Genomic DNA, 57,671 nt, shown 5'->3' on the forward strand with positions numbered 1-57,671 from the left:
TCATGCTAATTATCGTTAACCGTATTCAATTTTCTTATTATAGTTCATGATTCTATTATTTAAAAGTCTCAGCTTCCTCATCGTAGTAGATCTCTTGTACATCTTCAGCGTCGAAAGGAAGCTCGCTAGTGGATAATTCAGGTATATTATAAGATTTCAACGTGATATCGTAATGTTCCGGATCCTCTTGCGGGAGAACGAAAGGTTTATAGGCTTTTCCCGTACTATCCACGTAAGAGAAATAAGGCTTTCCGTATAGTCCGTCATCCCGCTTACTGGCAAAGACAAACCAATGGCTGTTAGAGGACCAGCTATGGTAGGTATCCGATTTATCGGAGTTGACGGCAGGTAAGGTATCTATCTTCCCGGTCTGGAGGTTCATCATATGCAGGTCTGTTTCTCGGTGCCAGATCGGGAAGGTTCCATAATCGGCTACCGTGAAAAGCAGGTATTTACCGTCGGGCGATATCTTGGGATGGCAGGCGGAGCCATTATGCTTTTGGGCATCCCATACGGTCTCGATCCGTTTGCCCCATTCCTTGGTATCTTTATGGAAAGATATGCGGCATAGGGAATATTTTAGGTTATGGATACTATCGGGCAACGGCTGGATGGGAGCGGAGCAATAATAGATCCAGTTCCCATCGGGCGAGAAGGTTGGGAAGGTCTCTAACTCATCCTTCCGGCTAGTCAATGGGGAGGTGATGAGTTGTTTCTTTCTGAAATCTGCGACCATTAGGTCGGAGGTTGTGTCATAGACTTCCAACCGCTTACTCCCTAACGAATGAAAAGCAGGGATGATGATATTCGTGGAAAAAACGGCGAACTGCCCCGATGGATGGAAATCGCCATAGACAGCCCCATTCGGCAGACTGTCGTTGCTCAGTTTCAACTTCCTCAAATGTCCGTTACGGTTCAGCAGGGTGCCTCCTTGCTTTCCCCGTAAATGGAACATGGATAAACGTCCTTTCTTATTTCCGTAAATATGGCAGTTCATGCAAGAACCGTCGGTATCTTTGTTGTCGGCGATAATCCGTTCTTCAAAAGAATTAATCTCCCGCTCGCATAATTGGATCTTGTTCCATACCTCGTAGCCGGGTTCTATAAGCCGGTAGCTTATATAACTATCCAGTTTCTCCGGAACTACTTGCCAGTAGAAAGAGGGGTAACGGAGCCATTTACCCTTGATACGGGCGACTACGGTTATTTGCAGGCGGTTGCCCACTTCCTGCTCTAAAAGGCTTTCCCATAGGTTTAAAGGGAAAATAGCTTTCTTTCCGAAAGATAATTGTATCTCTTTTGATTCCCCTTTCAAAGTTACTTGCATAGCGTCCGCATCGTTTCTCAATAAGAAGTTGAGAGGGGCGATATTCGTGGGAATCATGATATCCGTATAATCGGGATACATGGGGATTGGGTCTGTGGTATCCTCTATTTGCTTCGGGGTAGGGGCACATCCTGCCAACAAGCAGATTATCCAGACGAGGTAATAGGTTATGTTCTCTTTCATGATTCTTGCTTCTTTCATGGCTTACTCTCCTTTCCGGGCTCTGTGGTCGCAAAATGATAATAGAACCAATAGGTCTTGCCGTATTTCTCTTTCAAACTCGTGTCCTTTGCCTCATAAAGCCGGGTATAATCGGCGAATTCTTTCGCTATCTCTACCGGGATTTGGTATTTTATAAGCTCTTCCGCACGGATATTACCTTGGCGGGCGAGATGGATCAGCAGGGCCTCGGCGAAAATGGGACTAGAGACCTTACCCGGTACATAATCTTCTACAAAAGAACGGAGATCTTTGGAGAGTAAATGATAGCAGAGTAAGTATTCGTAAGCACGGAGATTGCCGGCGTTCGAGGCGACTAAGTTCCGTAAGGAAGTCACGGCATCGTTACCGGAACGTAGTTGGTCTTGGGTCGGGATGTCTCTGCGTTTCTTCTCCAGCCACTCCTTTACTCGCGGGGTTTGCTGACCGGGTATTCTCTTTTCGGCCCAGCTTTTATGAAGGAGTGTCTTGTCTAATATACGTAGATATTTAAGAGCTGCCTCATCATCCCCATTGACCAGATTGATCTCAGCCAGCCGTTTGATCATACGGCTACCCGAATTGCGAGGAGAGAAGATCATACTTAGCATGGCGCAATGCTCGGCCATAGTCATATCTCCTAACGTGAACCATAACTCGTTGGCGAATAGGATAGAGAGAAAAGAAGCGGATGGGTTCACGGGAAGGATCAACCCATTCGTACCCGGTTGATTCCACGCTAGGAGGTTCCGGGAGAGAGATACGGGTGAGTTGATCTCGGACGGATGCGTGGCATTGTACAGGTTCCGGTAATAGGTCACCCAAAGGATTTGGCGGTCTGTCTCGAGATGTTTCCTCATCTTTTGTATATTTCCGAAATAATGTTCCACATCGAGGCTGAGTACATACTCCCGGTCGAGATCCGGCTTACTCCACCAAGTGGTAGCGGGATATTGGGTCGCTGGAAGAAGCAATATACCAACCGCGAGCAGGGCACTTAGCTTTTGATGGTGCGCTATGATTCCGGCGGCCAGCATAAGGGCCAGACAGAGCCATGCTCCGTACCCGAAGCACCAATAGCAAAGAAGCATGGCAGGAATGCAGGTAAGAAGACGTTGCCCCTCAGTTTGGCTCCGGCTATATAACAGGAAAACACCTTCTGCTCCGATCAAGGAGAGAGTCGCGGATAACGGATAGGCGAGTCCGCAAGACCTTCCGGCCTCCCATAATACAAGTAGTATCATAAGAGGAAGGGCGTATCTCTTGCTGACGAATTGCCGGAATGTCCGATAGGTAAGCAGGGCAAATAAAGTTAAGACAACGCTTAGGATGAACGGGCCTCCCCCGATATAATAAAAGAATTGCGTGAGGAAATCGCCGGTGAGACAAGCCAGCCACGCTTCCTCCTGAAAATATCCACGGAGAAACTCGCCGCTGTACAAGAACAGCATCATTTGCTCTTTGTGGAACAAATGATAGGGGTACATCCAGAAGAAGAAAGCGAAGATCGCTATCGCCAGTACCGCTAGCGTGATCGACAGATCCTGTTTAATGATTCGCTTCATCCAGTTCCTTTCGTTGCTCTTCGGTCAAGGAGGTTTTTATCATCTTATAGAGGAATTTCCCGACCGTTTGGTTGATATGTTCTTTCATGAACGCATAATTAAAAGCTTGCGTCTCTACTCTCAAGGAATCCCATGTCTGCTTGATGCGGATGGAATCTCCCGGCGAGCAGGTCTTAAGCGCTGTCCATAGGGCATAGGATTCGCCATCGGTCTTTTGCTTACGGTCTTTCCAATGTTGCAAGGCGTCGTTTTGCGGTGTACCGGAGGCCGAGCTGATGGAGTCTATCCGTACCGAGGTCACACCCGGTTCCGTTACGACCAGTAACTCTTGGAACTTGAGACGCAAGAGGATACGCATACGGAGGACTTTCATCTCTTCTCCCGTTCCTTGGAAAGTAAACCGTGCGTTCTCTATTCTCGTAGAATCGATATTTTTGATCGAGGCGTTTTCCATGGGTGCCAGATAAATCCATTCCCCATCCTGCTGCGCGGTGGGTAGGGTGCCTTTTATGATGTATTTGGAATCGTTAGATTGACAGGCAAATAGGCACAACAAAGTGAATATTCCTATAAATAGATATTTCATCGATCGTGTTCATTAGTAATTAGAGACTCAAAGTTTAGACTGCGTAAAGTTAGTGTTTTTTCGGAAAAAGGAATGATGTTTTTTTGACAAAGGGTGATACTTAATTTACGTAGCTGTTGGGGAGGAATGAAAAAAGGAGAACGCTGATTAAGACATCCTCCCTTTTTATGAAATAAAGAACAATTAAGCGTTTAGGACTTTCTTGAAGCGACGGATAAATTCCTTGGCCTCATCCATCGTCAAGCAAAGCGGAGGAAGCAGACGGATCGTATGGGTTCCGGCTACACCCGTGAACACTTTCTCCTCAAAGAGAAGTTTGCTACGTACTTCCTTGATAGATTCCTCGAACTCGATACCGATCATCAAACCACGGCCCCGAATTTCCTTGATACCCGGAAGTTTATGAAGCTCTTCCAATAAATAGGCACCCACTTTCGCCGCGTTATCAATCAAACGCTCGTCTTCCATTATATCAAGAACGGCGATAGCGGCCGCGCAAGCCAAATGGTTACCGCCGAAAGTAGTGCCGAGCATACCATAAACCGGCTTGAATTTCGGGCTGATCAATAACCCACCCATCGGGAAGCCATTGGCGATACCTTTCGCTACCGAGATCAAATTCGGCTTGATACCGGCATATTGATGCGCGAAGAATTTACCGCTTCTTCCATATCCGGACTGGATCTCATCCAAGATCAGACAGGCATCATAAGTCGTACACAGGTTGCGTAACTCACGCATAAAATCATCCGTCGGCAATTGGATGCCACCTACTCCTTGGATACCTTCGATGATCACGGACGATACATCCCCCTTCTTCAACTCTTCCTCTACGGCGGAAGCGTCGTTTAATGGAAGATAAGTAACCGCTAGATCCTCATTTACCGGAGCGATGATCTTCGGGTTATCTGTCACACGTACGGCGGCGGAGGTACGCCCATGAAAGGCGTGCTTGAATGCGATCACCCGCTTCTTGCCATTATGGAAAGAGGCGAGTTTTAACGCGTTCTCATTCGCCTCCGCTCCGGAGTTGATCAAGAACAACGAATAATCATCGTAGCCGGAAGCCTTCCCTAGCTTATCCGCTAATTTTTGTTGCAAGCTATTGATAACCGAGTTCGAGTAAAAGCCTAATTTATTTACCTGCTCGGTAATCGCCTTTACGTAAGTAGGGTGGCTATGACCCACCGAGATCACGGCATGGCCGCCATATAAGTCGAGGTACTCGTTTCCCTCGCTATCCCATACATGGCATCCTTTGCCTTGTACGATCTCTATATTAAATAATGGATATACGTCGAATAAATTCATCTTTGTCGTATTTTTTAAAACGCTGAGGGTTTTAAGTGTAAGCCAACCGTCTCCTCCAACCCGAACAATAAGTTCATGTTGTGGACCGCTTGGCCGCTAGCGCCCTTCAATAAGTTATCGATCATAGAGATGATAAGAAGCTTATCATCTATTTTCTGTAAGTGGATCAAGCATTTATTCGTATTTACCACTTGTTTCAAATCCGGGTTCTTATCAGTGATAAACGTGAAGCTGTGATCATCATAATATTCCTCATAAATACGTCGGATCTCTACCAAGTCGATCTTGCAATCGATGTATGTCGTGGCGAATATACCACGGGAGAAATTACCGCGTACGGGGATGAAGTTGATCCGGCTTGAATAGCTCTTCTGCAACTGGCTCAAGCTCTGGTTGATCTCGGCCAAGTGCTGATGCGTAAAAGGCTTATAGATTGATATGTTGTCGTTGCGCCAGCTAAAGTGAGAGGTGGAAGAAGGCTTCACGCCCGCTCCCGTAGAACCCGTGATGGCATTGACATGCAAGTCGGAATTCAGCATCAAGTGCTTCGCCAACGGCAATACGCCCAATTGGATGCAAGTAGCGAAACAACCGGGGTTCGCTATATGCCGGGCGTTGCAAATCCGGCGGCGGTTCAATTCCGGCAGGCCGTACACGAAATCGTGCTCCGGGCCTTCGATCCGGTAATCCATGCTCAGGTCGATAATCTTCACGTTCTCGGGAACCGTGTGGCTCTCCATGAACTTTTTCGTATCGCCATGAGCGGTACAGAAGAACAGAAGGTCGATGCTATCTAACGGCAACTCGCTGGTGAACACCAAATCCGTCTCGCCATAAAGACCGCCATGCACGTCCGTGATCTTGTTACCGGCGTTACTGCTACTGTTTATAAATGTAATCTCGGCATCAGGGTGGTTTAGGAGCAGGCGGATCAATTCACCCGCCGTGTAACCCGCTCCGCCTATAATTCCGCATTTAATCATATCTCTTCGTCTTTATGGTTCGTATAATAAACACGTAACGGAGTAGAAAGAACCTTGATAAAGCCCTTAGCGTCCTCGGCGGTCCAACCTTTCTGCATCTCTCCGTACTCACCGAATTTCGTCTTCACCAAGTCATCCTCAGATTCTACGCCAACGGTAGAGAAGGACAACGGACGAAGCTCCAGAATAGCCGTACCGTTCACGTTACGCTGAGACTCTTGCAACATCGCCTCGATATCGCGCATCACCGGTTCCAGATATTGGCTCTCGTGCAAGAACATGCCGTACCAGTTCGCTACCTGATCCTTCCAGTATTGTTGCCATTTGCTCAACGTATATTTCTCTAGGAAGCGGTGCGCCCCGATAATCAACATAGGAGCGGCAGCCTCGAAACCGACCCGTCCCTTGATACCGATGATCGTATCGCCCACGTGCATATCACGACCGATACCGTAAGCGGCCCCGATCTCCTCGATCTTCTGGATAGCGGCGATCTTATCCTCGAACACCTCACCATTCACGGCATGAACCTCACCGTTCTTGAACTCGATGCGCAATTGCTCGCTGCCGGTCTTCTCCACTTGTTTCAGATAAGCGCTCTCGGGCAGTCCTTGCGCGGAATCAAGAATCTCGCCACCGCAGATAGAGGTTCCCCAAAGACCTACGTTATAGGAATATTTCAACTTCGTGAAATCGGCCTCGAAACCGTGCTCCTTCAAGTAGTTGATCTCAAAATCACGGCTCAAGGCCATATCGCGGGTCAACGTGATAATCTCCACGTTCGGAGCCAATACCAAGAAAGTCATATCGAAACGGATCTGGTCGTTACCGGCTCCGGTAGAACCATGGGCGATAGCGTCGGCGCCAATCTCGTTCGCGTAGCGGGCGATCGCCAAGGCTTGGAAGATACGCTCGGAGCTTACGGAGATCGGATACGTACCATTACGCAGCACGTTTCCGAAAATCATGTACTTCAAGCTCTTCTCGTAATACTCTTTCGTAACGTCGATCGTCACGTATTTCGTGGCGCCTAGCTTATAGGCGTTCTCCTCGTTTTGTTTCAATTGTTCCTCGCTGAAACCACCTGTGTTAGCGCAAGCGGCGTATACCTCGTATCCTTTTTCTTTAGCCAGATACATGACCGTGAATGAGGTATCCAAACCTCCGCTGAACGCTACTACTACTTTCTTCTTCATCGTTTCTTTATTTTATGTTGTTTTTCTATCGTATTAATTTAGTCCTTTTTAGTCTGATTACGGGCCTCCCGCTCTCGTTGCGCACGATGCGGATCGGCCGGGTCGAACAGCATGGCCGTGCAGATGCAATACTTACGTTCGGTGCGTTCCAAGATATCGTGGTTCACGCAACCGTTGCAACCTCGCCAGAAAGCCTCATCGTCCGTCAAGTCGGAGAACGTAACCGGTACATATCCCAGCTCGGTATTCATCTTCATCACGGCAGCGCCGGAGGTAAGGCTGAATATCTTCGCTTTCGGCCAGCGCATGCGGGCAAGTTGGAAAGTCATGTCTTTGATGCGTTTCGCGATACCCAAGCCCCGGAAATTCGGATGTACGATCAAGCCGGAGGTAGTCACGTACTGCTTGTTTCCCCATGACTCGATATAACTAAACCCGGCGAACTCGTTTCCCGCCAAGGCGATCACCGCTTTGCCCTCTTTCATCTTCTGGGCCACATACTCGTGCGTACGTTTGGCGATACCCGTGCCCCGGACTTTAGCGGCAGACTCGATCGTATCTAGGATCGTATCCACATATACCTCGTGAGAGGCATCAGCGATCATAACATCAATTTCTATTTCTTGTTCCATTTTATTGTTTGTTCTTAGTTTTTTCCTTTTATATAAAATGTGATAAAGCGGCAATCACCTTCTCTTGGCTCACACCGTTGCGGGGGATTACCAAGATCGTATCGTCTCCGGCTATGGTGGCCAGTATCTCGCTGGGGGCCTGGGAGTCTATGTCCGAGGCGATTCCCATGGCGTAACCCGGTCGTGTCTTCACCACCGCCAAGTTTCCGGAAAACTCGATATTCGGCTTTTTCTTGCCTTCAGGCTGTGCTTGTTTGCTTATACTCTCTTCGGGAAGGCGATATACATAATCTCCGGTTCCGTCGTGTACCTTGGCTACTTTCAGTTGCTTGATGTCGCGGGAAAGCGTAGCTTGCGTAACCGAGAATCCGCTATCTTCCAGTTCTTTAAGCAGTTCTTCTTGATTACTTATCACTTTCGTCTGTATAATACCGCAAATGGCATCCAATCGTTCCTTCTTTGTACTCATGTTGTATATTTATGCAAAACAGGCTGCAAATATAAAGAGTATTGTTGAATAAATATACAATCAAGGGCTTTTTTTTCTGATATAAGTAGGGGGTAAGGGATTTTCCTGCTTAGCTTAGGTTTAATTACTGTAAGTGTTAGGCATTTCATCTATTTATATTCATCTTCTATCAGCCGTTGGATGATCATGCAACAGCTGTTAGAAGATCATATACCAATTGGTGGATGATCATGCAACGGATGGTAGATGATGAATGTCATTCAAAGAAAAGACTAATACTCCCTATAGAAAGAACGAAAGGGGGTGGTCGTTTTGAACAAAATGGTAGTATCTTTGCGTTATTAAAAAGAGAGTATCAGGTTTAATTTCAAGTAAAAGGATATGAGAAAAATAGCAAGTTTATTCGTGGCCTTGCTTTTATTGGCAGGCTGTTCCAGCGTACCGTTGACAGGACGTAAGCAAGTGCTGTTGGTTTCGGACCAAGAGGTGTTATCGTCCAGCCTTACCCAGTACAACGATTATATAAAGACGGCGAAGAAGTCGACGAACGCGAACAAGAGCGCTATGGTAACCCGGGTCGGAAAGAGGATAGCCGCCGCTACGGAGGACTATTTGCGGGCGAACGGGATGGTGGATGAGGTAAAAAACTTCTCTTGGGAGTTTAATTTGGTGAATGATCCGCAGGTGAACGCCTTCTGTATGCCGGGAGGCAAGATCGTGGTGTACGAGGGATTGCTGCCTTTAGTTTCCTCGGACGATGAATTGGCGGTGGTCATCGGGCATGAGGTCGCCCATGCCGTAGCTAAACACAGCAATGAGCGTATGAGCCAGCAACTAATGGCCCAATACGGGGCGGCTATTTTAGGTGCGGCTGTAAGCAATAAGAGCGCGGCGGTACAGCAAGCGGCCAATACAGTATATGGTGTGGGAGCGCAGTATGGCGTAATGCTTCCTTTCTCCCGTAAGCACGAGTCGGAAGCGGATTATATGGGATTGGTATTCATGACTATGGCGGGATACAATCCGGACGTGGCAGTCAACTTCTGGCAAAAGATGTCCGCCGGAAAGAGTGGCTCTACGCCGGAATTTATGAGTACGCACCCCAGTGATGCCACTCGTATAGCGGAAATCCAAAAAGTCCTACCCGCAATCAAAACCAAATACAAAAAGTAGTTGGCAGTTGACAAGTGACAGTTATTTTATCACTTGTCTCAATTTTCAATTAAACAAGATTCCCATCTTGTTCATTAAGAAACAAGCATTCATATTCTGGGCTATCCCTTCTCTTAGTTGATAAGAGAAGGATAGCTCCTCGTCTTTTATATCCGCTTCGAAGCGGTAATTCTTTATTTGTTCCGGGAACTCTTCCTCCAAAGTACCCAACACTAAATCGTGGGTGGCGATGATGCCGCAAGCCTTATAAGCGACCAACTGTTTCATAAGGGCAAGAGAGCCTTTCTGCTTGTCGATAGAATTTGTTCCCTTCAAGATCTCGTCCAAGATGATAAATAGCTTCTCCCCGTTTTGCAGCCTGTCGATAATCATTTTCAGCCGTTTCAACTCCGCGAAGAAATAAGACTCGTTGCTAGCCAAGGAATCCGAGGTACGCAAGCTGGTAACCATGTGGGCGGGATAAACCGTCAAGGAGGCGGCACAGACCGGAGCGCCTACGCAAGCCAATAAGTAATTGACACCGATCGTCCGGAGGTATGTACTTTTTCCGGCCATATTCGCTCCGGTGATAATCAGGAACCAAGGACTTTTGCGGATATCGATATCGTTCTTTACGCAGACATCCCGGTTCAAAAGAGGATGTCCCAAAGCCTTGCCTTCCATCTGGAAATACGTGTCGGCGATCTCCGGATAGATGTATTCCGGATGGTTGAAAGCGAAACCACCCAACGAGTTCAGCGCATCGAAACGAGCCAGCGCGTCGAACCAAAGCGGAAGTTTATCGGAGTAAGTCTGAATCCAGCGTTCCAAAAGGATGGCATGGCGTGTATCCCGCAAGTAGAAGAGATTGAAAATGATACCCGCCAAACTGAATCGTTGGTCTAATCCTCCGATATACGACGACAAGCGTTTGATGGCATGTGAGGCCAATTCCTTCTCATTCGCTAATTGCCCGCTGATCTCTTTCAGCTCTTCCGACTGGAAATTATCTTCTTCCACACATCGCATCAGCTTTGCGTACCGATTGAAAATAGACTCCATCTTATTGACGGTCGCGTAAAGCGCATTGATTTCCTTGGCTCGTCCGTAAGCGATCACTAACGTGATTAAGAAATAAATATTCAATAAACTCCCGCTGATCCAATCCAGCGAGTAAGCGATACCCAATACGATCCACAACACTGGGATCGCCCAGATCAATAGTTTCCACGGTAGGCTATCAACGAATTTATGCTTACGCCGAGTGAGTCGGTCCATAAAGTTGATATCGTTGTCTCTCGTATCTTGCGTGTCCTGCCGGATGATTCCCGTCACATAGAAATGCTGCCGTAAGGCGGATAAAGCCGCTAATTCCTTGACAGCCTCTTGCCGTTTGACGATCTCCTTCTTATCCGTCAAGGGATTCGAGAGCCAACCGGCCAGTCGTTCCCGCCCGAACCCGGTTACGGTACGATTGAGCGATTGAAATAAGGAGCGGTCTCCAAACACATCCAGATCCAAGCAGAAAGAGTGCTCGCCCGAGATCTTATCGGCCGCCCCGTCGAACGCGCTGAAATCATAGTCCAGTCCTTTTAGCTCATCCTCGTTTAGTTTAATCAAGGTCTCGGCGTATACTTTTCGTGCGTACATTTTATTATGGTACCACATCAGGAGCGCGAACGGGATGATATAAGCGAAGGTGATCCCCGTCAGCCATTGCCAACTCTCATCCCTGAATATCCATAAGGAGAGGATCGCTCCCACCACTAAAGCCAACCGGATACTCCCCATCAAATGGATCTTCTTTTTCAAATTACCCAAGCGCCGTGTATAAGCGTCGATATTTTCTTTGTAATAACTATAGATTTCTTCCATAGCCGCGAATATAGGAAAAATGAACTAACCTCTTGAATTTTGGTTTATATATTATATTCATAGGTGAAATGACCATTATTCATGTAATTTGGGCGATAAAGCCAACTGCCGTTTCCCCTATATTCGCGGACACATTTATAATTTAAGATCATTTATGAAAAAAACGATTATATCCTTTCTCTTCCTTCTTGTTTGCGGTATGGCACATTCGCAAGTTTTAGCGAAAGGGCCGGAAGAGAGTTATAATGCGGATAGTATTCGTGCGATTTTGGATAAGTCACCTTATTTTACCTTATTCAAGGACAATTATTTTATTGGCGGTATCCCTATCGGCAACAAGCCTACGGCGAGAAACTCCGACGTTAAATTCCAGTTGAGCATCGCCCAGCGTCTTACGAAAAGTAAACTCCCCTTCGATACCTATCTTTTCTTGCAATACACGCAAAAGGCTTTTTGGAATGTCTTTCAAGAGTCCTTGCCGATGCGCGACTTGAATTTTAATCCGGGTATCGGTTTGGGGCACCTTATCGTGCATAAGAATAAATATATCGGGAAAGGCTATTTGATGGTCGAGCACGAGTCGAACGGTAAAGATAGCATCTTCTCCCGAAGTTGGAACAAGATCACCCTAGCGGCGGCTGTCCTGTTGAATAAGAACTGGGAAGTTCAATTCAAGGGCTGGATACCGATCGTGGATGGTGGGGAAAATAAAGACATCCTTAAATATAATGGTATATTCCAAGTAGCCGCCAATTACCGGACAGACAACAGGCGCTTTAACTGCGGGGTTATCTTGACCAAACGAAAGACTTGGTTCAGCTTTAACACTCAGATCGAGTTGAGCTATAAGTTTAATAATAACGAGAACCAATATTTCTTCCTGCAATATTATAATGGTTACGGTGAGAACCTTTTGGAATACAATCAATACAAAAGCATGCTGCGGATCGGTTTCGTGATCAAGCCGCAAGATTTCAGTATTTACTAAAAAATATCCTTCTTGATAGATCTCATTGATCGGGCGATAGATGTAATATATGATACATTTCGTTTCTTTAGGAAACAATACATTTACAGACTTTGTTTTCTAATATATTGAACGTTTCCCGGATAATTAAAGAGATACGCCATGAAGGAAAAAATTGAACAATTAAAAGCTCTCAACCACAAAGCTGAGTTAGGGGGCGGAGAAGACCGCATCGCGAAGCAACATGCGGCAGGTAAACTAACCGCTAGAGAAAGAATCGAACTACTATTGGAAAAAGGTAGTTTCGTGGAAATCGACAAGTTCGTGACACATACGTGCCATGAGTTCGGTTTAGAAAAACAGCGTCCATTAGGGGATGGCGTGGTCACCGGTTACGGAATGATCGGGCAACGCACGGTATTTGTTTTCGCTCAGGACTTCACGGTATTCGGTGGAGCCTTGTCCGAGACGTATGCCCGTAAGATCTGTAAGATCATGGACATGGCAACGGAACTAGGCGCTCCGGTGATCGGGTTGAACGATTCGGGAGGCGCACGTATTCAAGAAGGAGTTCGTTCCTTGGCGGGATACGCCGAGATATTCCTCCGGAACTCGTTGGCTTCGGGCGTGATCCCGCAGATTAGCGCCATTATGGGCCCGTGTGCGGGTGGAGCGGTTTACTCGCCGGCGTTGACGGACTTTATCTTTATGGTAAAACAAACGAGCTATATGTTTATCACCGGCCCGGAGGTCGTGAAAAGCGTGACGCAAGAAGAGGTTACGATGGAGAATCTGGGAGGCTCGGAAGTGCATAGCACCCGTTCCGGAGTGGCTCATTGCACGGCGGATAACGATATGGATTGTATCTTGAAGATACGTGAGTTGATGTCGTTCTTGCCGAATAATAATATGGAAGAGCCGCCATTCGTTCCTACTACCGATAGCCCGAACCGCATCGATCCGCAATTGGATCTGCTGGTTCCTACTAATCCCAACCAGCCGTACGACATGAAGGAACTGATCCTTTCCGTGGCTGATGATCAAAACTTCTTCGAGATACAAGAGGAATATGCCAAGAACATCATTATCGGTTATATTCGTTTGAATGGAAAGACGATCGGTGTCGTGGCGAATCAACCTGCCGCGTTGGCCGGTACGCTGGATATCAACGCGTCCGTAAAGGCCGCCCGTTTCGTCCGTTTCTGCGATGCGTTTAATATACCGTTGTTGACGCTGGTGGATGTACCGGGTTTCTTGCCGGGCGTGAACCAAGAGTACGAGGGAATTATCCGTCATGGCGCTAAGTTATTGTATGCGTATTGCGAGGCTACCGTGCCGAAAGTGACCGTCATTACCCGAAAGGCTTATGGCGGCGCTTACGACGTGATGAGCTCCAAGCATATCCGGGGCGATATCAACTTCGCTTATCCAACCGCCGAGATCGCTGTCATGGGACCGGATGGTGCCGTGAATATCTTGTTCCGTAAGGATTTGAAGACCGCGGAAGATCCCGAAGGCAAACGGAAGGAATTGCAAGCCGATTACCGGGAGAAGTTCGCTAACCCGTACCGGGCCGCTGAGTTAGGCTATGTAGACGAGATCATCGAGCCGTCTATCACACGCAGCCGCTTGATCCGTAGTTTTGAGTTGCTGGCCAACAAACGGCAATCCAATCCTCCGAAGAAGCATTCCAATATTCCTCTTTAAAAACGAATCCTTATGATAAAGAAAGTATTAGTAGCCAATCGTGGCGAGATAGCGATGCGGATATTCCGCACCTGCCGGGTGATGAACATCCCGACCGTAGCGATCTATACGCATGTGGATCGCGGAGCATTACATGTACGTTATGCGGAGGAAGCCTACTGCATCTCGGAAGATGAAGCGGATACCTCTTACTTGAAGCCGGACTTGATCCTTGAGATCGCCAAGAAGACAGGAGCCGCCATTCATCCGGGTTACGGCTTTTTGTCGGAGAACGCCGACTTCGCTCGTCGTTGCGAGGAGGAGGGCGTGATCTTTATCGGCCCGAGCGCCGACGTGATTGCGAAGATGGGTATCAAGACCGAGGCCCGTAAGATCATGAAAGAAGCCGGTGTGCCGGTTGTACCCGGAACGGAAAAACCGGTGACGGACATAGAGGATGCCAAGAAGGTTGCCGCCGAGGTGGGTTATCCGATTATGCTAAAGGCGCTTGCCGGAGGCGGTGGAAAGGGTATGCGTTTGGTACATAGCGAGGATGAGATGGAAGCGGCTTTCCGTATGTCTCGTTCCGAGGCGGCCAACTCGTTCGGGAACGATGCCATCTATATCGAGAAGTATATCGAGAACCCCCATCATATCGAGGTGCAGGTACTCGGGGATAAATATGGGAACGTGATCCATCTGTATGAGCGTGAGTGCTCTATCCAGCGCCGTAACCAGAAGGTGATCGAGGAAGCGCCCTCTCCATTCGTGAAGGAGGCCGCTCGCCAGAAGATGTTGGCCGTAGCGGTGGAGGCTTGCAAGAAAATCGGTTACTACAGTGCCGGGACGTTGGAGTTCATGATGGATAAGGACCAGAACTTCTATTTCCTCGAGATGAATACCCGCCTTCAAGTGGAGCATCTGGTGACGGAGGAGACAACGGGCGTGGACTTGGTTCGCGATATGATCTTGGTGGCCGCAGGAAATCGTCTGCCTTATAAGCAGGAAGATGTGGCCTGCCGGGGGCATGCCTTGGAATGCCGCATCTACGCGGAGGACCCGGAAAATAACTTTATGCCCTCTCCGGGCGTGATCAAGGTGCGTGAGGCTCCCGAGGGACGTAACGTACGTCTGGATAGCGCCGCTTACGCCGGTTTCGAGGTGTCCTTGCATTACGATCCGATGATCGCCAAGCTTTGCACATGGGGCCGGACCCGTGAGTCCGCCATCTCGAATATGATACGTGCCTTGCGGGAATACAAGATCTTGGGAATCAAGACAACGATTCCGTTCCACCTGCGTGTGTTGCATAACGTGACCTTCTTGAAGGGGAATTACGATACGACCTTTATCGACACCAAGTTCGATAAGGAAGACTTGAAACGTCGCCAGAACAGCGACCCGACCGTAGCCGTGATCGCCGCCGCCTTGAAGCATTACGAGGAGGAGAAAGAGGCGGCCGCCCGTGCGACGACCGTTCCGCTGGTAGGGGAGTCCCTGTGGAAACACTACGGGAAGTTACAAATGTTGGCCAATAACTTTTAATGAGAGGAGGAATGATTATGTCAAAGGCTTTAGCGACTTATTTTGCCACGGTTAACGATATTCCCGACACAGAGTTCAAGGTAGAGATTCTGGAAGACGGGCCTATCAAGAAAGTATCCGTAAACGGTACCGTTTATGATGTAGATTACAATCTGGGCGGAGATACGATCCACTCGATCATCATGAACCATAAATCTCATGGCGTACAAATATCCAGTGTTGGAGATTCCACCTATGAGGTAAAGAATAAAGGTGATTATTTCCAAGTACAGGTGATTGACGAGTTGAAGAAATTACGCCTGTCGAGAACCAGTTCCAAGACGGTCGGCCGTCAGGTCATACAGGCCCAGATGCCGGGCGTGATCCAGAAGGTATATGTCAAGGTAGGCGATGAGGTCAAGGCGGGAGACCCGCTTTGCGTATTGGTTGCCATGAAGATGGAGAACGAGATCCGTACGCCGATCGATGGAGTGGTGAAAGAGGTGTATATCAATGAGACAGACAAGGTCTCCGTGGGTGATAAGATGTTGGTTGTAGAGTGAATTGTCTCGGGGTTATAGTTTTCCCTCGAGAGAATAGGAAAGGAATCGGAGTAGTCCGGTTCCTTTCGCATGTTTGGTAAAATTATCTTAAAAAAACATTCCGTTTTTCTATCGTGTTACAGAGTTATTATTTCTACATTTGTAGCGTTTAAACCTAAATCATGAAGTTATGTTGACAGCAATGGTCATTGTGTTCCTTGTCGGTTATTTGATGATCGCATTGGAACATCCTCTAAAGATAAACAAGGCGGGAACGGCTTTGCTTATTGGTACTATCTTATGGGTTATGTACACGTACGCGGCCCCGTTTTTCATCCCAAGGGCCTCGGCAGAGGAATTCAGCTTGTTCTTGGAATCATTCCCCTCTTTGGGTTCTTTAACGTTTAAGGAACAATGTACCCGGTTCGTCGTGGAGCATCAGGTTCTGGATAGTATCGGAGAGATCGCCGAGACGCTTATATTCCTGATCGGGGCGATGATAACCGTGGAGCTGATCGATGCCCATGGCGGTTTCATGTTTATCACGAATCATATTACCACGAAGAAAAAGAAGAAACTGCTGGCGTTGATCGCCGTGATCACGTTCTTTATGTCGGCCGTATTGGACAACCTTACGACCTCAATTGTCATGATCATGCTGATCCGTAAGTTGCTCGGGAATTATAAAGAGCGGTGGGTGTTCGGCAGTATCATTATTATAGCGGCGAATAGCGGTGGCGCTTGGTCACCGATCGGCGACGTGACTACGATCATGCTTTGGGTAAGAGGAAATATCTCCACCTCATCCACGATCCCCCATTTGATCCTGCCGAGTATCGTATCGGCGTTGATCCCGGTCTTGATCGCCATGCGTTTCTTGCATGGCAACGTGACGCCCCCTAACGCATTCTCGCAAATGGAGGCGGACAATGAGTTGCTGAAGAAATTGAAGGATAAGGAGAAGTTATCGATCTTGATCATCGGTGTGTTGTGTTTATTGTTCGTGCCTGTATTCAAGACGGTTACTCATCTTCCCCCGTTTATGGGTATCTTGATGGGAGTGGGTATTCTTTGGTTTTATACGGAGATGTTATACGCTCGTAAACCGATCGATGAGGACTTGAAATTGCGCTTGTCCAAGGTGGTTCACCGTATAGACGGGGCGACCTTGTTATTCTTCCTCGGAATCCTTTTGGCGGTGGATGCCTTGCGTTGCAGCGGCGTATTGTCGGATTTCGCTTTCTGGCTGGACGATACGGTAGGCAATGTGTATGCGGTGAACCTGATTATCGGCGCCTTATCGTCTATCGTGGATAATGTTCCGTTGGTAGCGGGGGCTATCGGTATGTACCCGGTGGCTACGGACGCTATGGTGGCTGCGGCGACTGATCCGGCTTATCTGGCGAACTTCGTGCAAGACGGCGTGTTCTGGCAGTTCTTGGCTTATTGCGCAGGAGTAGGTGGAAGTATGTTGATCATCGGTTCCGCCGCCGGAGTCGTCGTGATGGGCTTGGAACGGATCAATTTTATTTGGTACTTGAAGAATATCTCTCTGTTGGCCTTGGCGGGATATTTGTCCGGCGCGGTGGTATATATTCTCCAGAATTTGATATTATAATAAGTATATGATATTAATTGCGGATAGCGGATCTACAAAGACGGAGTGGTGCCTGGCGGATCAAGGCAGACCGGTGCGTACGGTCGTGACAGCGGGTACCAATCCTTATTTCCAGACACGGGAGGAGATTGCCGGAGAAATCCGGGGTGCCTTATTGCCCGCGTTGAAGGGTGAGCGGATCGATGCCATTTACTTCTATGGTGCCGGTTGCGCCTTCCCGGAGAAGAACCGGATCGTGGAAGAGGCGATTACGCCTTATATCCCGGCTCCCATAGAGGTGTATAGCGACTTGATGGCGGCTGCTCGTGCCTTATGCGGGAGCCGTCCGGGAATCGCCTGTATATTGGGGACGGGATCGAATTCTTGTCTGTATGACGGGACGGAGATAACGGAGCATATCTCTCCCTTGGGATTCATTCTGGGGGATGAGGGTAGTGGCGCCGTGCTCGGGAAGTTATTGGTAGGGGATTGCTTGAAGCGTCAGTTGCCGGCGCCTTTGGTTCGGAAGTTTATGGATCAATATGAGTTGACGCCCGCCTTATTGTTGGAGCGGGTATATAAACAACCTTTCCCGAATCGTTTCTTGGCTACCTTATCCCGTTTCTTGTTGGAGAATATCACCGAGCAACCGATTTATAATTTGGTCTATACGAGTTTCCGTAGCTTTTTCCTCCGTAACGTGGCGTTATATCCGGGAGCTGATACGTACCCGATTCATTTCGTAGGCTCTATCGCCTATTATTATCAGGAGGTATTGAAAGCTGCGGCCTTATCCTTAGGCTTGAAGGTCGGTACGGTCGTACAGGCTCCCATGAACGGATTGATCCGGTATCATTTTACGAACGAAGAAAAAAATGAATGAGTTATGGCATTTCAAAAGATAACCGAGTCGGAATCGTTGTACGATAATCTGGATCAGATGTCTGTCCGGGAGTTGCTGGAAGGCATCAATAACGAGGACCGGAAAGTGGCGATCGCCGTTGGCCGGGAGATCCCGAAGATCGAGAAGCTGGTAACCCGTATCGTAGAGCGAATGCGGAGAGGCGGTAGGCTCTTCTATATCGGGGCGGGTACGAGTGGTCGCTTGGGCGTCTTGGACGCTTCCGAGATCCCTCCCACGTATGGTATGCCGAATACCTTGGTGATCGGTTTGATCGCCGGCGGCGACCGGGCGCTCCGGAATCCCGTGGAGTCGGCGGAAGACGATCTGGATAAGGCTTGGGAGGAACTTCAACAATATCATATCAATACGAACGACACCTTGGTGGGGATAGCCGCCTCGGGTACGACTCCCTACGTGATCGGCGCCCTGCGTAAGGCACGCTCCGAGGGAATCCTGACGGCCTCTATCTCCTGCAACCCGGACTCTCCGATGGCGGCGGAGGCGGAGATCGCCATCGAGCCGGTAGTAGGTCCGGAGTTCGTCACCGGAAGTACGCGGATGAAGAGCGGTACGGCCCAGAAGATGGTGCTGAATATGATCACGACCTCCACGATGATCAAGCTTGGCCGGGTGAAAGGGAACCGGATGGTGAACATGCAACTGACCAACCAAAAATTGGTGGACCGTGGCACCCGTATGATCATGGAAGAGCTTCGTCTGGATTACGAGCAGAGCAAGAACCTCCTGCTCCTACATGGCTCCGTCCGGGAGGCGATCGATTCTTATCACCGTGAATGGCGGCTGAATCAATAAATAATTCCTATCTTTCGGGGTAAAACCTAAAAGATTGTTGATTATGATGTGGGATTTCATACTAAGACTTTTCGTGGCAGGTATTCTGGGCGCCGTTGTCGGGCTAGACCGTGAGTACCGTGCGAAGGAGGCGGGTTACCGGACTCACTTCCTTGTTTCGTTGGGTAGCGCGTTGATCATGGTTGTCTCCCAATATGGCTTCCAAGATGTCATCCTAGAGAATAGCGTAAGTCTCGATCCGAGCCGTGTGGCCGCCCAAGTGGTGAGTGGCATCGGTTTCATCGGGGCGGGTACGATCATCATCCAGAAACAATTCGTGCGGGGATTGACTACCGCCGCCGGCATCTGGGCGACCGCCGGTATCGGTCTGGCCGTCGGCTCAGGCATGTACGGGCTCGGTATCGCCGCCACTTTGTTGACGCTCGCCGGGCTGGAGCTGTTGAGCGTTATTTTTAAAAGCATCGGGATGCGAAGTTCCTTGGTGGTATTCTCTACCTCCGACAAGGAGGCGATCAACCGGATCGCCCGTGTTATCTACGAGAAAGGTTTCCTGCTGGTAAGCTATGACATGAAAAGACTGGGGCATCAGGAGAAGGACGAGTACGTCGTCAGCATCGTGTTGAAGGCCCGTAAAAACACGGAGGAAAGTCCACTGTTGCTATTGATGGAGCAATTTCCGGAGGTTACGGTGGAGAGAATTGAATAGTTATTCTGCATTGGCGGTAAGTTTTCGTATATTCGCGGCTCGAAACTATTTAATAATCGTACGATGAATTTTATTTCTAAGCTATTCAAGAAGAACGTATCTGAGGCGGAAGAGGCCGGCAAAGGTTCCGTGGAGGAGTTCGTATCTTTAATCCGTGTATATTATCAAGCCGTTATGGCCGTGAACTTGGGTATCACCAACTTGAACATGCTCGCCGATATGGCTTTGTTCAAACGCATGTTGAAGATACCGACCCAGAATAACAAATTGGGTGTCGCCGAGAAATCCCGTGTGCGCAAGGTGTTGATGGAGGATTACGGCCTAAGCGAGGCTTTCTTCAAGGAGATCGATAGCTCGGTGAAGAAGAACTGCAAGAACCAGAACGATATCAAGACGTATTTCTTCATGTTCCAAGGTTTCTGCAATGACTTGTTCAACTTGCTTGGTAATCTGATGCAGTGGAAGTTCCGCTTCTCCATGCTGGTGAAGAAGTTGCTGTATAATATGACGACGAAGACGGTTCACGATATCTTGACCAAGTCCGAGTGGAAGGATATCAGCGTGCAGAAGGCCGCGTGGAGCGTGCGTAAGTATGCCGAGAAACTAGGCTACTCCGAGCAATGGATCACGGACTTCGTGTATAACGTCGTGCTTCTGGCGAAAGAGGACCAGAAGAAGGAACTCAAAAAGAACAAGGAAGCATGACCACCGAGTTGCATCCGCTAGGTTTCTTCCTCCCGGAGAATACGAGATTGCTGATGCTGGGAAGTTTCCCGCCTCCAAGAGCTCGTTGGAGCATGGATTTTTATTACCCGAATATCCAGAATGATATGTGGCGCATCCTTGGCTTGATTTTCTATGGGAACAAGGATGCGTTCCTGCGAGACAAGAAGGCGTTCAGCGAGGAGAAGGCGAAGGCTTTCTGCCGGGAGAAGGGGATCGGGATCGGTGATACCGCCATGGAGGTGATCCGCTTGAAAGCGAACGCCTCCGATAAGTTCCTTGAGGTGGTACGGCCGATCGATCCGGAGAAGGTCTTGTCCCAGATACCGGAATGCGTGGCGATCGTGGTAACCGGGCAGAAAGCGATGGATACTCTCCTCTCCGTATTGCCCGGCACGGAGGAGCCGAAAGTGGGCTTCTCGTCGGAATTTTTTTGTATGGGAAGGACGATGAGGCTGTTCCGTATGCCCTCATCCTCCCGTGCCTATCCGAAACCGTTGGAGGAGAAGGCCGCTATTTACCGGAGGATGTTCGAGACGTTGGGGATGGTGTGAGGCAAGTCTGCCATACAGCATTCCTTGTTTACGCTCCACCTCTTCAATCCGATTATGGAGTTTAATGCACGAACTTATTTTCAGTAAGGTACAGTTGTAGCATCTTATCGCCGTAAGATGTATGATCTTACTGTTGTAGGATGTATGATATTACCGTTGTAAGATGTATCATCTTTCACGGATACTTGACATCTCCTTGTCTTGCGTCTTTTAGCAAAGTGACAGTTTGTAAATTTAAGTCCCGGAGAATCGATTCTTTCGGGCAAAGGTGCGGTATGCTCCCGAAAACGAAAGAAAAAAGCGACAATCGATTGGTTGATAGGGCAATGCTGGAAAACGGCCTTTTATTCTAGCGGGATTTATTCATCGTATTTCATGTTTTGAGGGCAGGAAGGGAAGAAAAACGGTGCTACAATAGGGTTATAACAGGGTAAGAATGCCCATTTGCGACGACTCATAACCCTATTCTTGACTACTTACGATGCCCAACGGCAGTATTGGCGTTGCCTAATACGACTAGTTATGCAGGCTTCCGGCACCTATTGTGTGTGGAAAACGCTGTATTTTAACAAAAAGGGGTGCTTATTGCTACTGCTTTCTCGCTATTTCGCTAGGTTTGGAAAATAGGTGTGTCAAGGTAAATGCTCTATGGAAATCAAAAAGATGGCCGGAGAGCGGTTTGGTTGACGGAAGGATATTTGCAGGGCGAGTACCGTGTAAGATAAAAAGAGAGGAGACGGAACGATAAACGCTCCGCCCCTCTTATATAACAAGAATGAATGAATTATTGGGATAATCTCATCATAAAATATTGCTAGTGAGATACATCTTCTTCATTTATCCGATCAGAGATACTCAATGTCACGGAGAACATTGAGTATCGTGATATTCATTTTTAGATCAATTATTTACGTAAAATCCAATATGCCCAGTTGCGCCGCTAAAAGTTATGACAGATCCTACTTGAACTGTAGATCCATTACAAGAGACTCTATATCCCTTATCTATGGAAACAACTTTATACTTTCCATGTTCAACAAAGTAAACCCATGGACCTCCACTATAAAAACCACTGGTGATAGTATATTCCATGAAATTTTGATCTTCAATAACCATTGATATATGGGCGTCCTGATTTTGAGCTGTAACGTACATTTTTGAATACCCTTCTCTTTCTGCGGCATAGGAAGGTGATGGACCATTTACGTCAGCATTGATATTAATAACAGTTGTTGTTAATAGTGCAAATAGAATGAATAATACTTTCTTCATGATATATTTTCTTTATTTTCTTGTTTTAAAATTCCAGAACCAAGCCTCTCCCCAATCACCTGCGCCGGGTTTCGGAGCCGCTAGTTTAAGATGCTCACCATCCGCTTCCAAGATGTGATATTCATATTGAGGAGCGAAGGTATCATCAGTGTCTCCCATTTTCACCAGTCCTAATAAAGGAATGGTTCCGGTGAACGTTAATGTACCTTGATCCCAACCTTCTTTGGCTACAGCGGATAAGTCCCATGCGATTGTTCCGGATTGACCGCGGCTGGTTTCTACTTTCTTGCCAGCCAAGGTAAAAGTCATCCAACCTTCTAACCCATCTTTGGCATATCCTTTCTCAGTACATTGTTGGTCGATGTCTGTGGCTTGAACTTGCCACCATTCCGGACCTGTGCTTTCCATATAAGCACCATTTCCCCAAAGGCCGTTGCTGGCATCTGTATCCCAAACCCAAGTTACAGAATTATACTCCGGTCCGAATAATCCTTCATAAATAGAAGGCACATCCACATACTCGGAGATCGTCACATCGTTAGAGAAAGAGGTGATGGAGCCGTCTTGGTTCATAACCCGGACGGTCAAGCTCGTGAGGGGAGGAGTGCCAATGATGGAACCCTCGGTTCCGGTGGCTAGGATGGCCCCGTCTTGATCCAATACCTGTACGGTCAGCGTGGGATTGGTGGAGAAGGTGAACTTGTTTTGTCCGACCGTCGTTTGCGTAAGCTCTACACGGGCTTGCAGATCCGTTTCTGTTATGCTCGCTGCTATGGAGCCTTCTTCCTCTATCGTAGGATCGCAGGCGGTGAGGAGCATCGCGAATAGCGGGATAGCTATACTATATTTCTTCATGATTTTCTAATTAAAAGTTTGACTTTGTTGAAATCGTTTTTACCAGCGGTTATATTGGCTGTCCGAGCCTTCCCAGCCGGCGTTCTGGGCAATGCTGCCGTTCGACATATCCACCTCGCTCTCCGGTATCTTGAAGAATCCGGCGGTAGCGTTATATCGGGTGGCGTAGCCACCTCCGTGAGCCTTGTTAGAGTCCTCTTGGCCATTGGTGTATATTTTCACGTTGGTCTGCTTTTCCAATGCGGCGGCGGCTATATGCCAGCGGCGGATATCGTTCCATCGAATGCTCTCGAATGCGAGTTCCCAACGGCGCTCGTTTTGCAGGGCTTGGAGCGAGTAGGACGAAATAGGGCTTAAGCCGGCTCTCTCGCGAACCCGGTTGATTCCATCCGTGTTCTCTTTCAACTCGGATTGCATTAGTAATACATCGGCGAAACGGATAAGCACAAGGTCGTGAATATTGTTTAGCTGTAAGTTCTCGGAATTCTGAGCCCAGCCATCGGTTCCGTACATCAGGTTCTCGAAACATACGGAGTAGGCGTCTCCATTCTTTGCGGCTACAGGGAGCCATTTCTTGGAGAGGTATCCAGTTTCTTGGATAAACTCACCACCTCCACCGAATGCCCATCCTTGCTCGGTCCAAGCGGCGCAATCCGAAACGGATGCGTCACGACGTTTGTCGTTAGGTTCGGAGCTTCTCCAGTCGTTCACGAGGTTCGGGGCGGCAGGTCCGGCTCCCCAGCCTTGCCCGAAGGGGAACGATTCGGCCACGCCTGCCATGCCACGTACGCCGAAGTGTAGGGCGAAATTATTCGCGTAACCAATGCTTGTGCTCCAGTCGGCTAATTTGTTGTATTTGATAGCGAACAATGTCTCAGGATTTACGGCATTGTCATCTTCCACCCATTTCAGGCCCTGTCCGGTGGTATAGTCGTAATCTTCTACCGTAAACCGGTTTGTATAGGCCCAAAGGTTGCGGAAGTCCGACGTGACCAGTGAGTATCCCGAATTGTTAACGCAATCGTCGATGTAGCCGATCACTTGGTCTTTTGTCAGTGTGGAGCCGTCGGGCAAAGCCACGGAAGTCAACGGTGAGTAAGTGGTACTGGTCAGTGCGGCCAAGTCTTCTCCATTGCAATACATACCCGTATAGAACAACCAAGCACGGCCAAGCATGGCTTCGGCGGTGTATTTATCGACATGTCCGTCCGTCTTTCGAGTGTTGGGCATGATCTCGGCGGCATCACGTAGGTCTTGCAGGATTTGTCCCCATAGCTCAGCTGCGGTTGGTTGGCTTGGCTCTACGGATTGCGAGGTGATTGTCAGAGGGACGCGTCCGTACATGGAGGCCAGCTCGTAGTAATAGAAAGCGCGAAGGAATTTCGCTTCTCCCTCGATCTGGTTCTTGTCGGATTCTGCCAATTCGATATTTCCGATACCATCCAGCAAGGAGTTCGCACGGTTGATGCCTTGGTAACGGTCTTTCCAGAATTGTTGGGTCATGTCTTGCTTGGAGTTCATCAACATGTCCAGAGATTGCATGTGCAAGTCGTTCGGACCTCCACCCCCTAGGCAATCATCGCTGGCCAACATGGCGGCGTAAAGGAAAGAGCACTCAGGTGTGGCGGACACTTGGTTCAAGTTCTGATAGATACCGGCTAACGCTTGTGTGGCATCCTCGGTCGTAGCGGGAAAGTTCTCGCTACTTTTTGTTACGTAATCCTCGGCATCCAGCGTACAAGAGGTGATTCCCCCCATGATCGAGGCCGCGATACCGATTAAATATATTGTTTTTTTCATCTTGATAATCAATTATTAGAATTTGACATTAACTCCTACCATATAGGTTCTCGCTTGGGGGTAGTTACCTACATCCACGCCCGTTACCCAGCTCTCTTTATCGTTGAGAGCGGTTCCGCACTCTGGATCCATTCCTTTATAACCTGTGAAGGTAAAGAGGTTTTGGGCGGAGACATACAAGCGAAGCTGCTGGAATTTGCAACTTTTCCATAGACGTTTGATGTCATAGCCTAAGGTTACGTTTTGGATACGGAAATAGTCTGCGTCGTCCACGTAAATATCGGAAATGTTGATATGGTTCACGGTGTTACCGGGCAACAGGATCGGGTATCGGTTGGATGTTCCCTCGCCATGCCAGTAATTGTAGACGTTGCTGCTATAGTTATCGAACTGTCCGTTACCAAACTTACGATACGTGTGGGCAACCTGCATGCCGAACGCTCCGTAAGTGGAGATGTTCAAGTCAAAGCCTTTCCAGCTAAAATCTAGATTCAAGCCCATCGTGAGGTCTGGATGAGGATTACCGATCTCCGTCTTATCGCTGTCGTTGATCACGCCATCGCCATTGACATCGACAAATTTTAAGTCGCCCGGGGCTATCGAGGTGCCTTGCAGGGAGTTAGAGGCATCCCCACCGCAATTCTGGTCAAGATAGGCCTGTATATCCGCTTGATTTTGCATCACGCCATCGGTCTTATAGCCCCAGAAGTAACCGATAGGATGTCCTTCTTCCATACGGGCCATATAGGTGGTTCCCTCGGACAGAAGAGCGTTACCTCCATTTACGTAATGAGTACCGTTATTAACTTCTGTTACCTCATTCTTGTTATGCGCGAGGTTCAAGCCGATGCCATAGCTAAAGTCTGAGCCTACCTCATCCCTCCAATTTAAGGCAAGCTCGATACCCGTGTTCTTAACTGTACCGGCATTTGCGACCATGGAAGAGAAACCGTTGATTGAAGATACGGGTACGTCGATCAGCAAATCTTTTGTTTTCTTACTATACCAATCGAAGTTTGCGTTTAACCGGCCGTTTAAGAAGCGTGCGTCTAAACCTACGTTCGTCTGCTCCGATGTTTCCCATGTAATCTCGTTATTGGGTAACAAAGAGGGGTAAGCGCCTTGGGTTCCTCCGTTTTTATTATTATTGAAGGAATAAAGTCCTAAATCACCGAACGCGTATGTGGAGGCGTATTTGTACGCTCCAATATTCTCGTTACCATTTTGTCCCCAACTGGCGCGAACCTTCAAGAAATCCATCCAGTTTTTCGTGTTTTCCATCCAGCTCTCGTTACTCATCACCCAACCTGCGGAGAATGAGGGGAAGTAACCCCAGCGATGACCGCTGGAGAAATTGGAGGAACCATCGGCACGGACAATCGCGCTAAACATATAAGTTTCCTTGAGGTCGTAGTTGATACGGCCGAAATAGGATAGGATGGAGTGATCATCCACGGGATATCCTCCCACTATACCAGCGGTACGACCGGAGAAGTTGTTGAAGTAAGCATGCGAGAAATCTCCGAAGATGCTGGTCGTGGCGTGTCCTTCGATGGTTTCCGACATATTATTACCTTCTCTGGAATACTCTGTACCGACCAATACGTCGAAATGATTCTCCTTTACGTCGAAAGCATAGCTCAATGTATGTGTCATACCCCAATTCCAACCGATGGTCATATTCTCGTCCAGATAATCATCCGTATTCTGGTCGTTGTTATTATTTTTATAGATGCCGTTGTATGCTTTGTAGAGGCTGGAGTTCTGTTTGTAATAGACTTGGCCTTTATACTTCAAATCCTTTAACGGCTGTATCTCTATATAACCGATGGCGCTAAGATTGTGGTTCCGGCTTTTATTATTGCCACTGGTGGTATTTAGCAAGGTGTTCATCGGGTTATTGATGTATTGGTTGAGCCCGAGTAAACCCATTGCTCCGGATCCTTGCGCGATTAGGTCGTCGTAGTCGAATAACTCTCCTTGGCTATTGTATAATGGAACCAATGGATTGGCTCCCATCATGCTATAGATGCTGTTGGAGTATTGGTTACCGATTTGGATACCTTGGTTGGATGTGTGTTGGTAATATACGTTCTCACCGAATTTTATGATATCCAGATCCTTGTTTTTCCAAAGGATATGCTCGGAATTTAAACGAATGGTGAAGCGGCTGTAGTCGGATTTAACCGGACCACCGAAAATACCGTCTTGATACTGATAACCTACGCCAGTAGAGAACTTGGAGAGCTCTGAACCTCCGGTCACGTTCACGGAGTGAGATGTGGTTATCGCGTTCTTGTTGCGAAGTAACTCCAGCCAGTTCGTACCCGGGTTGGAACCGTTTTGATAGGATTCCAGTAAATCTGCGTCTAGGTATTGTGACCAATTGAAGGGCGATACGCCGGCGTTGAAGTTGATCTGGTCTTGAACGGCCATGTATTCTTTGGCGGTAAGCATATCCGGCATCTTTACTACATTCTGCCAACCGATGTTGCCGTCATAGGATACTTGCACTTTTCCTTCTTTACCTTGTTTTGTGGTAACCAAGATAACACCATTCGCCGCGCGGGCACCATAGATGGCGGAGGAAGCGGCATCCTTTAATACGTCGATACGCTCGATATCGGCAGGGTTCAAGGAATTGATATCGCCACCGGCCACACCATCAATAACATAGATAGGAGCCGTATCTCCATTCGTACCGGCACCACGGATGTTTACTTTAAATCCGTCACCCGGCTGACCGGAAGAAGCCACGATATTGACACCCGGGCTTTGATTCTGTAATGCGCTTAGTGGGCTGATCGTATTACGTTTAGCGACTTCATCGCCTTTTACCTCTACGGTCGCACCTGTCACCAACTTTTTCTTTTGTACACCATAACCTACTACCACTACCTCGTCCAAACTCTGTGAGTCCTCTTTCAAGGTGATCTGTAAGTCGGATGTTTGGGCGGTTACGGGAATCTCTTGGGTCATATAACCGATGTAGGAGATCTCTATGATAGAGCCGGGGACGGCCTCTAAGCTGAACTTACCATCCAAATCGGTTATCACTCCGTTTGTCGTTCCCTTTACGATAACATTGGCACCGATGACTTCCATTCCTGTTGCGTCTTTCACGGTACCAGTGATTCTTTTTGTTTGTTGCATGACTTCCATCGAAGTACTAGGGGCGGCTAACATTTGTGGTATGCCACCTAGCTGGAAGGCCATACATGCGCCTAAAAACAGCGTCGTTTTCTTAATTGTTGAATTCATTATTTTTTACATTAAATCATATAAGGCTAAACTAAAATTCATTTACTCAATAGGGTCATTAGCGGTTAACTGCTAAAAACATTAGATTCTCGGTCCTTCCTCATAGGCAATTGTTTTTTGTTGTTAATATGTATTGTTAATTTCTGTCGCAAAATTACGTCGGATCCCAAGTGCGTTCAAATACTATTTTATCCAAGAATAATACTTTTTTGCCGGAGTGTATTTTTAACACATCGATGGGGTAGCCGTAGGCATGAAAGCCTTTGTGACTGGTCGCAAAGATAGATGTGTGAAGGAAAAGAGAAGGGGGGATTTTGTATACAAATAGGGGGGGATATGTATTTATCCCTGTTAAAAAGGTCTCTTATACAATGATTTTTGTCTTTTTGTAGTTATCCCGGAACTCTTTGGGAGAGCAGTTTTTCTTTTTCTTAAAGATACGGTTGAAGTTCGAGAGGTTATTGAAGCCGCAGTCATAACAAATCTCCGCGATGGATCGTTGCGTGTCCACCAACATGCGGGCGGCGTAACCGATACGGATATCGGTGATATAGTCGGAGAGGGTCTTCCCTGTCCTCAACTTGAAGAAACGGCTGAAAGCGGAAGGGGCCATACCTACGAGTTCAGCCAGTAGGTTCAGGCGGATATCCTGTTGGTATCGCTCGTTGATGTAATTTTGTACTTTTTGGATACGACGACTCTCGGAATGTATATCTGTTATTTTAGCGAACGAGGAACTAGCCAATACTTTGTAGTCCTCCTCGATGGAAAGCTCATACAAGATGGTCAAGAAGTTGATGACCGCATAAAAACTTTGCTCCTCGGAAACCAGCTTTTCCAGTAAATGGTAAACCTTCAAGATGGAAGACATAGGGAAACTGATGCCGCATTGAGCTTTCTCCAACATTTTCCGGATACTGTTGAATTGGTTTTTCTCCAATATATTATTCCCGAAGAGATTGGGAGAGAACTGGATCGTGATCTCATGGATCAGAGGCGATTTACATGCGTTCTGCTCCCAGACATGTTCCAGTTCTTTCCCGGTTATCAATACTAACTCGTATTCTCCGATCACTTCCGCGGAATCACCGACCACACGCCTTACCCCCGGAGCGTGCTCAATGAAATTGAGCTCGTACTCCAAGTGGCAATGGATCGGATAGGTAAATTCTGTCTTACGTCGGTCTACGATGTAGAAGCAATCCTTTTCCGATAGTGGGGTTATTTCGTGGATAATGTCCATGTTTAGCTGACTGTTGATAGTTGACAATTGACAGTTAATGAACCTCGGTCAGCTCTATGACCTTGCTACGGGCATGAGCCGTAGAGAACACGTTCATTCCTATTTTCATCAAGAAATCTCCGCTGAAGGTACCTCCGTCGGTAACCAAGGTCGATTTCTGGCCCGGTATGAGGTTTATCTCTTGTACCTTATATTTCTTATTCGGGTCCAATCCTTGTAGCTTTACGGGGAAAGTCTTTTCTCCGAAGCGAGGGTGGATATCATAAGCGAATAGGACGGATTTGCTTTTTGCCTTATCCACGTACATCACGGATGAATGGTTGGTCTCGTAGGGGGAAACAAGACGGTAGAGATCGCCGTCGAGGATTGTGCCCTTTAGACGTTTGTAGTTGGCAACCGCTTCTTGGCAATATTTCATCTCGTCTTCGTTCATTTCCTTCAAGCTGATATCGAAGCCCATCTTACACATCATGGCCACGTCGGTACGGAACTTGATGGAGGTATTCTTGTTCCAGCTAGTCACGTGGGCGCACATTGCCTTTGCCGGGAAGAACTGGGAGAATCCCCATTGGATATACAAACGCTCGATCGGATCGGTGTTGTCGCTGCACCAGAATTCCGTGAAGTATTTCAATGCCTCGTAATCACAGCGGGCTCCACCACCGGAACAAAGCATGATTGGTAGGTGAGGGTATTTTTCGGCTACCCGTTTGAATACGTTATAGACTCCTCGTACATGATCGATATATAATTGATTCTGTTTCTCCTTGAGGTAAGGAGAATAGACATTGGTAATCGGGCTGTTGCAATCCCATTTGAAGAAAGCCAGATCCGGATTCTCGATCATGATATTATCCACTACGCTGAATACGTAATCCTGTACTTTCGGGTTACTTAAGTCCAAGACAAGTTGATTGCGGTAGTAATAAGTCTCACGATTCGGTAGATGGATCGCCCAATCCGGGTGTTTCTCGAAAAGTTCGCTCTTGGGGTTTACCATCTCCGGCTCGATCCAGATACCGAATTTCACGCCGGCATCTTTAGCGGTCTGCACCAGATGAGGAATGCCGTTCGGCAACTTATCATGGGTAACCTCCCAATCTCCCAATCCGGCCTTATCGTTTTGACGAGGGTATTTATTAGCGAACCAACCATCATCCAGCAAAAACATATCTACACCTAGATGCTTGGCTTCTTTCATTAGTTCCTCCAATTTCTTCTCGTTGAAATTGAAACCGGTCGATTCCCAGTTGTTCAGTAGGGTAAGGCGATCGCCTTTACCATCCTTGATCTGGTAATTACGTGCCCAATCATGGATATCACGACTGGCTTTTCCGGTTCCTTGGTTACTCAACGTAAAGATAAACTCAGGGGTGACGAACCATTCGTTCGGCTTCAATTCATAGGCGGACGCATAGGGATTGATGCCGGAGATGACACGAAGGTTACCGGCGTTGTCCACCTCGAACGTAAAGCGGTAGTTTCCAGTCCAACCGATCGTTCCCATTAAAACATCTCCTGTATTCTCGCTGGCCGGGGCACCTAACCCAATCTCAAAAAACGGGTAAGCGTGCATGGCGGCACGGGAGCCTAGTTTCGTATCGATAATCTTTTTCCCGAATTTCAAGTCTTGGCTGCTCATCTGTACTTCCTTGGCCCAGTCACCGCTAAACTCGGTCAATACATAGCGAGGACTCTCGAAATAAAGCATATTGGAAGCGTATTGGGTAATCGTGACCGGTTTTTTCTCCATATGACGAATCTCGGTCCAAGCCTTGATGACGTTTTCTTTAGCGAAAGTTACATAATGCAATTTAGCCTCCACTGGGTATACGTCATCTTTCAGGGAGATGATTGTCTCCGTAACGTTATTGTCTAGTTTCTTGGATTCGCTGGAAACATACTTGAATATACTGGTCATGTTCCCGTCGTTGTGCTGGATGGCGAAAGCCGGTTCGAAATAATCCTCCGCTCCTGAACAAGGATACACTTCCCATCCACGGGTTGATACGCTGCCATCCGTTCCGGCTTGGATATTCCATGAGAGGTTCTCAAATTCGGATTCGTTTACTAATTTATTTCCCAGATAAGTTTGGTAGAGCCGTCCGTTGGGGGCTACTTGTAAAATCAAGTCCGTCTCGTTGGTCGAGATTAAGATCATCTTTTGATCGGCGGCTTTTACGAATGGCAAACAAAAACACAAAAGGATAACTGTAAGTAATAGATTTTTCATGGTAAATTATTTGAATGTGTAAATAGTAGAGACGTAGCGTGCCACGCCTCTACTAGAATACATATTGTAATTAATTCTGCTCTTTCAGGATCACGTCGTGAGCGCCACCCTCAACGATACTTGTAGAGGAGACAAGCGTGATCTTGGCATGCTGCTGCAACTCTTGGATAGAGATGGAACCGCAGCTACACATCGTAGCGATCATCTTACCCAATGTTACGTTTAAATTATCTTTCAATTTTCCGGCATACGGTACATAGCTGTCCACGCCTTCCTCGAATTTCAAGGACTCGTTTCCACCCATGTCATAGCGCTGCCAGTTCTTCGCACGGTTAGATCCCTCACCCCAATACTCCTTCACGAAGTTGTTTCCGATTTTCATCTTCTTCGTAGGAGACTCGTCGAAGCGGGCGAAATAACGGCCCATCATCAGGAAGTCGGCACCCATAGCCAACGCTAATACCATATGGTAATCGTGTACCAAGCCACCATCGCTACAGATAGGGATATAAACGCCGTGTCTCTTGAAATACTCGTCACGAGCTTTCGCTACGTCGATCAAGGCGGTAGCCTGTCCGCGACCGATACCTTTCTGCTCACGGGTGATACAGATGGAACCACCACCGATACCTACCTTGATGAAATCCGCTCCGGCGTCAGCCAAGTAGTTGAAACCATCTTGGTCAACCACGTTTCCGGCACCAACCAGTACCTTGTCTCCGTAGGTATCCTTGATCCAGTGCAAGGTCTCGTACTGCCATTCGGAATAGCCGTCGGAAGAGTCGATACACAATACGTCAACGCCAGCCTCTACCAATGCCGGAACACGTTCCTTATAGTCGCGGGTGTTGATACCGGCACCTACTAATAATTTCTTATCTCCGCCGGATAACTCTTTCGGATTCTCACGGTGGCTATCGTAGTCCTTGCGGAATACGAAGTATTGAAGCTTCTGATCCTTGTCGATGATTGGCAATGTATTCAACTTATGATCCCAGATAATCTGGTTCGCCTCTTTCAAGGTCATGCCTAGCTCGCCAACGATTAGTTTAGCGAACGGGGTCATGAAATCTTTCACCTTCATGTCGATCGGGTCTTTGCCTTCACGGTAATCGCGACTGGTTACCATACCTAGCAATTTGCCGTTAGGCGTACCGTCATCTGTTACACCAATCGTAGAATGTTCTGTCCGGCGGACTAGCTCAAGCACGTCGGCCAAGGTATTCTCGGGCGTAAGGTTAGAGTCGCTGATAACGAATCCGGCCTTGAATTTCTTTACTTTGCGAACCATATCCGCTTGGCTCTCGATCGGTTGCGAGCCGAAGATGAAGGAAAGTCCTCCGTTGCGAGCCAACTCGATTGCCAGTTTAGGGCCGGAAACCGATTGCATGATCGCGGAAACGAAAGGAATATTTAATTCAATAGCGGATTTCTCGCCAGACTTGAATTTCACAAGCGGCGTTTTCAATGAAACGTTTGCGGGAATACATTCTTTGGTGGTTAAACCGGGAATAAGTAAATACTCACCAAATGTTCTCGATACATCGTTTAAGTAGATTGCCATAAGATTTTATATTTACAGGATGAGTTTTTTTAATTGCGCAAAAGTAGCGATTTCTGTTCATATATGAATCACATGTTTACATGAAATGTTCGAAATATGCGTCACGCAACATTTATAGTTATGGATTTGTTATTAATGTAGATTTAAAAAGGAGGAAAATATGAGAGTTGTAGTTGATAAGGCTCAATCCAGAGGGTATGCGAATCACGGTTGGTTGAAAACACATCACACGTTTAGTTTTGCTAATTATTACAATCCGGAAAGGGTTCATTTCGGGATGCTACGTGTATTGAATGATGATTCCGTGGCGCCGGGTGAGGGATTCGATATGCATCCACATAAGAATATGGAGGTTATCTCCATCCCGTTAAAGGGATATTTACGCCATGGGGATAGCATAAAGAATAGCGAGGTGATTACGCCGGGAGATATTCAGGTGATGAGCGCCGGTACCGGTATCGTGCATAGTGAGTTCAACGACAGCGGTAATGAACAATTGGAGTTCTTGCAAATATGGGTATTTCCCCGTGAGGAGAATACCAAGCCTCATTATGCCAGTTATGACGTGCGTCCGGTTACTTCGGAAAAGAATAAGTTGTCCTTGATCATCGCTCCGGATGGTAGCGCTCCTGCGTCGATCAACCAAGACGCTTGGTTCTCTTTAGGAAACCTAGATGCCGGTCAAGTAAAGGAGTATAAGCTACATAGTGAAAATAATGGGGTTTATTTATTCGTGATCGACGGAGAGGTGGAGGTAAGTAATACGATCCTGTCTAAGCGTGACGGGGCCGGATTCTGGGAAACCAATAGCATTACGATAGAAGTCTTGAAGCACGCTAAAGTTCTTTTGATAGAAGTTCCGATGATGAAATAAATGTTGATAGGTTAGTGCTGGCGGGTATCTTAATAGTTGATGTAACAAAGCTATTAGGGTACCCGCTCTTTCCTTTTAATGTTTTATCGGTTTATCCGTGAAGTAATCGATCATCTGTAAGATCGCCCGGCTACAAGCTGGACAGAATGGAGCGTAATCACGCATCATACAGTGATCCATCGGGCGATAAATGCCTTTAGCGATGTAACCGCCTCCCTCGAATACGCCTGCCTTATCCTTATGGGCGTCATCTAATGGGGTAGGTATCGGTGTATTAGTCGGTAGAAGATCTTTCCATTTAGCATCGAAGTTAACCAAGGTCGTGATGTTCGGTTCCCAAGGCTCGTACTTCAAATTATAAAAATCTTGATAAGCGACCTCGGAACTGAAGTATTCATCGGCTAGGCCGGCGAAACTATGTCCGAACTCGTGAACGAATACGACTGGGGTACGTGGGTTATCGGCGGTTCCCATGGCATAAAAATTATACATACCGCCACCACCGTAAGCGTCCGTGTTTACCAAGATGAAGATTGCGTCGCAAGGAGCGTTCCATACGGCGTCACGTATAGACTTCATATCCGGGGTGGTTAAATAGCGATCTACCCCAAACGTATAATAACCGGAATTCAATGCGGTATTCTTGAATATACCTTTACCGGATACATCTGTTCCCGATTCTTCCGAAACGGCATCTACCGCCCAGACATTGAAATCTTCCCGGCGAGTGTCATAAGGCGGGGTCTTAAACAATGCCTCCGTAAAACGTTTGGCATCAGCTACAAATTTCTCTTGCTCGTCCGCCGTATAACCTTCCGCTAAGAATACGAGGTCTACTTTCCCGGAGGAATCCCCGTTATATTGGATTTTTGTGATCCGGTTTTCCTTGAGTTTCCCCCGGTCAATAAAAATACTGGCCGGATCAATCTCTTGTTTCAATAAAGGATGGAACTGCATGTCGGCCTTGTCTCTTGCCGTAATCTCAATGATGACAGGAGCTTTCGGATAGGGGATAGAGATGCTATTTGTCCAAGATTGTGTCTCGGTCTTCGCTTGCTCCGTACTTCTCCATTCTTCGAATAACGTATTGAATCCTCGTGAGTAGATCAACTCTTTACCGGCTTTATCATATACATTAATATAATACCCTCCATAACCAAACGGATCGATCAAGTTTTTGACCGGCCCCGCCCAGACAGGTTCTTCCCGGAGTTGTTGTATGGCGGCGGCTTGGAAATCCCAATTTCCACTCAATGCGAAATCAATCCGGAGACTTTTCTTCGTGAAGTGTTTTTCAAAATTAGTTTGTGCCAGACAAGTGAAACTGTAAAGAATGGCGAATAATAATAAGGTTATTCTTGCTCTCATAGATCTATAATATTTATCATGTGTCAACTTTATGACGCAAATGTATATTATTTTTTTTTAGATTTGCCACGATTAGTGTATTATACTCGTTTATAAATAAATTAGACCTATGTTTAGAGAGATCAGACGAAAAGACCGGATTTTGGATAATGAGTTGGCAATTCGTTTATTGGAGGAGGCGGAATATGGTTTTTTGGCCATGTCGGGGATAAATGGGTATGGGTATGGAATCCCGATCAATTATGTAAAGGAAGGGGATTCTATTTATTTCCATTGCGCTCCGGAAGGGTATAAGCTGGAATGTCTACGAGAAAACCCGAAAGTGAGTTTCACGGTAGTTGGCGCTACACAAATCGTTCCGGGAAAATTCACGACAGGTTACGAGAGCACTATCGCTTTTGGAGAGATGCATTTGGATTTGCCGGAAGAAGAGCGTCGGTATGCCTTGCGGCTACTCGTGAATAAATATTCATCGGCGTTTAAGGAGATCGGCGAAAAGTATATTGAGAAATCTTTTTACCGGACTAATATCTTACGTCTAGATATCTCGCATATCTCGGGAAAGTGTAAACGATTGTCTCAATTAGTATAAAAAAAGGGGGCCTAACCCCCTTTCCTGCAATATATCAATGATGGCTTAAATAATTAGAGACTCCTGCGTTTGTCGCTTTCATGGCGTCTTTTCCTTTGGACCAATTTGCCGGGCAAACCTCGCCATATTCTTCGAAGTGCTGTAAGGCGTCGACCATACGGAGAGCCTCGTCTACGTTACGGCCTAATGGTAAATCGTTGATTACATAATGACGGATCAAGCCCTCTTTGTCAATCAGGAACAGACCCCGGTAAGCGACCGGATTTCCTCTGGAGATAAGTTCTCCACTTTCGTTCGTAATATAATCAGCGGCCAATACGCCAAAGTTTTCAGAGATGGTTTTGGAAAAATCGGATACGAGTGGATAAGTCACCCCATGGATACCTCCTTTATTCTTATCTTGGTTTAACCATGCGAAATGAGAAAATTGAGAATCGACGGAGCAACCAACCACCGCTACGTTACGTCTTTCGAATTCCTGTAACTTTTGTTGGAAGGCATGTAATTCTGTCGGGCAAACGAATGTAAAGTCCATCGGATAGAAAAACATGACTACATACTTCTTGCCTACATATTGTTCCAAAGAGAAATCCTCGATGATCTCATTGCCATTCACTACTGCCGGAGCGTGGAATTCCGGTGCCTTTTTACCTATTAATGCTTTCATATTATAATTAATTTGTTTGTTAAGTAACAAGCGTAAGTGAAGGTTTGTTGTTGCTTTTTAGTAAAGAGACTGATTTTCTTGTGAAATAGACCTAAAGTTTATGCTTTAAAATTTCTCTGATTTTCAAAGATTTTATTTCTTTGTAACTTATTGATGTTAATAAAGAAAGTATATGGAGGTTTCCGAGGTAAAACAGCGTTTGCTGACAGATTTTTTTACATATTATCCCATGGGAGGTGCTCTGTATGATAAAAACGGTGCGCTAATTGATATAAATAAGTCCTTAAACGAGAAATTTCCTTTTACGAATGAAGCGGACTTCTTATTAAATAATCTTTTTCGTACAGATTTGTTGACCGATCTTCAAAAACAATATCTGCGTGGGGGAAGCGTGGTTTCCGGTTCTTTGCCTGTACCGTATTCTATCATCCCCTCAATGAATGAGAATAGAGAGATTCTTGGATATACCTTATTATTAACGGGTAATCCGGCGGTCGGGCAGGAGGCAGCCGGTTATGACCGGGAATTGAAGGAATTGACGGACATGTCGCAAAAGATGGCGGAAGCGGTTCCTGATACGATCCTTTTGGTAAACAAGCAATTGATCGTAGAGCGGATTATCGCTTATGCTGTGGAGACTTGTATAACGCCGGAGTCGATCAATCGGCGTATCGATGATCTTCCGGGTTTCATTTATCCGGATGAGACTAAGCGTCGTGTGGCCACGATCGTGCAAAGTTGCTTGAATAAGTCGGAGATCATGAATTTAGATTTATCGATTCCGGGACATAACGCTCCGGTCGTTTATTTTAAACTACGGTTGGTACCTGCACATGACCGGTATGTGATTATTTATATACGGAATGTATCGGAGCTCGTTGAGCAGGAGAAAGCGAATGAGGCGTTAAGCAGTAAGTTGTCCGAAAGTCGGATGATGATGGAGCTTGCTTTGCAGAATAGCAAGATTACGACTTATTCTTTTAATTTCAGCCGGTTTAAGTCTTGCGATAAAGTACATTGTAACCGTTGTTTCCAGTTTTATGGCACGACCAATAGTTTATTGAAACGTAATCAGTTCATCTGTCAGGCTTTGCCGCAACTTCGTCACCCGGACGATTCTGGCGACTTTTTCTATCTATTCAATACGATCCGTACGAATAAATTGGATGAATATAAAATAGATTTTCGTCTAAAGAACGATGATAACACCTATCGGATCTATGAGGTGATCGGTAAGACGCATGAAAAGGATGAAAATGGTTTCCCGAATTTGATTGTTGGCTGTATGATCGATGATCAAGAACGATTGGAGTTTGAGGAAGACTTGATCTTAGCCAAGGAAAAAGCGGAGGAGGCGGATATGCTTAAGTCGACTTTCTTAGCGAATATGACCCATGAGATCCGTACACCGTTGAACGCTATTGTCGGTTTCTCTGATTTGTTAGGAGTGGAGGAGGATTCGGAATTGCGCCAAAATTATATTAGTTTAATCAAGATGAACAATGATTTACTTTTAAGTATAGTAAATGATGTTTTGGATATTTCCAGAATCGAGTCTGATATGATGACGTTTACTTATATGGATGTTTATTTACCTTCCTTTATGAAAGATCTATATAACTCCATACAATTACGTAGACCGGAAGGGGTGGAAATGACCTTGGATGCATGTCCCGATATCATATTTAATATAGATCGAAATCGATTATGGCAAATCTGCATGAATTTATTGACGAATGCGGTTAAGCATACTAAAAAAGGTCGTATTTGGTTTGGGTATACGCTTGAGGCTGAGGAGAAAATGATTAAGTTTTATGTTTCGGATACAGGTTGTGGCATTCCCAAGGATGAATTGGATAATATCTTTGCTCGGTTCGTGCAATTAAGCGATTTTGAGCAAGGAGTCGGATTGGGATTAGCAATTTGTAAAGGTCTGGTATTAAAAATGGGCGGTAATATTTCAGTGATGTCCGAAGAAGGATTTGGTTCTACATTTATTTTCACTTTACCTATGAAAAGACCCAATAGTTGGAAAAACTAGTGAACAATACTCTTTGAAATTCGGTTGTCTATATAAGAGATGATTTAGGTTGTAGTCAATTTCCATAATAAGCATTAACTTATATATGCTTTTGGTTTATGTTTTGCCATAAGAAATTCTGGACTTATGGCCTAATCTTTTTGTATCATACCAGTAATCAAGGATTTTATATGACGAAAATAGAAATAAAGAATTTATCTATTCTTTTCGGCCCGGAGAAAATGCGTGCGAAAAGAATGCTAGTAGCGGGAAAAAGTAAACAAAACATTTTGAAAGAAACGGGTTGCACGGTAGCTGTACGTAATGCGAACCTAAAGATTGAGGAAGGGGAGTTATTTGTGATAATGGGACTTTCCGGAAGTGGAAAATCTACGCTGTTACGTTGTATTAACCGATTGAACGAGCCCTCTTTGGGAGAAGTCTTTATCAACGGAAAAAACATAACGACTTCCTCGGATAAAGAATTATTGGATATACGGCGTAAGGAAATGGCTATGGTTTTCCAGCATTTTGGATTGCTGCCCCATCGCACGGTATTGAGTAATATCGCTTTTGGCTTGGAGTTACAAGGGGTTCCTAAAAAAGAAAGAGACCAGAAAGCTGTGGAAAGTGTAGCCCTAGTAGGGTTAAAAGGATACGAGAACCAGAAGGTTAGCGAGTTGTCTGGAGGTATGCAGCAACGTGTCGGATTGGCCCGTGCGATCGCAAATGATCCCGAGGTGCTCTTGATGGATGAGGCTTTTTCTGCCTTAGACCCATTGATCCGTGTACAGATGCAGGATGAGCTATTGAAACTACAAGAGAAGATGCAAAAAACGATCATCTTTATTACGCATGATCTTGACGAGGCGATTAAGTTGGGGGATCGTATCGCCATTATGAAAGACGGGGAGGTCGTGCAAGTAGGTACCCCTGAGGAGATCTTGACAGATCCGGCCAATCATTATGTCTCTAGATTTACGGAAAATGTAGATCGTGGACGTATCGTTACAGCCTCATCGATAATGATAACCCAGCCGGTTGTCGCTCGTATCCGTAAAGATGGCCCGGAGACCGTGTTGAGGAAAATGAAAGAGAAAAACTTATATGTATTGCCGGTTGTGGATGGAAATAGGCAATTTCTGGGCGAGGTTCGTTTGAAAGATGTCTTGGCTCTTCGGAAAGCGGGGAATCATGATCTCTCGTCGATTGTGATGAAAGAGGTTCCTTCGGTTCTGGAAAACACGACGGTTGAGGATATGCTTCCTTTGTTACCGGAGATCCGGCAGGCCTTACCGGTCGTTAATGAGGCCAACCAATTGGCTGGCTTGGTTTCTACTTCATCGATTATAATCGAGATGACGGGGAAGGATAAAGAGGAAATAGATCAAATTGTTCAAAATGCGATAGAATTATGATAAATATAGGAAAATATATAGAGATTGCCATTAATTGGCTGACTGAGCATTTCGCTCGTTTTTTTGATGTGATAAATGATGGGGTCGGAGGATTTATCGATGCTTTTCAAGATGGGCTGACTTGGATTCCGTTTTATGTGATGATTTTGGGCTTGGCATTGTTGGCTTGGTTCAAGGCAGGAAAAGGAGTCGGCGTGTTCACGGCATTGGGTCTATTGTTAATTTACGGAATGGGTTTCTGGGTGGAAACGATGCAGACTTTGGCCTTGGTACTGTCTTCTACCATCATCGCCTTGATGATCGGAGTTCCGTTAGGAATTTGGACCGCACGCAGTGATCGGGCGGATAAGATCATCCATCCGGTCTTGGATTTGATGCAAACGATGCCGGCTTTCGTCTACTTGATACCAGCCGTTTTGTTTTTTGGTTTGGGACCGGTACCCGGCGCTTTCGCAACGGTGATTTTCGCCATGCCTCCGGTTGTACGGCTGACCGATCTGGGAATCCGTCAAGTCCCGGCCGATATTGTGGAGGCTACCCGCTCATTTGGCGCTACTTCCTCTCAGTTGCTTTATAAGGTGCAATTGCCATTGGCTTTACCTACGATCATGACGGGAGTGAATCAAACGATCATGCTTTCACTTTCTATGGTAGTTATAGCGGCCATGATCTCGGCAGGAGGATTGGGTGAGATTGTCTTGCGAGGAATTACCCAAATGAAAATAGGTTTAGGTTTCGAAGGAGGTATAGCGGTCGTTATCTTGGCTATTATCTTGGACCGTATTACGCAGGGCTGGGCGAAAGGTAAAGTGAATAAACAAAAGAAATAAGAAACATAGAAAAGAAAGAAATAGATATATGAGACGATTTACGATTATTATTGGATGCTGTATGCTTTTGGTGACCTTACAATTTATTTTCAGTTGTGTGGATAGCAAGGATCGAAAGAAAATATCGATAGCGTACGCTAATTGGGCGGAGGGCATTGCTATGACCAACTTAGCCAAAGTGATATTAGAGGATCAAGGATATCGGGTAACATTAAAAAATGCGGATATCGCCCCGATCTTTACTTCTGTCGCTTCGGGAAAAGCGGATGTGTTCATGGATGCATGGTTACCGGTGACCCATGCGGATTATATGGAACAATACGGGGACCGGCTTGAGACACTCGGAACGGTTTATGAGCATGCGAAATTGGGCTTGGTAGTTCCGGAGTACGTTACCATTCGTTCCATCGAGGATTTGAATGCCCATAAAGATCAATTTAAAGGTGAGATTATAGGGATCGATGCCGGCGCCGGTTTGATGAACTCGGCGGATAAGGCGGTTCAAGATTATTCTTTGGATTTTGATTTGAAATCTTCCAGTGGGGCTACGATGGTTGCTTTCTTGAAGAAATCGATTGATGCGAACGAATGGATCGTGGTTACCGGATGGACCCCTCATTGGATGTTCTCACGTTATCCGTTAAAATTCTTGGAAGACCCGAAAGAGGAATTTGGAGACTCGGAGCATATCGAGGTTATCGCTACGAAAGGATTCTCTGAGAAAGATCCATATGCAGCCTCTTTTTTCAAGAACTTTAAGTTAACCGATGAACAACTGAGCGAATTGATGTATTATATGGAAGACGGGACACGTACGGAATCGCGATCAGCCCGTGCTTGGCTTGAAAAACATCCCGAGATAATCAAATTATTCTTACCTTCGCAGGAGAATCAATTGAATGGGAGCCATGAGACAAATTAAGGGAGTCATATGTATTTTAATAAGTATCGTTATGTGTTGGTCTGCTTCAGCCGCAAACAATAAACGTTATGTGAATATCGTATTTATCGGGAATAGTATCACGTTTGGCGCCGGGTTACCGAAACCTGTCCATGATGCGCCTCCTGTAAAGGCTGCGTTGTTTTTAAGCAAGTGCCCGGAAGTGGCTTCGGTCAAGTATTCCAATAGAGGACAGAGCGGCTGTACTACCGTTGATTATTTGCCGGATACGAATACGCTCTTCCCGTGGGCCGTACGTGCTGCCGATAAATTTAAGGATGAGACTTGGGCGGATTTGGTGTTCTCTATTATGCTGGGGACGAACGATAGCGCGATAGAAGGCACGAACGGCTGCCCGGTAGCGCCCGAGCGGTATTATGAGAACATGAAGACAATTATCAATCGCTTATTAGCTTTATACCCGAATTGCCGTATTGTGGTACATCGTCCTTTATGGTATAGCCCGAATACGTATAATGGAGCTAAATATTTGGAAGAAGGCTTGCGAAGGCTCCAAGATTATTATCCGCAAATACAACGATTAGTCGATTATTATGCGTCTCATTTTCCCGGACAAGTCTTTCTGGGAGATACGAAAGGATTTGATTACTTTAAGGAAAAACATTTAACGGATTTCCAAGCGGAGAAGGGCAACGCCGGAGTGTTCTATCTTCATCCGAATGAGAAAGGAGCGGTCCGGTTAGGCGAATTGTGGAGTGAGGCGATTCGTCAGGCTTTAGGGCTTTGACCTCTATAAAAAAGCCATGCCATCCCAAGAAGACGACATGGCTTTTTAGGCCCATTTATAGGCATGACAAGCAGGTATTCGTTTATCTTTTTCCTAATCGATGATCCATTAATACGGCATGATGTTCTCCGTATAATTTAAGTTTCTCGACAATATTTTTCGCTGTAGCCTCTTCCTCTACCTGCTCTCGGACGAAGCCCCATAGGAAATCTTGTGTCGCCTTGTCTTTCTCTTCGGAAGCGATATCGACAATCTTGTCGATTGATCCGGATACATGCACCTCATGCTCGTAGATATGCTGGAAAATCTCCAACGGCTCTCCCCATGCTGTAGGAACGGAATTAACTACTCCGATCGTCACTTGTCCGCCACGCTTGATTGAGTAATCGATCATTTTATAGGCATGTTCAAGTTCCTCTTGCGATTGTTTTAACGTCCAATGCGCGAAACCATCCAGCCCTATCTGAGTGAAATGTACCGACATGGATAAATATAGGTTGGATGACCACATCTCCATGTTGATTTGCTCGTTGAGAGCATCTGATAATTTTCTGCTTAAAATCATAATGGCTTATTCTATTTTATGTTGTTTATAAATAGAACAAGCCATTATCGGTTTTGTTGAGTTTTTACGAAGGAAAGTGTATCGAGGTTATTTGATCTCGATTACTTTCTCGGCCATTTTAGCCTCTTCCTCAGTTCTTTTCGGTATGCTGATACTCAAGACGCCGTTCTCAACCTTCGCCTCAATCTTGTCTTTCTCTACATTGTCAGGCAAAACCATGGTTTGTTGGAACTTGCTATAAGAGAATTCGCGTCTCAGATAGCGTCCGTCTTTCTTATCCTCATTCTTTTCTTCTTTTTTCTCCATAGATACGACCAAGTTGTTGTTCTCATCGATCTTGATGTTGAAATCATTCTTCGTCATACCGGGAGCGGCTACCTCAACTCGATAATCCTTATCGGATTCTATCACGTTGATGGCTGGAGCTGTAGAGTTTGCTTTTATCATCCAGTCGTTGTCAAATAAATCATTGAATACATACGGTAACCAATTTTGACTTCTTCTCATCGGTGTCATAATACAGTCCTCCAATTATTAGTTAAACATTCTATTTACTATTCTTATTTCTGAACTCGTCCTTTTTAATCTCGAATTCGCTATAGATACTTCAAATGGCATGCCAATCTGATAATGTGTGTGTTAATGCGGATAAAAGAGATTGAATAAGGTTTAACCCACGCATGGGGAACTTATGATTCGGGGGATGCGGGTGCAGGGAATAATATCTTTTAGAAACTGGAATAAAATACAATGAAACGGAAATCTGTAATATTGGCATAATATACGTTATTTTGGCACGATAGAATGACGGGTTGGATAATAACTTTTATCTTTAGACGTTTTTAATAGTAAATCGGTTCGTATATGAGAAAAAAGATAGAGCTGTTTGGACTGCGAATGAAAGCTGCGGTACAGAGCCATCCGGTAGAGGTGTCGCTTTCGGTTTTGGTCTGTGCGATGGGATGTTATGATTATGAAAGCGAGGGTAGTTTTTTCGACATGGTACTACAGTATATGCCAGTTGTTTTCTTGTTTGTTTATACCTTGAACAGGTGTTGCGCGAGGATGAGGAGACGTTTGTTGTATTATTTCTCGGCGTTGTTATGGATTCCTTTTTTAATGATGCCGGTAGAGCGATCTTTCTCTTCTACGCATCTGGTTTCGTTGATCATTGTGATACTCGTTTATTTGGGAAGTGGATGGATGAAAGATAACAAGCGCTTTGTGGAAAATACGCTTTTCTTTGTCCGGTCGCTTTTATATGCGGGCGGGCTTTCGGTGGTTATTTATCTGTTATCCGGATCGATCTATAAGTCAATCCAATATATTTTCGAGATCTGGCAAGATGAGGCAGAAAGAATAATCGCTTATACGGCCTTTGTCGTTTTTAGCATCATTTTCCCACTATTGTTCTTGATGTTTAATGAACGAAGGGAGCGATCTTGGCTTCCTTTCAAGAGCAAGCTATTTGATGTTTTGCTAAACTATGTGCTTTCTCCGGCATTGCTTATTTATGCGGTGATCTTGTATCTGTATTTTATTAAGATCGCTGTCCTGTGGTCATTGCCTAAGGGAGCGGTTGCTTCTATAGTGGTAAGTTTTACTGCCGCTGCGTTTATATTAAAAGGATGTCAGGTATTTCTTACCCGGAGGTATTACGATTGGTTTTATGATCATGCCAGCCTTGCCGTGTTTCCGGCGTTGGTGATGTTTTGGATAGGCACGCTTTATCGGATTCGTGAGTATGGGTTTACCGAACCAAGGGTTTATTTAGTTGTCGTGGGGTTGATATTGACCGGGGCTGCCGTTTTATTTTCCGTCAAACGTTGGGCATCTTATTTATACGTAGCCTGTTGGGCGATCCTTTTGCTGGCGAGCGTAACTTATATCCCGGGGATGACGGCCAAAAATATTGAACATATCTCCCAAATGTCTCGAAAAGATGATCCGATAAAGAAGTCTTGGGAGGTGGAGTATATTCATATTTCCTCGGATAAGCCGGTTGATATCCGGGGATATAATACAATGGCGAGCTTACGGAGTTATAAAATGAGCGATGCTGCTCGGTTAGTGGCGGAGAATGATACGATTGCGGTTTTCGATGAAGAGGATGTCTTGGTCTATCAAAAATCCTATGATGGTTTTTTGGACGGGCAATTGCGGAAAGTCGGGCTTTCGCGGCTGGCTCCTATCCCAGAGTCCGTCTATCCCGATCTTCTCCGGATCGATCTGGATTCATCCGCCATTATTTTGGAGGCGATAGACTTGCGGAGAGATTCCGCCAATCATATTAACTATATCATAGGATCATGTTATCTAAAACAGTAAAATTGTATGTCTAGAAGTAAGGAATTGATTTTATTGGCCCAACGTATCCGGGCCTTGTCTCAGACGGGGTTGGTTTATTCATTAAGCGAGTACGATACGGAACGTTATGAAGAGTTGAGCCGCCTAAGTGATGAAATAACGGCTCTGGCTACCGGATTGAAGCCCGATGATGTGGCGAGTGGTTACCGCCCGGCCCAAGAGTATGTAACCCCGAAAGTCGATATCCGTGCGGTTGTCTTTAACGAGAAAGACGAGATTTTGCTGGTCCGTGAGAAAATGGACGGATGTTGGTCGTTGCCCGGCGGATGGAGCGATGTGGGGTATTCCCCGAAAGAGGTAGCGGCGAAAGAGGTGAAAGAGGAGACGGGCTTGGATGTGCTTCCGGTCCGCTTGCTGGCCGTGATGGATATGAGCAAGCATCCGCATCCCGCTATACCTTATTATGTATATAAGTTTTTTATCCTTTGCGAGTTGAAGGGCGGGTCGTTTACCGAGACCTTCGATATCTTGGGGAAAGGCTTCTTTCGATTGGAGGAGTTGCCCCCGTTGTCCTTGGAGCGTGTGCTGCCGGAGCAGATCCAACGGATGTATGCCTATTATAAGCATCCGGGCGAAGATGTTTATCTGGATTAAGGATACTTTTGTACCTTCGCGACTTCATTTTAAAAACAATGTTATGAAAAGATATTGTCAGACCTTGGATCTGAAAGAGGATGAGCAGTTGATAAAAGAGTATTGCTATTGGCATTCGCCGGAACATATCTGGCCGGAGATACCGGAAGGAATCCGTGCGGTAGGGATCTTGAATATGGAGATTTACCGTTTGGGAACCCGGTTGTTCATGATCGTGGAGACGCCGGATGATTTTGATTGGGATGCGGCGTTCGCCCGTTTGGCGACGATGGATAAGCAAGCGGAATGGGAGGACTTCGTGGCGAGGTATCAGAAAGCCGCTCCGGGAAGCTCCTCGTCGGAGAAATGGCAGTTAATGGAATGTATGTTTAAATTGCCGGGTGCGAGTAAATAGACGGAAGGATGGAAAAACAAAAGAAACAGTCGCTGGTGGCCGCCCCGGGAGGGAAATCTTATTTGGTCCCGTTTGTCTTGATCACGAGTTTGTTCTTGCTTTGGGGATTCGCCCACGGACTCTTGGATGTGCTGAACAAGCATTTTCAAGGAGTCTTCACGATGACCAAGGCAGAGAGCGGTTTGGTGCAATTCTCTACGTATATCGCTTATTTCTTGATGGCGTTGCCGGCGGGAGCGTTCATGAAACGTTACGGATATAGGAAAGGGATTATCATGGGTTTGCTATTGTTCGCTATCGGTGCTTTCGGGTTTATCCCGGCGGCTTTTTTGCATTCGGCTACGCCTTTCCTGATCGCCTTGTTTGTGATCGCTTGCGGGCTTTGTATCTTGGAGACGGCGGCGAATCCTTATTCTACGATATTGGGGCCGTCCGCTTCCGCTGCGCAACGGCTGAACTTATCCCAGTCTTTTAATGGATTAGGTTGGATATTGGGGCCATTGGTAGGTGGTTTGTTGATATTCGGGGCATCGGAGGGAGATTCGATGGCGTTGACTAAACCTTATATCTTGGTAGGTGGTATCGTCTTGTTCGTAGCGTTGCTTTTCTTTTTCACGAAGTTGCCGGAGATTAAGCCGGAAGAAGAGGAGGAGGTGACCGCTATTGTCGAGGAGAAACCCGCTGCCTCCATATGGAAACGTAGGCAGTTTGTACGTTCCGTGGTCGCCCAATTCTGTTATTGCGCCGCGCAGACGGGAATCTTCGGGTTCTTTATTAATTACGTGACGGAGATGGACCCGGGTATCAGTAATTTGCGAGCGTCTCGTATTTTGGCATTCGGTGGAATGGCCTTGTTTATGATCGGGCGTTTGAGCGGTAGTTTTACGATGAAGTGGTTGGCTCCGGGCCGCTTGCTGACTTGGTATTCTTTGTTGAGTGCCGTTTGTATGGCTTTGGTGGTGGCTTCCGTAGGTACGCTTTCGCTATACGCTCTTTATTTATCCTTTTTCTTCATGTCCATCATGTTCCCTACGATTTTCGCCTTGGGGCTGGAAGGTATGGGCGTTTATACCAAGAAAGCCTCTTCTTATATCGTGATGGGAGTCGCCGGCGGCGCTTTCAGTCCGATGCTGATGGGATATATCGGCGAGGAGAATATGGCGCTGGGTTTCATCGTCCCGTTGATCGCTTTCTTGTATATCTTGTATTTCGCTATCAAATGCAAGCGGTAAATTTGGAATGCTGTTTTTTACTTATGGAATCCGGATAATAAACCAGTATGGCTTGTGTATGAAGGCTTGGGTTTCATGGGATAAATGTTACGCTCAAGTAATATCTGCTTATCTATATCGTTTTCATTTTAAATAAAATAAAAGAGAGTGGATATGAATAAAGGTTTGTTTTTGTGTGGGCTATTTATAGCTCTATTTCTGGCTGGTTGTGGGGATGATGAGGTTAAAATCGCTAATCAGATGACTTTATATTCAAGGCCGGATACGATTCATCTGGGGGGTGACTTAGGGATGGATTCCATATTGGTGAAGGGCTTCACGGCTTGTGAGGCGTATGATGCGAAATGGGGAACATTGCCCGGGGATGTTGCGCGAGAGTTTGATATGAATGCCTCTTATCTCTATTTCTCGTATGAGGCAAGGGTGGTTTTATTGGAAGATAGCATTTATGACATAGGTATAGGACACTTTTGGGATGAGAAAGCTGGATTCTCGGAGGATTTGAGTTCGTATGGCTTCGTTATCAGTACGTTTGGCGTGCAAAAGGATAAGAAGCAAGTGCTGGCGTGTACCTACTTTAATATATGTAGAGAAGAACTCAGATGGAGAGAAGATCGATCGCTGGCTTCCTGTACGACCGGAGGAGTTGCAGTGGCGTTATCTCCGAATAGAAGACTTTGATCAATTAAAAAATGTAGAATGATATGAGACATTTAATAGTTGTATGTCTAGCTTTTATGATGGGCCTTAATGTGGCTTGCTCACGGGTGGAAGATCTCGGTAAGGATGATTTGCATTCTGAACCGACGATAGAGATCGTAAGTGGTGATACCTTGGATATTGTAGGGTTCACTCTTGCGCATGAGCTGGCTACTAGTGAAGGGCGTTTGCCTTATAACGTAGGGGATGAGTTTGGTTATACGGGTTCTTACACCTATAAGTCCTATGTGGTAAGGACGGAATATACGTATCAGGATGATGGAAATAGTATTTGGGTTTGGGAGGATACATTGAGTTCAATAATAGGTTTTTATCCTTATCTTAGATCTGAGGTATATGATCTTGCGGATGTTCAGTTCCATATCCGGTCGTGCGCTCAAGGGGGATCGGTCTCTGTCGGGGAAAGGACAGATATGTATGATACGGCTCTCCTCCATATCATTCGTTCCGCGAATGGAGAGGATATGGATGTATGGATTCCTTGTAAACCATCGGAATTGAGGTATCGGTGTGTTGTCTATCATTTGGAAGAGTGAACGTTTTAGCCAAGCTCCGGCAGTAGATAATACCCGGAGCTTGACAATACATTATCACTGCAACATCTGCATCAACTTATCCAACTTAGGAGCCATGATGATCTCCGTACGGCGGTTCTTGCTACGTCCATCGGCGGTCTCGTTATCAGCGACCGGCATAAACTCCCCACGACCACAAGGTTGTATCTGTAGCGGATTCACCCCGTAATCCTTGGTAAGGATACGTACTACGGAGGTCGCACGGATCACGCTTAGATCCCAATTATCCTTGAATTGGGCGGTATTGATCGGCTTGCTGTCCGTATGGCCCTCTATATAAACGTCTATATCGTTTTGCTTATTCAACACCTCGGCCAACTTAGCCAACGCTTCCTTGCCTCGTTTATCGACCTTTGCGCTACCCGATTGGAACAGAAGCTTATCCGACATGGCTACATATACTTTACCATTCTTCTCGGTTACGGTCAGCTCATCACTGTTGAAACCCAGCAAAGCGTCTTTCACGCTACTCAACAAATTCTGTACCTTTGCGTTCTGTGCGTTCATCATATCCTGTAGCTCGTTGATGGTACGCTCACGCTCGTCCAGCTCACTCATCTTTTGCTGTAACAAGGCATTCAGCTTGTCCTGCTCACCCATATTGGTATTCAACATGGTCTGGTAATTACGGATATCACGCCCCATTGTGGTCGTATCCCTTATCAAGGCGGCGATCCGGTTGTTGAGCGCGTCGTTATCGTCCTTGCATTTAATCAATTCCTCCTTCAAGGCGTCGCCACGTCCGATCGCCTCCAACCGGCCGTTCTCGGCAAGGAGGTATTTCTTTTTACTCACGCACGAAGAACATAAAAGGAGTGCGGAGACCGAGATAAATAACAATCTTTTCATTTTACGCATAAAATTTCGTGCAATGTAATATTTATTACAATTTCCTACACGCAAGTTTAGGATATTTGTGTCTCATAAACCAATATTAAAGAATCAGCGGTATGAAAATAAGAGAAATAATACAAACGCTGTTCCCGACAAGAACTTGGAAACTAGCCGCTATCATAGCCGGAGGTGTCCTTTGCGGGCTGGGGTCTTATACCTTATATGCTTCCCGGGCGTGGACTTATTTGTCCGACGACCCGGCTACTTGCGTGAATTGCCACATTATGGGCCCTTATTATGCTACATGGAATCATAGCTCGCACAGCCGTAACGCCACTTGCAACGACTGCCATGTGCCGCACGAGAACGCCGTGAAGAAGTGGTTCTTCAAAGGTATGGACGGAATGCGCCACGCCTCGGTATTCATGATGCGAGGGGAACCGCAAGTGATACAGGCGATCGACGAGAGCGCGGAGGTAATCATGAATAACTGTATCCGTTGCCATATGCAATTGAATACGGAATTCGTGAATACCGGAAGGATCGATCATGAGATGGCAATGGCGGGAGAAGGGAAAGCTTGCTGGGATTGCCATCGCGAGGTGCCGCACGGAGGTACGAACAGCCTGTCTTCTACACCGAATGCGTTGGTGCCTTATCCGAAGTCCGTATCGCCGGACTGGTTAAAAGATATGCTAAGTAAATAATAATAAATCAGTATAGTTATGGAAAAGAAATTAAAATCATGGCAAGGTTGGTTGCTGTTTGGAGGAACCATGGTCGTTGTTTTTGTTTTGGGTATGATCGCTGCTTCCGTGAACGAGAGACATGCGGAGGTCACTAGCGTAATGAATAATAAGAAGACGGAGATCACAGGAATCGAGGCTCGCAATGATAAGTTCGAATCGAATTATCCACGTGAGTACCAGACTTGGGAGGCTACGGCGGATACGAGTTTCAAGAGTTTATACAATGGAAATCAGGCGGTCGATGTTCTGGAGGCTCGTCCGGAAATGGTGATCCTTTGGGCTGGTTACGCTTTCTCTAAGGATTATTCTACCCCGAGAGGGCATATGCATGCGATCGAGGATATGCGTAACACGTTGCGTGTAGGCGCTCCGATGACAGAGAACGAGGGGCCGCAACCGGCTACTTGCTGGACTTGCAAAAGCCCGGATGTTCCCCGTATGATGCAAGCGATGGGCGTGGATAATTTCTATAAGGGCAAATGGGCTTCTCTGGGTAAAGAGATCGTGAATCCGATCGGTTGCGCCGATTGCCATGAGCCGGAGAATATGAACCTGCATATCAGTCGCCCGGCTTTGATCGAGGCTTTCCAGCGTCAAGGCAAGGACATCACGAAAGCGACTCAACAAGAGATGCGTTCCTTGGTTTGCGCGCAATGCCACGTGGAATATTATTTCAAGGGCGATGGTAAATACTTGACTTTCCCTTGGGATAAAGGTTCTACGGTTGAGGATATGGAGGCTTATTACGATGAGGCCGGTTTCGCCGATTATACGCATAAGCTAAGCCGTGCTCCGATTTTAAAGGCACAGCATCCGGATTATGAGATCTCCCAGATGGGTATCCATGCGCAGCGGGGTGTATCTTGCGCCGATTGCCATATGCCGTATAAGAGCGAGGGGGGCGTGAAATATAGTGACCACCATATCCAAAGCCCGTTGGCTATGATCGACCGTACGTGTCAGGTTTGCCACCGTGAGAGCGAGGAGACTTTACGCAATAATGTGTACGAGCATCAGAATAAGGCGAACGAGATGCGTAACCGTTTGGAGACCGAGTTGGCGAAAGCGCATGTAGAGGCGAAGTTCGCGTGGGATAAGGGAGCTACCGAGGATCAGATGAAAGATGTATTGAAATTGATCCGTCAGGCACAATGGCGTTGGGATTTCGGCGTGGCTTCTCATGGTGGCGCATTCCACGCTCCGCAAGAGATTCAAAGGATATTAGGCAATGGATTGGATAAGGCGATGCAGGCTCGTCTGGCTACCGCGAAAGTGTTAGCGAAATTAGGTTATACGGATGATGTTCCGATGCCGGACTTCTCTACGAAAGAAAAGGCTCAGCAATATATCGGTTTGGATATGGCCGCTGAACGTACCGCCAAGGAAAAATTCCTAAATACAATCGTTCCTCAATGGGTGAAAGAGGCGCAAGAAAATAATCGTTTAGCGAAGAACATTTGATTATGTGGAAACAACCTTGGGGATATGCTGAAGGCTGGGTCATCTGTGCCGGTTTACTGATTACGGGATTTGGCTTGCAACTGATCACCGGCCCGGTTCAGGCAGGGTTGTTCCAATATCCGGTGAATGTGGCCGGAGGATTGATTTTTCTGTTGGTTCTATGTATAGGGTTTGTTGTTGGCCGGAAAATCACGGTTGTCCAGTGGTTTTCCGGGTTAACGGCGAGCATTACCTCTTTATCGGCTCTTTTGTCAGTTGTGTTGGTTATGGGATTTGTGGGTCCGGGTATCGAGCGGATTACGATGTCGTGGCCTTTTATCCTGCTGTTTCTCTATTTCTTGTTTGTCTTGGGCTTTGTCACATTGAAGCGTATCGTATCGTTTCGCTGGAGGGATGTTCCGTTTATGCTGAACCATGTCGGTTTATTTATCACGCTGCTGGCGGCGATCTTGGGAAACGGGGATTTACGCCGTTTACGGATGACGGTTCCGCTGGAGAATCCTGAGTGGAGGGCTTCGGACGAGAAGAACGAGATGATAGAACTACCGCTTGCCATCGAGCTTCGTTCGTTTACGATTGATGAATATCCTCCTAAGTTAATGCTAATCGACAATACGACCGGAAAAGCGCTTCCTGAAAAGCAACCCGAGAACATATTGGTGGAGGAAATTCCCTTAGCCGGAAACCTGCAAGGCTGGAAGGTTGAGGTTACCCGTTCACTACCGATGGCGGCTTGCGTGATGGGGCAGGATACGATAAACTTCGTGGAATTTCACTCCGAGGGGGCAACCTCCGCTTTATACGTAAAAGCACGTAACGAACTTACCGGACGGCAGAAGGAAGGCTGGGTGAGTTGTGGCAGCTATATCTTCCCATATATATCGCTCCAGCTGGATGATGCGGTTAGCATGGTGATGCCGGAACGGGAACCGAGACGCTTTGCCTCGGACGTTATGGTCTATACGAAAGATAAACAGACCAAGGAGGCGTGTATCGAGGTGAATAAGCCGCTCTCTATCGCCGGATGGAAAATCTACCAGTTGAGTTACGACGAGACGAAAGGTAAATGGAGCCGGATGAGCGTATTTGAGTTGGTGAGAGATCCATGGTTGCCGATCGTTTATACAGGGATCTTGATGATGATAGCCGGGGCGATCGGATTATTCCTGTCCGCTCCCGTAAAAAAAGAATAGTATGGATTGGAGTTACTTTATTTATTTCGCCGCTCCGGCGTTATTTTGCTGGATAGGTGGGGCATGGTTGGCTTATCGTCCTTCTTTTTCCAAGGGGGCTGTCGCTTGGACCGTGTTTGGCTTGGCTATATTCTCCGCTTTTATCATAGGGATGTGGATCTCGTTGGAGAGGCCGCCCTTGCGTACGATGGGCGAGACTCGTCTATGGTATTCTTTCTTCTTGCCGGTGGCGGGCGTGATCACTTATGTCCGTTGGCGGTATAAATGGATACTATCCTTTAGTACATTGTTGGCCTTTGTCTTTATCTGTGTCAATCTGTTTAAGCCGGAGATACATAACAAGACCTTGATGCCCGCTTTGCAAAGCCCGTGGTTCGCTCCGCACGTGATAGTCTATATGTTCTCTTACGCCATGCTGGGCGCCGCTGCCCTTATCGCCATTTACCTGCTGATCCGTGCGAGGAAGAAGGGGATTGACGAGGGGATGATGAGTTTATGCGATAACTTGGTATATGTCGGTATGGCCTTTCTCACGATTGGGATGCTGTTCGGCGCTTTATGGGCCAAGGAGGCGTGGGGGCATTATTGGAATTGGGACCCGAAGGAGACATGGGCGGCTGCCACTTGGTTGGGGTACTTGATTTATATCCATTATCGCCTTCACCACCGCTTGCGTTATTCAGCGGCGTTGGGGCTTTTGGTTTTCTCTTTTCTTTTGCTACAGGTGTGTTGGGTTGGCGTGAATTATCTACCCTCCGCGCAAGGATATAGTGTACATACTTATAATATGGAATAATTAAAATCAGAGGTATATGAAAAAACTAGTTGTTTTAGTAGCGGGCTTGCTCTCCGTGGCCCTTTTCGCGCAAGCGAAAGAAACACAAAATACGAAAGAGAACACGTTCTCGATGAAAGTACAGATACGTCCGAGAGCCGAGTACCGGAACGGGGTCTTATTCCCCCGGCCTAAAGATGCCGAGTCCACCGGGTTTATCAATAACCGTGCCCGCCTTTCTTTGGGGTATGAGCGGGATCGTTTGTCTATCGGCTTGTCCGCGCAACATGTTGGAGTATGGGGACAGGATCCTCAGATCGATAAGAATGGCCGTTTTATCTTGAATGAGGCGTGGGCGAAGCTGGATTTCGGATCGGGTTTCTTCGCTAAGTTAGGTCGCCAGTCATTGGTATACGATGACGAGCGTATCATGGGGGCGTTGGATTGGAACGTGGCCGGTCGTTATCATGATGCTTTGAAGCTAGGCTACGAGAACACGAATAATCAACTGCATTTAATTCTCGCATTCAACCAGAATGATGAGAAAACGATCGGAGGAACGTATTACGCTCCGGGTGCGCAACCCTATAAAACGATGCAAACCCTTTGGTATAAGCATCTCTTCGACAAGAGTTTTAACGCATCCTTCTTGTTTATGAACTTAGGGATGGAAGGCGGTAATGCCGAGAAACAAAACTCGGATACAAAATACCTGCAAACCTTAGGAACGAACTTAATCTATACGCCTAGTAACTGGACGATAGGTGGTACTATCTATTATCAATTCGGCAAGACGAAAAGCGGACGGGATGTTTCCGCTTTCTTATGGGCGGTAAACGCCGCTTATCAAATCGATCCGCAATGGAAGATCGGTGTAGGTAGTGATTATCTGAGTGGCTCGGATGGGGCCGACGGGAAATATAAGGCGTTTGATCCTCTGTACGGAACCCATCATAAGTTTTATGGTGCCATGGATTATTTCTACGCCTCCTCTTTTGTCAACGGATTGAATCCGGGTTTATGGGATAATCAGATAAATGTAGCTTATAAACCTTCTTCCAAGGTAAACCTGTCTTTAGCCTATCATTATTTCTCCATCACGGGCGACGTATACGAAGGTAATGATAAATTGAGTAAAGGTTTAGGTTCGGAATTGGATTTCCAAGTGGATTGGGTAATTATGAAAGACGTGAAATTATCCGCGGGATATTCTACGATGTTGGGTACGAATACCATGGAGGCCGTGAAGGGTGGAAATCCGTCTCATTGGCAAGATTGGGGTTGGTTATCAATAAATATTAATCCAACTATATTCACGACGAAATGGTAACAGTTCTCAAGGAAAAGGGTATATTTGCAGGAGTAAACCTTTTTTCAAAACAAGATACGATGGATATAACCGATATGTTTAAAATCCCGCTTTTTAAGAATTTTACGCTTAAGATGCGGGAAGAGTTTTTGGATAAACTTGAATATACAGTAGAGGAGCATCCAAAAGGAAAAACCATAATTCATCAAGGGACGACTTGTAACGCCCTTCATGTTTTATTGGAGGGAAAATTGAACGTGGATGTTTTGGACGTATCAGGTAACATCGTGCGCGTGGAGACGATACAGGCTCCACGCACGTTCGCTACGCCTCATATCTTTTCCGAGAAAAACCAATTCCCCGCTACTTTTACCGTCGACGAGGATGTGGTATTGCTTAAGGGCACCAAGGAGTCTGTATTTACCTTAATGCATTCTATGCCGTTATTCCTGCATAATTTCCTTTGCGTCAGTACTAGCTGTAATAAATGTACGATGACTCGTTTGAAGGTGCTTTCGTTTCGTGGCATCCGGAACCGCTTTATTTATTACTTATTCGAACATCAGCAAAAGGATTCGAATGTCGTGGAACTAGAACATACCCAAGAGCAGTTAGCAGAGTATTTTGGTGTTACCCGCCCGGCTTTATCGAAGGAAATCGGGAGATTGGTGGATGAGGGATTTATCAGCATTACAAGGAGAAAGGTGACGATTTTAAATAAGACGGCGTTAACATGTATGCTTTAATGCTTTTGGGAAAAAGGTAAAAAGCGTACATTTGTGCCCAAACAAATAACTCCGGTGTATGGGCAAAGTTTTAATTATTGACGACGAGAAGCAGATTTTAGGTTTACTTTCACGCATTATCGGTTTGGAGGGATACGAGGTTTTACAGGCTGCTACTTGTAAGGCGGGGCTGAGGCAGATGGAGCAACATTCGCCGGAGGTGGTATTGTGCGATGTGTTCTTGCCGGATGGTAATGGCGTGGATTTGGTGTCGGACTTAAAGAAACTCCGCCCTCTATCCGAGATCATCCTACTTACCGCGCATGGTAATATTCCGGATGGCGTACAGGCAATCAAGAATGGAGCCTTCGATTATATTACGAAAGGGGATGATAATAATAAGATCATTCCTCTGGTAGCCAAAGCGATGGAGAAAGCTTCTGCCGCTTATCAACAGCAAAAGAAGGAAGCTACGTCCGTCGGGAGGCAATATTCGTTTGATACGATTGTCGGTAAATCACCCGCTATCCAAGCGGCGATAGCGTTGGCTCAGAAAGTCTCGGCTACGGAGGTTCCAGTTCTGTTGACTGGTGAGACCGGTACGGGAAAAGAGGTCTTTGCTCAATCCATCCATCAACATAGTTCCCGGAAAGGGAAGTCTTTTGTCGCTATCAATTGTTCCTCTTTTAGTCGGGATTTATTGGAAAGCGAGATGTTCGGTCATAAAGCGGGGGCTTTTACCGGTGCTTTGAAAGAGACAAAAGGCTTGTTTGAGGAAGCTTCCGGAGGTACGATCTTCTTGGATGAGATCGGGGAAATGGCTTTCGACTTGCAAGCGAAATTGCTCCGTATCCTTGAGACCGGGGAGTTTATCAAGATCGGCGATACGAAACCAACGAAAGTGGATGTACGAATTATTGCCGCTACCAACCGTGATTTAGAGAAAGAGATCGAGCAAGGGCATTTCCGGGAAGATCTATTTTATCGGCTTTCCGTTTTCCAGATCCATCTTCCCGCGCTTCGTGAACGGGTCGAGGATATCCCTCTCCATATAAAAGCCTTTGTTTCCGCTTTTTCCTCCAAGATGGGAAAGAATATCCGAACAATTTCGCCCGAATATATAGATGCCCTGAAAAAACGAGCTTGGAAAGGTAACGTACGTGAGTTGCGTAATGCAATTGAG

At 46.4% G+C, this 57,671-nt stretch carries 52 protein-coding genes (1 of these 52 running past the window's edge); 31 read left to right on the top strand and 21 right to left on the bottom strand.

Going from position 1 to position 57,671, the window contains the following annotated elements:
* Window positions 1–55 precede the first annotated feature (55 nt).
* The 8 genes from DWY79_RS18900 to DWY79_RS18935 form a co-directional block, all read right to left on the bottom strand.
* The gene (locus DWY79_RS18900; RefSeq protein ID WP_122370051.1) at window positions 56–1,528 is read right to left on the bottom strand and encodes a PD40 domain-containing protein; all 1,473 of its coding nucleotides are present in this window, start codon (window positions 1,526–1,528) and stop codon (window positions 56–58) included.
* Entirely contained in the window at window positions 1,525–3,090 is a 1,566-nt protein-coding gene (locus DWY79_RS18905; RefSeq protein WP_122370053.1) for a DUF6057 family protein, read from the bottom strand. The genes DWY79_RS18900 and DWY79_RS18905 overlap by 4 nt, the downstream gene beginning before the upstream one ends.
* Window positions 3,074–3,676 (bottom strand): DUF4369 domain-containing protein, encoded by a 603-nt coding sequence (locus DWY79_RS18910; protein ID WP_122370055.1) that lies wholly within the window; start codon window positions 3,674–3,676, stop codon window positions 3,074–3,076. The genes DWY79_RS18905 and DWY79_RS18910 overlap by 17 nt, the downstream gene beginning before the upstream one ends.
* 183 nt (window positions 3,677–3,859) lie before the next feature.
* Window positions 3,860–4,987 carry an aspartate aminotransferase family protein gene (locus DWY79_RS18915; protein ID WP_122370057.1) on the bottom strand — a complete coding sequence of 376 codons (1,128 nt, stop codon included), beginning with the start codon at window positions 4,985–4,987 and terminating at the stop codon, window positions 3,860–3,862.
* Window positions 4,988–5,001: 14 nt separating this feature from the next.
* A complete protein-coding gene (gene argC, locus DWY79_RS18920; protein ID WP_122370059.1) occupies window positions 5,002–5,970 on the bottom strand; it encodes an N-acetyl-gamma-glutamyl-phosphate reductase in 969 nt (322 codons plus the stop codon).
* Entirely contained in the window at window positions 5,967–7,166 is a 1,200-nt protein-coding gene (locus DWY79_RS18925; protein ID WP_005865601.1) for an argininosuccinate synthase, read from the bottom strand. The genes argC and DWY79_RS18925 overlap by 4 nt, the downstream gene beginning before the upstream one ends.
* 38 nt (window positions 7,167–7,204) lie before the next feature.
* Window positions 7,205–7,798 carry a GNAT family N-acetyltransferase gene (locus tag DWY79_RS18930; RefSeq protein WP_005865603.1) on the bottom strand — a complete coding sequence of 198 codons (594 nt, stop codon included), beginning with the start codon at window positions 7,796–7,798 and terminating at the stop codon, window positions 7,205–7,207.
* A gap of 28 nt (window positions 7,799–7,826) precedes the next feature.
* Window positions 7,827–8,267 (bottom strand): arginine repressor, encoded by a 441-nt coding sequence (locus DWY79_RS18935; RefSeq protein WP_057326810.1) that lies wholly within the window; start codon window positions 8,265–8,267, stop codon window positions 7,827–7,829.
* Window positions 8,268–8,648: 381 nt separating this feature from the next.
* Between DWY79_RS18935 and DWY79_RS18940 the strand changes: the two genes are divergently transcribed.
* Window positions 8,649–9,440 (top strand): M48 family metallopeptidase, encoded by a 792-nt coding sequence (locus DWY79_RS18940; protein ID WP_122370061.1) that lies wholly within the window; start codon window positions 8,649–8,651, stop codon window positions 9,438–9,440.
* 45 nt (window positions 9,441–9,485) lie between these two features.
* Here DWY79_RS18940 and DWY79_RS18945 read toward each other — a convergent pair whose 3' ends face one another.
* Window positions 9,486–11,294 carry a MutS family DNA mismatch repair protein gene (locus DWY79_RS18945; RefSeq protein ID WP_122370063.1) on the bottom strand — a complete coding sequence of 603 codons (1,809 nt, stop codon included), beginning with the start codon at window positions 11,292–11,294 and terminating at the stop codon, window positions 9,486–9,488.
* A gap of 154 nt (window positions 11,295–11,448) precedes the next feature.
* Here DWY79_RS18945 and DWY79_RS18950 point away from each other — a divergent pair, with 154 nt between their 5' ends.
* The 10 genes from DWY79_RS18950 to DWY79_RS18995 all read left to right on the top strand — a co-directional run bounded on the left by DWY79_RS18950 (window position 11,449) and on the right by DWY79_RS18995 (window position 21,310).
* Window positions 11,449–12,282 carry a phospholipase A gene (locus DWY79_RS18950; protein WP_022192059.1) on the top strand — a complete coding sequence of 278 codons (834 nt, stop codon included), beginning with the start codon at window positions 11,449–11,451 and terminating at the stop codon, window positions 12,280–12,282.
* Between the two features lie 141 nt (window positions 12,283–12,423).
* On the top strand, window positions 12,424–13,968 hold the full coding sequence (locus tag DWY79_RS18955; protein WP_005855235.1) for an acyl-CoA carboxylase subunit beta: 1,545 nt from the start codon (window positions 12,424–12,426) through the stop codon (window positions 13,966–13,968).
* A 12-nt stretch (window positions 13,969–13,980) separates the two neighbouring features.
* Window positions 13,981–15,492, top strand: a complete 1,512-nt coding sequence (gene accC, locus DWY79_RS18960) for an acetyl-CoA carboxylase biotin carboxylase subunit (RefSeq protein ID WP_087345734.1) — start codon at window positions 13,981–13,983, stop codon at window positions 15,490–15,492.
* A gap of 17 nt (window positions 15,493–15,509) precedes the next feature.
* The gene (locus DWY79_RS18965) at window positions 15,510–16,034 is read left to right on the top strand and encodes a biotin/lipoyl-containing protein (protein ID WP_036611924.1); all 525 of its coding nucleotides are present in this window, start codon (window positions 15,510–15,512) and stop codon (window positions 16,032–16,034) included.
* Window positions 16,035–16,203: 169 nt separating this feature from the next.
* On the top strand, window positions 16,204–17,631 hold the full coding sequence (gene nhaD / locus DWY79_RS18970) for a sodium:proton antiporter NhaD (RefSeq protein ID WP_057329246.1): 1,428 nt from the start codon (window positions 16,204–16,206) through the stop codon (window positions 17,629–17,631).
* 7 nt (window positions 17,632–17,638) lie between these two features.
* Window positions 17,639–18,493, top strand: coding sequence for a BadF/BadG/BcrA/BcrD ATPase family protein (locus DWY79_RS18975; protein WP_122370065.1), 855 nt, complete (start codon window positions 17,639–17,641; stop codon window positions 18,491–18,493).
* 3 nt (window positions 18,494–18,496) lie between these two features.
* Window positions 18,497–19,327: an N-acetylmuramic acid 6-phosphate etherase gene (gene murQ, locus DWY79_RS18980; protein WP_005855245.1), complete on the top strand. Its 831-nt coding sequence runs from the start codon at window positions 18,497–18,499 to the stop codon at window positions 19,325–19,327.
* 43 nt (window positions 19,328–19,370) lie between these two features.
* A complete protein-coding gene (locus DWY79_RS18985) occupies window positions 19,371–20,033 on the top strand; it encodes an MgtC/SapB family protein (protein WP_005855247.1) in 663 nt (220 codons plus the stop codon).
* 63 nt (window positions 20,034–20,096) lie between these two features.
* On the top strand, window positions 20,097–20,738 hold the full coding sequence (locus DWY79_RS18990; RefSeq protein WP_005855249.1) for a hypothetical protein: 642 nt from the start codon (window positions 20,097–20,099) through the stop codon (window positions 20,736–20,738).
* Window positions 20,735–21,310, top strand: coding sequence for a uracil-DNA glycosylase family protein (locus DWY79_RS18995; protein ID WP_122370067.1), 576 nt, complete (start codon window positions 20,735–20,737; stop codon window positions 21,308–21,310). The genes DWY79_RS18990 and DWY79_RS18995 overlap by 4 nt, the downstream gene beginning before the upstream one ends.
* Before the next feature lie 900 nt (window positions 21,311–22,210).
* Here the strand turns inward: DWY79_RS18995 and DWY79_RS22835 are convergent.
* The 7 genes from DWY79_RS22835 to DWY79_RS19035 form a co-directional block, all read right to left on the bottom strand.
* Window positions 22,211–22,582 (bottom strand): hypothetical protein, encoded by a 372-nt coding sequence (locus DWY79_RS22835; RefSeq protein WP_034532378.1) that lies wholly within the window; start codon window positions 22,580–22,582, stop codon window positions 22,211–22,213.
* Window positions 22,583–22,594: 12 nt separating this feature from the next.
* Window positions 22,595–23,437, bottom strand: a complete 843-nt coding sequence (locus DWY79_RS19010; protein ID WP_122370069.1) for a hypothetical protein — start codon at window positions 23,435–23,437, stop codon at window positions 22,595–22,597.
* 39 nt (window positions 23,438–23,476) lie between these two features.
* Complete coding sequence (locus DWY79_RS19015) at window positions 23,477–25,237, bottom strand: RagB/SusD family nutrient uptake outer membrane protein (RefSeq protein ID WP_121961361.1); 1,761 nt, start codon at window positions 25,235–25,237, stop codon at window positions 23,477–23,479.
* Window positions 25,238–25,252: 15 nt separating this feature from the next.
* Window positions 25,253–28,498 carry a TonB-dependent receptor gene (locus DWY79_RS19020; protein ID WP_122370071.1) on the bottom strand — a complete coding sequence of 1,082 codons (3,246 nt, stop codon included), beginning with the start codon at window positions 28,496–28,498 and terminating at the stop codon, window positions 25,253–25,255.
* Between the two features lie 364 nt (window positions 28,499–28,862).
* On the bottom strand, window positions 28,863–29,741 hold the full coding sequence (locus tag DWY79_RS19025; protein ID WP_008780999.1) for an AraC family transcriptional regulator: 879 nt from the start codon (window positions 29,739–29,741) through the stop codon (window positions 28,863–28,865).
* 34 nt (window positions 29,742–29,775) lie between these two features.
* A complete protein-coding gene (locus DWY79_RS19030; RefSeq protein ID WP_122370073.1) occupies window positions 29,776–31,974 on the bottom strand; it encodes an alpha-galactosidase in 2,199 nt (732 codons plus the stop codon).
* Between the two features lie 70 nt (window positions 31,975–32,044).
* A complete protein-coding gene (locus DWY79_RS19035) occupies window positions 32,045–33,538 on the bottom strand; it encodes an IMP dehydrogenase (RefSeq protein ID WP_005855263.1) in 1,494 nt (497 codons plus the stop codon).
* A 160-nt stretch (window positions 33,539–33,698) separates the two neighbouring features.
* Here DWY79_RS19035 and DWY79_RS19040 point away from each other — a divergent pair, with 160 nt between their 5' ends.
* The gene (locus DWY79_RS19040) at window positions 33,699–34,412 is read left to right on the top strand and encodes a pirin family protein (RefSeq protein ID WP_122370075.1); all 714 of its coding nucleotides are present in this window, start codon (window positions 33,699–33,701) and stop codon (window positions 34,410–34,412) included.
* A gap of 75 nt (window positions 34,413–34,487) precedes the next feature.
* Here DWY79_RS19040 and DWY79_RS19045 read toward each other — a convergent pair whose 3' ends face one another.
* Entirely contained in the window at window positions 34,488–35,780 is a 1,293-nt protein-coding gene (locus DWY79_RS19045; protein WP_005865635.1) for a M64 family metallopeptidase, read from the bottom strand.
* A gap of 109 nt (window positions 35,781–35,889) precedes the next feature.
* On the opposite strand from DWY79_RS19045, the gene DWY79_RS19050 reads away from it, so the two are divergent.
* Window positions 35,890–36,372: a pyridoxamine 5'-phosphate oxidase family protein gene (locus DWY79_RS19050; protein WP_005865637.1), complete on the top strand. Its 483-nt coding sequence runs from the start codon at window positions 35,890–35,892 to the stop codon at window positions 36,370–36,372.
* A 34-nt stretch (window positions 36,373–36,406) separates the two neighbouring features.
* Here the strand turns inward: DWY79_RS19050 and DWY79_RS19055 are convergent, their stop codons facing one another.
* On the bottom strand, window positions 36,407–37,039 hold the full coding sequence (locus DWY79_RS19055) for a peroxiredoxin (RefSeq protein WP_008774437.1): 633 nt from the start codon (window positions 37,037–37,039) through the stop codon (window positions 36,407–36,409).
* Between the two features lie 172 nt (window positions 37,040–37,211).
* On the opposite strand from DWY79_RS19055, the gene DWY79_RS19060 reads away from it, so the two are divergent.
* The 5 genes from DWY79_RS19060 to DWY79_RS19080 all read left to right on the top strand — a co-directional run bounded on the left by DWY79_RS19060 (window position 37,212) and on the right by DWY79_RS19080 (window position 42,995).
* A complete protein-coding gene (locus tag DWY79_RS19060) occupies window positions 37,212–39,080 on the top strand; it encodes a HAMP domain-containing sensor histidine kinase (RefSeq protein WP_122370076.1) in 1,869 nt (622 codons plus the stop codon).
* Window positions 39,081–39,250: 170 nt separating this feature from the next.
* Window positions 39,251–40,477, top strand: a complete 1,227-nt coding sequence (locus DWY79_RS19065) for a glycine betaine/L-proline ABC transporter ATP-binding protein (protein WP_008781005.1) — start codon at window positions 39,251–39,253, stop codon at window positions 40,475–40,477.
* Entirely contained in the window at window positions 40,474–41,307 is an 834-nt protein-coding gene (locus DWY79_RS19070; RefSeq protein WP_005865644.1) for a proline/glycine betaine ABC transporter permease, read from the top strand. Before DWY79_RS19065 ends, DWY79_RS19070 begins: the two co-directional genes overlap by 4 nt.
* A 28-nt stretch (window positions 41,308–41,335) precedes the next feature.
* Entirely contained in the window at window positions 41,336–42,229 is an 894-nt protein-coding gene (locus DWY79_RS19075; protein WP_005855279.1) for a glycine betaine ABC transporter substrate-binding protein, read from the top strand.
* Complete coding sequence (locus tag DWY79_RS19080; RefSeq protein ID WP_121962498.1) at window positions 42,216–42,995, top strand: GDSL-type esterase/lipase family protein; 780 nt, start codon at window positions 42,216–42,218, stop codon at window positions 42,993–42,995. The genes DWY79_RS19075 and DWY79_RS19080 overlap by 14 nt, the downstream gene beginning before the upstream one ends.
* An 82-nt stretch (window positions 42,996–43,077) precedes the next feature.
* Here the strand turns inward: DWY79_RS19080 and DWY79_RS19085 are convergent, their stop codons facing one another.
* Window positions 43,078–43,560, bottom strand: a complete 483-nt coding sequence (locus DWY79_RS19085; RefSeq protein WP_005865648.1) for a ferritin — start codon at window positions 43,558–43,560, stop codon at window positions 43,078–43,080.
* A gap of 87 nt (window positions 43,561–43,647) precedes the next feature.
* Window positions 43,648–44,076 (bottom strand): Hsp20/alpha crystallin family protein, encoded by a 429-nt coding sequence (locus DWY79_RS19090; protein WP_005855288.1) that lies wholly within the window; start codon window positions 44,074–44,076, stop codon window positions 43,648–43,650.
* 348 nt (window positions 44,077–44,424) lie between these two features.
* Between DWY79_RS19090 and DWY79_RS19095 the strand changes: the two genes are divergently transcribed.
* The 6 genes from DWY79_RS19095 (at window position 44,425) to DWY79_RS19120 (ending at window position 49,403) form a co-directional block, all read left to right on the top strand.
* Window positions 44,425–45,888 carry a DUF4153 domain-containing protein gene (locus DWY79_RS19095; protein WP_122370078.1) on the top strand — a complete coding sequence of 488 codons (1,464 nt, stop codon included), beginning with the start codon at window positions 44,425–44,427 and terminating at the stop codon, window positions 45,886–45,888.
* 6 nt (window positions 45,889–45,894) lie between these two features.
* Window positions 45,895–46,521 carry an NUDIX hydrolase N-terminal domain-containing protein gene (locus DWY79_RS19100; protein WP_005855292.1) on the top strand — a complete coding sequence of 209 codons (627 nt, stop codon included), beginning with the start codon at window positions 45,895–45,897 and terminating at the stop codon, window positions 46,519–46,521.
* 43 nt (window positions 46,522–46,564) lie between these two features.
* Window positions 46,565–46,915, top strand: coding sequence for an L-rhamnose mutarotase (locus DWY79_RS19105; RefSeq protein ID WP_005855294.1), 351 nt, complete (start codon window positions 46,565–46,567; stop codon window positions 46,913–46,915).
* Between the two features lie 8 nt (window positions 46,916–46,923).
* The gene (locus tag DWY79_RS19110) at window positions 46,924–48,147 is read left to right on the top strand and encodes a sugar MFS transporter (protein WP_122370080.1); all 1,224 of its coding nucleotides are present in this window, start codon (window positions 46,924–46,926) and stop codon (window positions 48,145–48,147) included.
* A 153-nt stretch (window positions 48,148–48,300) separates the two neighbouring features.
* Window positions 48,301–48,828 (top strand): hypothetical protein, encoded by a 528-nt coding sequence (locus DWY79_RS19115; RefSeq protein ID WP_233564014.1) that lies wholly within the window; start codon window positions 48,301–48,303, stop codon window positions 48,826–48,828.
* A 23-nt stretch (window positions 48,829–48,851) separates the two neighbouring features.
* Window positions 48,852–49,403: an MshD gene (locus DWY79_RS19120; RefSeq protein ID WP_122370082.1), complete on the top strand. Its 552-nt coding sequence runs from the start codon at window positions 48,852–48,854 to the stop codon at window positions 49,401–49,403.
* Window positions 49,404–49,457: 54 nt separating this feature from the next.
* On the opposite strand, the gene DWY79_RS19125 is transcribed toward DWY79_RS19120, so the two are convergent.
* On the bottom strand, window positions 49,458–50,291 hold the full coding sequence (locus DWY79_RS19125; protein ID WP_011965889.1) for an OmpA family protein: 834 nt from the start codon (window positions 50,289–50,291) through the stop codon (window positions 49,458–49,460).
* A gap of 101 nt (window positions 50,292–50,392) precedes the next feature.
* Between DWY79_RS19125 and nrfH the strand changes: the two genes are divergently transcribed.
* The 7 genes in view from nrfH to DWY79_RS19160 are tightly spaced (at most 59 nt apart) and all read left to right on the top strand, a layout consistent with a single transcriptional unit that may run on beyond the window.
* Window positions 50,393–50,983: a cytochrome c nitrite reductase small subunit gene (gene nrfH, locus DWY79_RS19130; protein ID WP_122144798.1), complete on the top strand. Its 591-nt coding sequence runs from the start codon at window positions 50,393–50,395 to the stop codon at window positions 50,981–50,983.
* 18 nt (window positions 50,984–51,001) lie between these two features.
* Window positions 51,002–52,486, top strand: coding sequence for an ammonia-forming cytochrome c nitrite reductase (nrfA, locus tag DWY79_RS19135; RefSeq protein ID WP_122370084.1), 1,485 nt, complete (start codon window positions 51,002–51,004; stop codon window positions 52,484–52,486).
* Window positions 52,487–52,488: 2 nt separating this feature from the next.
* Window positions 52,489–53,679: a cytochrome c biogenesis protein ResB gene (locus DWY79_RS19140; protein WP_122370086.1), complete on the top strand. Its 1,191-nt coding sequence runs from the start codon at window positions 52,489–52,491 to the stop codon at window positions 53,677–53,679.
* A 1-nt stretch (window position 53,680) separates the two neighbouring features.
* Window positions 53,681–54,475: a cytochrome c biogenesis protein CcsA gene (ccsA, locus tag DWY79_RS19145; RefSeq protein WP_008774423.1), complete on the top strand. Its 795-nt coding sequence runs from the start codon at window positions 53,681–53,683 to the stop codon at window positions 54,473–54,475.
* Window positions 54,476–54,491: 16 nt separating this feature from the next.
* Window positions 54,492–55,784 carry an alginate export family protein gene (locus DWY79_RS19150; protein ID WP_122370088.1) on the top strand — a complete coding sequence of 431 codons (1,293 nt, stop codon included), beginning with the start codon at window positions 54,492–54,494 and terminating at the stop codon, window positions 55,782–55,784.
* A gap of 59 nt (window positions 55,785–55,843) precedes the next feature.
* Window positions 55,844–56,509: a Crp/Fnr family transcriptional regulator gene (locus DWY79_RS19155; protein WP_034532394.1), complete on the top strand. Its 666-nt coding sequence runs from the start codon at window positions 55,844–55,846 to the stop codon at window positions 56,507–56,509.
* 58 nt (window positions 56,510–56,567) lie between these two features.
* A protein-coding gene (locus DWY79_RS19160; protein WP_009018647.1) for a sigma-54 dependent transcriptional regulator crosses the window boundary here: on the top strand, window positions 56,568–57,671 show its 5' portion. Its footprint extends 237 nt past the window's final position; 1,104 of the gene's 1,341 nt are visible here — the first part of the coding sequence; the start codon lies at window positions 56,568–56,570; the stop codon falls past the right edge of the window.

Source organism: Parabacteroides sp. AF27-14 (genome assembly GCF_003635425.1).
Taxonomy (GTDB): domain Bacteria; phylum Bacteroidota; class Bacteroidia; order Bacteroidales; family Tannerellaceae; genus Parabacteroides; species Parabacteroides distasonis.

Coding starts and splice junctions, on each gene's coding strand:
- DWY79_RS18900 (WP_122370051.1), bottom strand. CDS start 1,528: ATGAAAGAAGCAAGAATCATGAAAGAGAACATAACCTATTACCTCGTC.
- DWY79_RS18905 (WP_122370053.1), bottom strand. CDS start 3,090: ATGAAGCGAATCATTAAACAGGATCTGTCGATCACGCTAGCGGTACTG.
- DWY79_RS18910 (WP_122370055.1), bottom strand. CDS start 3,676: ATGAAATATCTATTTATAGGAATATTCACTTTGTTGTGCCTATTTGCC.
- DWY79_RS18915 (WP_122370057.1), bottom strand. CDS start 4,987: ATGAATTTATTCGACGTATATCCATTATTTAATATAGAGATCGTACAA.
- argC (WP_122370059.1), bottom strand. CDS start 5,970: ATGATTAAATGCGGAATTATAGGCGGAGCGGGTTACACGGCGGGTGAA.
- DWY79_RS18925 (WP_005865601.1), bottom strand. CDS start 7,166: ATGAAGAAGAAAGTAGTAGTAGCGTTCAGCGGAGGTTTGGATACCTCA.
- DWY79_RS18930 (WP_005865603.1), bottom strand. CDS start 7,798: ATGGAACAAGAAATAGAAATTGATGTTATGATCGCTGATGCCTCTCAC.
- DWY79_RS18935 (WP_057326810.1), bottom strand. CDS start 8,267: ATGAGTACAAAGAAGGAACGATTGGATGCCATTTGCGGTATTATACAG.
- DWY79_RS18940 (WP_122370061.1), top strand. CDS start 8,649: ATGAGAAAAATAGCAAGTTTATTCGTGGCCTTGCTTTTATTGGCAGGC.
- DWY79_RS18945 (WP_122370063.1), bottom strand. CDS start 11,294: ATGGAAGAAATCTATAGTTATTACAAAGAAAATATCGACGCTTATACA.
- DWY79_RS18950 (WP_022192059.1), top strand. CDS start 11,449: ATGAAAAAAACGATTATATCCTTTCTCTTCCTTCTTGTTTGCGGTATG.
- DWY79_RS18955 (WP_005855235.1), top strand. CDS start 12,424: ATGAAGGAAAAAATTGAACAATTAAAAGCTCTCAACCACAAAGCTGAG.
- accC (WP_087345734.1), top strand. CDS start 13,981: ATGATAAAGAAAGTATTAGTAGCCAATCGTGGCGAGATAGCGATGCGG.
- DWY79_RS18965 (WP_036611924.1), top strand. CDS start 15,510: ATGTCAAAGGCTTTAGCGACTTATTTTGCCACGGTTAACGATATTCCC.
- nhaD (WP_057329246.1), top strand. CDS start 16,204: ATGTTGACAGCAATGGTCATTGTGTTCCTTGTCGGTTATTTGATGATC.
- DWY79_RS18975 (WP_122370065.1), top strand. CDS start 17,639: ATGATATTAATTGCGGATAGCGGATCTACAAAGACGGAGTGGTGCCTG.
- murQ (WP_005855245.1), top strand. CDS start 18,497: ATGGCATTTCAAAAGATAACCGAGTCGGAATCGTTGTACGATAATCTG.
- DWY79_RS18985 (WP_005855247.1), top strand. CDS start 19,371: ATGATGTGGGATTTCATACTAAGACTTTTCGTGGCAGGTATTCTGGGC.
- DWY79_RS18990 (WP_005855249.1), top strand. CDS start 20,097: ATGAATTTTATTTCTAAGCTATTCAAGAAGAACGTATCTGAGGCGGAA.
- DWY79_RS18995 (WP_122370067.1), top strand. CDS start 20,735: ATGACCACCGAGTTGCATCCGCTAGGTTTCTTCCTCCCGGAGAATACG.
- DWY79_RS22835 (WP_034532378.1), bottom strand. CDS start 22,582: ATGAAGAAAGTATTATTCATTCTATTTGCACTATTAACAACAACTGTT.
- DWY79_RS19010 (WP_122370069.1), bottom strand. CDS start 23,437: ATGAAGAAATATAGTATAGCTATCCCGCTATTCGCGATGCTCCTCACC.
- DWY79_RS19015 (WP_121961361.1), bottom strand. CDS start 25,237: ATGAAAAAAACAATATATTTAATCGGTATCGCGGCCTCGATCATGGGG.
- DWY79_RS19020 (WP_122370071.1), bottom strand. CDS start 28,498: ATGAATTCAACAATTAAGAAAACGACGCTGTTTTTAGGCGCATGTATG.
- DWY79_RS19025 (WP_008780999.1), bottom strand. CDS start 29,741: ATGGACATTATCCACGAAATAACCCCACTATCGGAAAAGGATTGCTTC.
- DWY79_RS19030 (WP_122370073.1), bottom strand. CDS start 31,974: ATGAAAAATCTATTACTTACAGTTATCCTTTTGTGTTTTTGTTTGCCA.
- DWY79_RS19035 (WP_005855263.1), bottom strand. CDS start 33,538: ATGGCAATCTACTTAAACGATGTATCGAGAACATTTGGTGAGTATTTA.
- DWY79_RS19040 (WP_122370075.1), top strand. CDS start 33,699: ATGAGAGTTGTAGTTGATAAGGCTCAATCCAGAGGGTATGCGAATCAC.
- DWY79_RS19045 (WP_005865635.1), bottom strand. CDS start 35,780: ATGAGAGCAAGAATAACCTTATTATTATTCGCCATTCTTTACAGTTTC.
- DWY79_RS19050 (WP_005865637.1), top strand. CDS start 35,890: ATGTTTAGAGAGATCAGACGAAAAGACCGGATTTTGGATAATGAGTTG.
- DWY79_RS19055 (WP_008774437.1), bottom strand. CDS start 37,039: ATGAAAGCATTAATAGGTAAAAAGGCACCGGAATTCCACGCTCCGGCA.
- DWY79_RS19060 (WP_122370076.1), top strand. CDS start 37,212: ATGGAGGTTTCCGAGGTAAAACAGCGTTTGCTGACAGATTTTTTTACA.
- DWY79_RS19065 (WP_008781005.1), top strand. CDS start 39,251: ATGACGAAAATAGAAATAAAGAATTTATCTATTCTTTTCGGCCCGGAG.
- DWY79_RS19070 (WP_005865644.1), top strand. CDS start 40,474: ATGATAAATATAGGAAAATATATAGAGATTGCCATTAATTGGCTGACT.
- DWY79_RS19075 (WP_005855279.1), top strand. CDS start 41,336: ATGAGACGATTTACGATTATTATTGGATGCTGTATGCTTTTGGTGACC.
- DWY79_RS19080 (WP_121962498.1), top strand. CDS start 42,216: ATGAGACAAATTAAGGGAGTCATATGTATTTTAATAAGTATCGTTATG.
- DWY79_RS19085 (WP_005865648.1), bottom strand. CDS start 43,560: ATGATTTTAAGCAGAAAATTATCAGATGCTCTCAACGAGCAAATCAAC.
- DWY79_RS19090 (WP_005855288.1), bottom strand. CDS start 44,076: ATGACACCGATGAGAAGAAGTCAAAATTGGTTACCGTATGTATTCAAT.
- DWY79_RS19095 (WP_122370078.1), top strand. CDS start 44,425: ATGAGAAAAAAGATAGAGCTGTTTGGACTGCGAATGAAAGCTGCGGTA.
- DWY79_RS19100 (WP_005855292.1), top strand. CDS start 45,895: ATGTCTAGAAGTAAGGAATTGATTTTATTGGCCCAACGTATCCGGGCC.
- DWY79_RS19105 (WP_005855294.1), top strand. CDS start 46,565: ATGAAAAGATATTGTCAGACCTTGGATCTGAAAGAGGATGAGCAGTTG.
- DWY79_RS19110 (WP_122370080.1), top strand. CDS start 46,924: ATGGAAAAACAAAAGAAACAGTCGCTGGTGGCCGCCCCGGGAGGGAAA.
- DWY79_RS19115 (WP_233564014.1), top strand. CDS start 48,301: ATGAATAAAGGTTTGTTTTTGTGTGGGCTATTTATAGCTCTATTTCTG.
- DWY79_RS19120 (WP_122370082.1), top strand. CDS start 48,852: ATGAGACATTTAATAGTTGTATGTCTAGCTTTTATGATGGGCCTTAAT.
- DWY79_RS19125 (WP_011965889.1), bottom strand. CDS start 50,291: ATGAAAAGATTGTTATTTATCTCGGTCTCCGCACTCCTTTTATGTTCT.
- nrfH (WP_122144798.1), top strand. CDS start 50,393: ATGAAAATAAGAGAAATAATACAAACGCTGTTCCCGACAAGAACTTGG.
- nrfA (WP_122370084.1), top strand. CDS start 51,002: ATGGAAAAGAAATTAAAATCATGGCAAGGTTGGTTGCTGTTTGGAGGA.
- DWY79_RS19140 (WP_122370086.1), top strand. CDS start 52,489: ATGTGGAAACAACCTTGGGGATATGCTGAAGGCTGGGTCATCTGTGCC.
- ccsA (WP_008774423.1), top strand. CDS start 53,681: ATGGATTGGAGTTACTTTATTTATTTCGCCGCTCCGGCGTTATTTTGC.
- DWY79_RS19150 (WP_122370088.1), top strand. CDS start 54,492: ATGAAAAAACTAGTTGTTTTAGTAGCGGGCTTGCTCTCCGTGGCCCTT.
- DWY79_RS19155 (WP_034532394.1), top strand. CDS start 55,844: ATGGATATAACCGATATGTTTAAAATCCCGCTTTTTAAGAATTTTACG.